This is a genomic window from Thermosporothrix hazakensis, assembly GCF_003253565.1.
Classification (GTDB): domain Bacteria; phylum Chloroflexota; class Ktedonobacteria; order Ktedonobacterales; family Ktedonobacteraceae; genus Thermosporothrix; species Thermosporothrix hazakensis.
In genome coordinates this window covers 115,344-173,014 of the sequence record NZ_QKUF01000011.1, presented here as the reverse complement: position 1 = coordinate 173,014, position 57,671 = coordinate 115,344, and the positions used below count along the sequence as shown (strand labels likewise).

The window sequence follows — 57,671 nt, the reverse complement described above, 5'->3', positions numbered from 1 at the left end:
CCTGCTGGCTATTGGTCGTCAGGATGCCTTGCTGTTGCGCTACCTGCTTGACCGGTTCAGAGAGCACCGTGATATCCCCTTGCAGGTGCTCTACAGCGCCCGTCAGGCTGGTAAGGGTGCTCTGAAGCTGGCTCACCGAGGTAGAGATACCGGTCATGCTGGTCTGCAACTCGCCCTTGAACGTGCTGAACAGCTTCGTCTCTTCCTCCTGTCTGGTCGCCAACTTCGCAAGTGCATCGCGCTCTTCCTGTATCTGTTTGACCAATTCACCCACCACTTGCTTAAATGAATCGATGGCTTGATCAAAGCGCGTCACAAAGTTGGTTGGTTGCGTCCAGTTTTTGGTAGTAAGACACAGACGCGCCCCGGCCAGTCCATGCATCAGCAGCCGCTCAAGTTTGTCTGCGTCCTCCTCCCTTTTCTGCCGACTCAACGAGGTGAGGTAAGCCGACACCACTGTGAGGATCACCACGCAGAACAGAATGATGAAATCAGCCGTGGCAATGGTCCCGAAAGCCTGTACTCCGTTCAGGCGCCCATCGAATCCCTGCTGCCAGAGCAGAATGAATGGGAGCGTGCTTTTCCGCTCATCTGCCTGTACCAGCTCTCCATACGCCGAAATAGCGCCCGAAATGCCGTACCATGTGATCATCAGTGGCACCAAAATGAGCACGTTTCGGATCATTTCAATCCAGCCCACAAAGCAGCCTTTCCCGCCATGCTCACGGAAATGGTGCACAATTGCAGGAATGTTTATGACCTGATGAATATCGCTGGCGGCCCAGGCATCGGAGTAACTGCCCCCGTCAACCGCATCAGCCAGCTCATTGAGCCGATCAGCCGCCAGTTCATCACTCTCTTTGACGATATTCGCAGCTTCTTCTAAATCGGCTCGTACAGCCTGTTTATCTAAGATATGAGGCGTAATCATTGCTTCTTACTCTCTCTTACAGGATTATATGACTATACCGCTGCTCAAGTGTTATAAATTGAGACCCATTATATTTATTCATTACCGCCTCAAAAAAGCGGAGGCGAAGAAAAAGATAAAGAACATCTTTGAGATCTGGATGTTCCACAGCAATAATTCCTCGGGCAGACCTTGAGGCTAGCCGCTTGATTTCTTTCTTTAGCTTGTTTTCTCGGAGGTTTTCATATTCTCCCTCAATCTTCAACTCGACCTCGTTCAGGTAAGATTCACGCAGCAGATCGTGATAAACTGCATTATGTACAGCAACTATCTGTCTTATCACCTTTTCCCGGTTATCCCTCAATCTATTCAAGCGTTTCTTTTCCTCATCCAGTAGTTTATACTCTTTTTTATTGTTTATCCTTGAGAGCTTCGTTTTTTCCTTCTCTATTTCTTTCAGCCGATACTCAATATAGATTTCTTTAAACTGCATTACCTTCTGTACCATTGCTTCATCAGCTTGGCCGGTAGTCATTCCCCGGGATTGTTGCATAGGTTGTGAGTTCACCGCCTGTGGTTGCTGCACGGGTTGCGAACTCATCGTTCCCGGTTGTTGCAGCGCCTGAGATTGAGCAGGCTGTTTTTTGTCGACGCGATCGGGTGAAATGGCTTTTATGGAGCCTGTCACCTTCTTGAAAATGTTCGTGTACCAGCGCTTTTCAGGCTGATTCTTCCTTTGTGCTTCTCGTACACGGCGATAACACTCGATAGCGGCTTTATCTCCACGAAACAGCTTGAGGATCTCAGCATCAAATTGCTGTAGATGGGTATCATCGAAGCGTAGCAACAAACATTCCATGATCGCTTCAACTTTTCTCCTGTACAGATCTGCATCTTTACTTACTTCTTGCGCATAGGTTGAAGCACATTGCGTAAATACCTGGAAACAACGTGACGTGACTTTTTCATGATAGTAATCTCCAAGATAGCTCGCTAAATTATAGAGCATATCATACTGTTTCCCTTTTCCAGTGATATATGGGGCAAAAGACTCAACGGCGATACTTAAACGAGCTTGCATTTCTGACGTGTCCATCTGGATCCCATACATGAGTATCCTATCATACAGCCAGGGTATATACTCTTTTTGTCCTAAGAGATTATATTTCTTATATAACTTGATATCCTCCGCAATTCTATGTTTCAACGCTTCCGTGCTTACTGTATTCCATCGCGGATTATCAACTACTTGAAATTCATTTAGCATCTGTATCAGCTTCGCGTTCGTGAGTTGACACAAGGTAAGGGTATTGAGAATTTCTCTGTCTTTTTCATCGGGATATCTCCAATGATACAAAAAGTTGCTATAGTATAAACAAAAGATGTTTTGTACTGATCGAAGACCTATAAACTGAAATAAAACGGTATCATGCTTTTTCACTACTTCTACAGCCTGCTCACCGGTAAGCCTTGCGCAACCTAACACCTCTTCCAGTTGCCGCTGATCGAGTGTGGGATCTTGTAAAATTGGAGTAAGGAAAAGATACTGATATTGAGGCGTTTTCTCCACAACATACTGAAAAAGGCGTAATACGGTTACGTGCTTCTCCGGTTGCGCCCAGAGCTCCCGTGTAGCCTGCAAAAACACAGGCGTATGTTCCATGATCAGGGTACCAAGAAGATTCGGGTATGAGAACGACGCTAGCAACTCCTTGAGCGTTACACACTGCCAGCTTTCAGGAAAACCACGCTTCAGAAACTCGTAAAAATCAATCCAATTGAAGGGCAGCCACGGTTTTATCTGATTGAGCGGAATATCCGTATGAAGATGCTTCCATCGCTGAAGCAGGTCGAGGCACGTTCCCCATCCGCAGTATTCCCGCGCCTGCAAACCATGCGCACTCAAGAAAGCAGAATGATGTTCCAAAAGCGCCCGCCACGGCTCTGCATTGCGTTCGGGAGGCGCAATGATGCCCAGCATCTGGAGTAACTGATACCAGTAAGCAGATGTACTGCGCCTCTCAAAGCATCTGCACGCATATCGCATGATATATCCAGCAAAATCATCAAGCGCGCCTTCCAATCTTTGTAAGCGCGCTTTACTGACGCCATACGACTGTTTCAGTTGCTTGATAAAAGTAGCAGGGTAACTTTGCCACCAGAGAGCGTCATTCAGCGCCTCTTGAAGCAGATATACCTGCATTTCCGGCAGCTTCAGATAGTAACTGGCAAGATCGATATCGCTGAGCACTTTCAACACATCATTGCGCGTCAGGCTCTTCTTCTCTATAGAAACCGCAACACGGACAAAGTCCAGAAAGGCTTTTTTGTCCTGAACCTGGCTCTCCTGGGCTGCCAGCAGGATCGCTTCAAAGCGCGAAATATCGCCCTTGCGGAAACAGTCCTTCACGAGGTTTGCATAATCCGTAGCCTCTCCCGGCGGCAGCACAACAGGCGGCTTCCAGCAATTGATAGCAAAGCCCGCCTCGCTTCGATAGGTTTGCGGAAAAGCGCGAGGGAGCTCTTCCGGTGTCGCCGCATCCGTGCCAATGATCAGCGCGGGCGACGCAGCAATATCGGTCTCGTAGGTACTGAACGTGAGGTCCTGCTGCAACAAGAACGGAAGGCTTTGGGTGAGCCCAAAAATAAGCGTTGCCACCTGCTCATCACGTGCCGCAATGTAGATCTTCTGCGACTCCTTCAACGAGAAAAAGGCATAGATGAGCGAGGGTAAATAGTCCACCACGTCAAGGATCCGCTCCTGCGTGAGCTCCCCTTGAGCCACTCCACTCAATTCCTCATCAAGCTGCGGAAGTTCGGTCGAGGTATGCCCCTCCGGCTCGGCTGTTTGCCAGAAAGGCGATCCCCAGAGCTCAATAATGGCATTGGCCGGAAAGGTCTCAGGAACTCCCGCAAGCAGATGACAAAAGAAGACGCCAGGCCGCCCGTAGCCATCTTTCCCCACATACGCTTTATGCACAATGATTCGCTGATTATCCGCATTCAGCCAGGCCAGACAGCGAGGAGTATTTGTCAGATCTGCATTATAATGATCCACACCCGGCGGAAGCTCATAGCGCAAATATTTATCTAATTGCCGGACATGCATGTCTCGCGTATTCGCAAGCCCGGCGGAAGCAGCCCTGATCTGAAAACCAGCCGCTCCACCCAGACCGATAGTTGACCATGTATACCATAATTGTTCAATCATAAGCATCTACTCTCTGGCTGAAGATAGAAACACTCCCCACAAAGTGGATCTATAAAACTAGCTCGCCTGAATAATGCCAAGTTTCCACATGCACCAGAGGAGCGGATCCAGGCAGCGCTTGGGCTCAATGACCGGGAAGCGCCCTGTTGCGTCAGGCGGGAAGCCCGTCGCGGAGACAGCGAAGTACGACACATTCTTAAAGGCCTCACTCGTCTCCACAAGCGTGTAATCCCCATACTTTTGCAGCATGTACCGCACCTCGCCATTTATTTTCTCAAAATCGTTGCTGTTGATCGCATTCGTATACACGCTATCCTGGAGAAAGAACGGCTCCTGGCGCTCTTTCTTCATCACGTATTTGAGCAAGTCTGACTTTGAAACGGTGATCGCGATCGGGGTCTTGATCTTGCGCTGCGAGTTTATGGCATGCGCGATTCGGAATGTATGGATCACGCGGTTCAAAACCTCGGTTGAGCTTCGTTCACGCAGAATCCGGGGCTGCATACTTTTGGGCAGCTCTTTCACGATATTGGGCATCGTCAACGGATCAGCCAGAAAGATGATCGCAGAGGCGAAAGCGATATACGAACTATACTGCACCATTCGATCCTGCTGCACGATATCTTCGCCCGAGGAATCGTAAAAGAGCAGATTGACGCTCTTTGGCGGGAAAAGCGTCGAACTCTGGCGATACACCAGTTCATATACCAGCGGCGTATTCGCTTTCGTGGCCGGTTGCGTTGGCGGAATCTGCTGGCGATTCACAAAGACGGGCCGGTAAAACTTGCTGTTAAAATCATCGTCGGCGGAATCCAGACCAATAATCTGGCTACAGCCTGTCACCTGAAGGCCATACTTCTTCAGTTGATCGATACAGGCCGCGATATAGTGGCTTTTGCCCGCCGAGACGTCCCCGACAATCGCGATGGTATAGTTGCGGGTGCGCTCAAAGTTATACGGGAAGTAATGCCCACAATCGGGGCAGCGCCGCCTTGCCTGCTTCAAAGCATACGTCGGACCAACAAGCGGAGGCACATAGAGCCGGGCCCAAAAGCTATTCTTCTTCTCCCGCAGCGGGTCGCCGCCTGTTGTCACGGTAGCATCAATCTGGCAGGTTCCCGGGTAAAACTCCGTTCCACAGGCAGGGCATGTGTACTTGCGGAAGGGATTTATAAAAGGATTTATCAGCATACGATCTGACTTCCTAGCCTCTCTATTCTAGCTTCTCTCTTCCGGGCTCAGAATGCAGGTTCGCCCTGAGCTGTATTTATCAACTATTTCTGTGTCCACCTGCTTCCTGCAAATGTATAAATACTGATTCGTTGTTCATAAAAAGTTCTCAATAGCAAGAATATCCTATATTTCAAGAAATATGAGTTGACAGAACTGCTTTACTGAAATACAATCTTATTAGCCATTACTCATTAACCTTTTCTTACTTTGCAGGTTTAAGCGAACTGCCGATTCAATCAACTTCGTACCAATAATAACCCAATGAATTCTATTTTGCAAGTTTGGTAGAAAAAATAGTATGAGCACTGAAAAAAAGACCCAAAGACAAAACTTCTTCCTGTTGCTGGATATCAACCCTAATGAGGAATGGGATCCCGACAAGTTCGTGAAGGTCCTGAAAGCAAAGCAAGTCGAATGGAGCCGACAAAAGAGCCTATCAGTCGGTCAAAAGGCCTCTCAGGCACAGCGAAACCTTGAGCTCATTCCCCAGATACGCAAAGTCATGGAAGACGACACGCTGAGGGCTCAGGAGAGGGATGAGGCGCTCAAAGAACTGGCCTCTCAGCAGGCAGCTCGCGTTGAAGTGTTCGAGAAGCGATTGGAATTTTTTAACGCGAAAGAGTCGGCCAGCCAGACAGAAATTGACAAATTCATTAAAGAGTTTCAGGATCTCTATCCAGAGCAAGAGATAAGGAATCGCATTACAGTCACAATTCGCGCGGAGCAGCAGGTCACCCGCCAGGCGCTTGAGCCGAGCAGAGCAAAGGCCATCGCAGGAAAGCTCAACGATCTCAATATGTCTTCCCTCTATGAGCTTCTGGGCTGCCCCGAGACGACAAGCACCAGGATCCTGCAACAGAAAGCCGAACAGCTCTATCGAGATGTCTCCAAAATCGCCACAAAGACGCAGGAAGTCACGCTGAAAAGCGATCTGGCCGGCTCTGCAAAGGACATCTTCTCTTCCGAGGACAAGCGCAAGCAATACGATGAGAGCTTGCGACAACTTAAATTCGCCAGCCTGTTCAAGGTCCTGGAGGAGCAAATCAACCAGTCAGTCGAGAAGGAAATCACCTACAATCAAACGGAGCTCTTTCTGAATGAGGCACAACAGGCCGGGTGGGATCGGCAGGAAGCCCTCTTCCAGTTGAAAGAGCAGGCGAAAGCGCATAAATGGCTGGTGCATGTCCGGCCAGCCGAAGAGAAGTCACAGAAAGTACGCTGTGGAGGCTGTCACACCTTAAATGAGGCAGATCAGAAGTTTTGCACACAGTGCCGCCAACCGCTCTTTATCCAATGCCCCGAATGTAACGAAACGATTCGCCCGGAAGCCAATGCATGCGGACATTGTGGCTTTCCTGTGGGAAACCGCTATTTAGTCGAGATCCACTTGCAAGAGCTGCAAGATCTCTTCAAGAAACGCGATACGCAGAAGGCGCAACAACTCCTGGACGAAATGAAAACGCTCTGGCAGCCCAAAAAAGCGGACCGCTATTCACAGGAGATCAAGCGCTTTCAAAGCGAGCTACAGCGCCTGCACGCTGAGTTGCGCAAGGTTGAGGCCCATGTACAGCAATTGCTGAATCAGAAAAAATATATTACGGCGAAACAATATCTCGAAGGGCCCGCGGCGGCCATCCTGCCAAACCGCGCCCAGAAACTCAACGAGATTCAGGGCGAGCTCTCGAAGGTTCGTTCGTTGTTCCAACGAGCGACGGTCGCTACCCTCCCCAACAATGAAAAGATCGCGCTCTGTCGCCAGGCCCTCGCGCTTTGTCCCGACTATCAAGAGGCGCGTGACCTGCTCAGAACCATCCCGCCAATGGCACCGACGAACTTGCAGGCGAAGACCCGCGGCGGGATCGTCAGCTTATCGTGGCAACCATCCTCAACAGAGGGCGTCATGTATGTAATCGTGCGCAAAAGCCTGACACAGCCGCATTCATCTAGAGACGGAACCGTGCTCGACACCGTGCCGGGGCTTCATTATGAGGACAGTCGGCCCGAAACAGGCGTGCCGCTCTACTACGCCATCTTTGCCGAGTGCGAGGGAGTTCCCTCAGCGAATGGTGCGTTGTTAGAGCAGCCGTTACTCTTGCTACAAGACGTCACGCAGGCTTTTGCGGAGGTGGGCAACCAGCAGGTCAAACTGTCCTGGGTTCCGCCAAAAAACGTGGCCTCCGTGCTCCTTGTACGCAAGCAAAATGTACCGCCGACCAGCGCCAGCGACGGCGAGGTTATCGGCGAATGCGTGCCAGCGCAAACCTCGTTCATTGATCGCGATGTCCAGAATAACCAGACGTACTACTATGCCCTGTACGCACGTTTCAAAGATCAGCATGGGCGGCTGGCTACCGCGCCGGGAGTGCGCGTCAAAGCGATACCGGAACCGCCACCTGCACCGATTCATTCCTTAGAGATGCACATGCGCCCCGGCTCCACCTCAGCGGAGCGCGAGGTTGAACTCCGCTGGACACCACCCGCAAAAGGGAAGGCGATCATTCTGAAGTCGACGCACACCTTGCAGCACTATGAGAAGAAAGTTATCGCGGAAAGCACACTCTACACGCTCGGGCAGCTCCTTGAAGATCAGCCCGATTCCGTTGTAGACCCAAAAGTCGCCCCGGGAGTCACGTACTATTTGCCGGTCGTGCTCTTTCACAAAATGGCCTATATCGGCACCGAGCATCGCCTTGCCACCGTGGACGATGTCCAGAATGTGCGCTGGCAGAACATGAATACAGCGCTCCGCTTGCAATGGAAATGGCCCGCGAATTGTCAGGAAGTGATTGTTTCTTCGCATCAGTTGCGCTGGCCAGAGTTGGACGATGAGTACTCAAGCCACACGAAGGTCAGCCGTTCCGAGTACGACCGTCTGGGCTACTTTGAGTTGCGCTGTGACAAAGATACAGACTATTACCTCCGTATCACCGCGCTTGTGACACAGGGCACGGAAGAGATCCCGGCGCAGGGCGTCCGCCTTCATGTGCACCCGACTGACCTGCTGACCCTGACCTATGAGATCAAGCGGCCAACCCTCTGGCGACGTACTCCGCACCTCCATATCGCCGCGGACCGAGCAGGGACCCTGCCCACGCTCCGCCTGATCGGGACACGTGATAGGCTTCCGGTCCATAAAACCGACGGGACCATGATCTGTCGCATTGAGCCAACATCTATCAATGGAAGAGGGCTCACGTTTCCGCTTCCGATAAAGGAAGTGGCGCCGGGAACCTATTGTAAGCTCTTCCTGGAAGATGACGCGCTCTATCAGGAGATTGATATCTGTCACCCACACGAAGATAAGCTGAGGATAAATTAGAAGATGTTTCCTTTCGCCAAAAAGTGGCTCTGCCCGTTTTGCTGTGAATCGTTTGCCCCACACGAAGCATACTTTCGCTGTACCTTTTCGGGGTGTTTAGGCCGCATTCCCGATACCCCCTATAGCCGGGTAAGCGGGAGCAAAGATGTTCTGCGCATGGGACGCGTCCTGATCCCTGGAAAGAAGCGGATGCTCTCGGGGATGTACTGTGATAGCTGCAAACAACTGGCAACACTACGCATCTGTCCCCGATGTCACAGTGAACTTCCTCAGGACATAGGGCAGGTAGACCAGTATTTCTTTTTGCTCTTTGGAAGCAAGGGGTCAGGCAAAACACACTATCTCGCGTCCCTTATCACGCAGCTTCAGCGTGAGGTTGGCCCTCGCATGAAAATGACCGTTCGTCCCCTGGGAGAGCCTGCCAGGCTGCGTTGGAACAAGACCTATGCCTCCCTTTTCGAGCAGCAAAAAGCACTTGCCGCCACAAAATCGGCTGAGACAGACCCCCTGGGTCAGTATCCGCTGAGTTTCCGCTTTACGCTTGAGCAGCGGAATGGCGCAAAAAAAACGGTCAATGTGGGCTTTTTTGATACCTCTGGCGCCGACTTTACCTCTGATAGCGCCGTGCTCAAAAGATATATGCATCAGGTACACGGTATTCTCTTTTTGATCGATCCTTGCTCTATTACCACCGTACGCGACATGCTTGGACAGCAGAGCAGCCCCACAATGACACAGGCCGCACTCGAAGAATACCCTTTGCTCTTGAAAGACACTTTTGTGAGCGAGCGCATTCTTCGGCCCTCCGAGAAGGTGAAAATTCCTGTTGCACTGACACTGACAAAAATGGACCTTGTCTGGCCTCATCTCTACTCGGGGTCCCCGCTACTTCGGCCTGTAACCTATAGCGGAGGGGATATAGCGAAGCGCTTACAATCGATTAGCACCGAAGTAAGCAGCCTGCTTGCTTCATGGATCGGCCCGCAATTTACCCAGACCATGCGGAGCGAGTTTCACACCTACGCTTATTTTGGCGGGTCTGCGCTGGGCAAGCCTGTAGAGGATCCCTACAAACCCGTCATCGCCAACCCTTTGCACGTGGAAGACCCATTGCTCTGGCTCCTCTCACAGCTCCATATCCTGAAAGATACAAAATAATGCCTGTGCGTTCAACGGATCGCGTCACATGATCCTTTCCTGAAACCAGCCAGAGGCCGCATGATGACGCCTGGTTTCAGCTCTTCCACGATCCCTGGTGCAAGAGGAGCCCCGCAGCACTGTAGCTCGTCCACTCGCGTTTCATCTCACACGCAGAGCTGGCGTCTTCCTACCGAATGTGTATCGTCACAGGAGCAGAAAGCAGGTGCCTCTACATCTGGCAAGCCAGCGCCGCAGAGCGATCCAGATATACACACAGCAATGAGGCAAGCTCACCTTCTGCTCCCTGATTCAGCCATTGCTCAACGGCGATCCGAAACGCGGTCATATAGATACCAACCAGCAATTGGATCTCGATGCGGTCTGTAGCCGGCTCCAACCGGGAATGCAGAGCTTCAGCAATTGCCTGCTCCCGCTCCATAAGCGCGTACAGATAGATAGAAGCGATTGACGGGGTTTGCTTCGCCACCAGATAGCGGCTCAAGAAGCTGGCCCGCTGATCCTGATAGCGGCGCGCCAGATGCAGAAACGTCGCTCGTAGCGCGGCCTGCGGCGTCTCCAGAGGCGCAAGCTGTTGCAGATACTGAAGCGCGTCGTGAAGAGCAGCATGCGTCGAGCCTAGAAGCACCTCTTCCTTTGAGGCAAAGTAGCGAAAGAAGGTTCGAGTGGACATCATCACAGCACTCGCGATATCTTGAATCGATGTTTGCTCGTATCCCTTTTGCTGAAACAGCCGCAGGGCGGTCTCCTCGATCGTGGCCTGCACCAGTTGTTTCTTGCGTTCGCGTAAGCTGATGGCCGCCGGCGTCTCATATCCCGGAGAAAATATGTCATTCATTTTCCTTTTTGCTCCCATTGACGTAAGTTAGCAGATGGCAGTACAATAGCAAGTGACATGGATGTCATACAGTATACCCGATCACTCCCTGTTGTGCGAGTTGTCTTCCCTGAGTGAAAAAGGCGAACGCTTCATCACAGGCAGGCTTTCCAATCCTCAGGCGACCAGACAGATGAGAAAGGAAAGCCAGGAAAACGTGAAAGTAACCGCGTTGACCAGTCGGCCAGTGGGTCTTGCGTGCTGGCCTGTAGCAAGGTCTTCAGCCAGCGCGACAGTGATGGTGTCGTGGAACTGCTTCAGCAGCGCCTTCCCCTGGAACTTCTGAAGCAGGTACAACAGGCAGTTGACGCCTGTCCCACTCAGGTTTTTGTTGTAGAAGAGGAAGACGATCACTCTCAACTCATCCTTAAAACCAATGATGAGGACCTATAACGTTACCCATAAATGACCATCCTGCATGCTACACGAATTCTACATCCACCCATGCAGTTCTTTCAGCCAGGCGCTGGAAGCGCGTATAGATTGGAGTACACAATGAGTCAAGAACAACTGGCACGCCCCGATGAGACCGATCAAGTAGAGCTCCCATCATATCCATTTCCCTTCGCAGATCATAGCCTGGAGCTTCCCGAGGAGTATGACCGGCTGCGAGAACGGAGCCCGGTCGCTCGCGTTCATATGCCCTATGGTGGAGATGCGTTTGTCCCCACCCGTTATAACGAGATCGGGCAAGCCTTCGCAAACCCCAGATGTGGCGCGATTCTGGCATCTGACGGAGATGTCCCCCGTCTGGAAGCAGGCAAAGTGACCGGTGTGGAAGATTCAGAGGCAGGGGCGATCTTTTCTGTCTCTGATGCACGACACAACAAGCTCCGCCGCGTCGTCGCACCCGCGTTCACGGTACAAGCCGCCAACAAGCTCCGGCCTCGCGCAACCGAGGTCACACATGAGCTGATCGATGCAATGGAGCGCTCCGGCCCTCCCGCTGACCTGTTCGAGGATTACGCGCTTCAGGTCCCGATGACCGTGCTCTGTGAGATGCTCGGCGTCCCGCGCGCCCAGGAACACCTGTACCGCGAATCGGCCCGAATCATGATCTCGACAACAGCCAGCACCGAAGAAAAGCAGGCCCAGGGCATGAAGCTGGCCCAGTATCTCACGCCCATTATCCAGCAGGCGCGGCAGAACCCGGGTGATAACGTGCTTGGTCTCCTTATCCGGGCGCATGAGCAGGGAGACGAGGTGATGAAAGAGTCCGAGATGTATGGGTTCGCGATGGCCCTCATCGGCGCGGGCTTTGAAACGGTCAGCACGACCTTCACCAACTCTGCGTTCATTCTACTACAACGCCCCGACCTGATCGAGCAGCTTCGCGCCCGCCTCGACTCGCCCGAGCAATGGGCCAACGCGGTTGAAGAGATCCTGCGCATCACCCCCATCGGGCAGGGCCGACCGCGTATCACCCGAGAGCCGGTCCAACTGGGTGAAACAACCCTACCCGCCGGAGAAGTGGTGTTCCTCGTACCACACGCCGCCAACTACGACCCGGCTGTTTTCCCCGAGGCCCGCGAGATCCGCTTCGATCGTGAGCTGAAGCCCATCATGAGCTTTGGACGCGGCATTCATGCCTGCCTGGGTCAGCAGATCGCCCGGATGGAGTTGCAGGTGCTCTGGCACACCCTGCTCAAACGGCTCCCCAACGTTCACCTTGCGGTCGCGCCTTCAGAAGTCCCCTGGCGGGCAGACGAAGGGCTGACTTTCGGTCCGGCCCATCTCCCCGTTGCCTGGTAGATCATCTCTCATCCCGCCGTGCAGGCTCCCCCGGTCTGCATGGCCCCCGGGCCTTCGACTGGCGCTGCCCCATGTTGCTTCATTGACAGATGCAAGCTCGGGCACGAGAAAGACGGGATCTTTCGGTGCTTCCCGCTCAAACGCTTCCAGCGGTAAAATAGCATAATAACGCTAAAAGCAGCGACCAGGTTGCGCCTTCAACAGCGGTTGCTGGCCCGCTACTTGCGCAGGGGAACAACCGCTGAAAAACCGTCTATCGGCTCAGTCGCCAGTAGCGCCGCACCGAGAGCGGGAAAAAGATCACCAGTAGAAGAAGCGGCCAGAGCAGCGCCATCCACAGGCTGTGATGCGCAACCCAGGATGCACCGTCCGCGCCGGGATTGTGGAACAAGACGCGAATCGCTGTAACCGTCGATGACAGCGGGTTCCACTCAACCAGCGCCCCAAGCCAGCCGGGCATAGTCTCCGCTGCGGCAAAAATGTTCGAGAGAAAGCTAATAGGCCAGATCAGTATTTGCACCAGTGAGACCGCTTCGGTATTCCTGATGACCAGACCAAGATAGATCCCGACCCAGAGCAAGGAGAAGCGCAACAGCAACAACAATCCCATGGCAAGGAGAGCCTCCCCGAAGCTGCCATGCCAGCGCCAGCCGACAAGCAACCCTACCACACACAGTACAATCAGACTCAACACCGAGTTCAGCAGATCAGCAATACTGCGCCCAAGCAGGATCGCCGAAGCCGCCATCGGCATCGAGCGAAACCGGTCGGTCACGCCCCGGTTGATATCGGTTGTGATCGCAAGGAAGGTTGCTTCAAAGCCGAACACCATCGTCATGGCAAACATGCCGGGTAGCAGAAATTCGCGATAGTCTCCCCCGCCCGGCACCGTCATGCTACCACCGAACAGGAATCCGAAGAGCAGCACAAACATAACCGGAAAGAGCAGGTTCACAATGACTTGAAAGGGCTGATGCATCCAATGAAGTAGATCACGTTGTGTTACCGTCCAGGCATCAGCCAGCGCCCAATAGAACCGCGTGAAAAGCGTTGTACGCTCTGTCCTCATGCCATCACCTCCTCATGCTTCTCGGTCAGATGCAAAAAGACCTCATCGAGCGTGGGGCGCCGAAGCGCGATATCTTCAGCCTCGATCTCTGCATCAGCCAGCGCCCGCGCAACTTCGGTCAACGCCACGACTCGCTGCTGTACCAGCGCGCTCAGTTGCCGCCTATCCTCATCAACCGTCACCTCCGCAGCGGTTACGCGCCTGATGATGCTCTCGGCAGCGGGCAGTTCCTCGGCCCGATGCAGTACCACCTGAATGCGATCTCCTCCAAGCCGCGCTTTCAATTGATCGGGCGTCCCTTCTGCGATAATGCGCCCACCCTCGATGACCGCAATGGAGTCGGCGAGCTGATCGGCCTCCTCAAGATACTGTGTCGTCAGCAGAACCGAGGTTCCATCGGCCACCAGCGAGCGGATAGCAGTCCAGACCTCGTTACGACTACGCGGATCAAGCCCCGTCGTCGGCTCATCGAGGAACAGCACCTGCGGGGCAATAATCAGGCTGGCCGCCAGATCGAGCCTGCGCCGCATGCCGCCCGAGTAGTGCCTGACCGACTTATCTGCCGCCCCAATCAGATCGAACCGTTCCAGCAGCTCATCAGTACGGCGCCGGGCCTCTGCTGCTCCCAGATGATACAGGCGAGCAAACATGCGCAGATTTTGCCGCCCGCTCAAAATCTCATCCAATGCCGCATACTGGCCCAGTAAGCCGATGCGGGAGCGTACCTGCTCGGCCTGCCGCCGGACATCGAACCCCGCAACTTCAGCCGTCCCCTCATCCGCATGTAACAGAGTAGTCAGAATTCGGACAGCGGTTGTTTTGCCCGCACCGTTCGGCCCGAGCAGACCGCACACCGTCCCTTCCGGCACCGCAAGATTGAACCCCTGAAGCGCTTGCTGCTTGCCATACCGCTTGTATAATCCCTTTGCCAGGATTGCGAACCCTTTTGTATGCATTGATTCCCTTTCTGGCCCTCCGCAGGGCCTCAAAACTCCGTACACTGTACAGAATTGAAAAGCGATCCTTATTATACCGTACGTCGTACGGAATTTGCAAGGGGGAAAAAGATAGCAAGACAACGGCCAATCTGTTATGATGAAAGAGAAAAACGACACAGGACGGAGTTGCACGACGATGGAATATAGCGGCAAAGGGGACCCGCAGCGAAGTATTGAACTGCTCTGGGGCAAACGCAAAAGCCCGAGCCGGGGACCGGTGCCCAACCTGAGCGTTGAACGGATCGTACAAACTGCGATAGCGCTTGCCGACGCCGAGGGATTGACCGCGCTCTCGATGCGTCGAGTCGCCGAGCGGCTTGGAGTTGGCGTGATGTCGCTCTATACCTACGTCCCGGGAAAAGCTGAACTGCTCGATGTTATGCTTGATACCGCCATCGGAGAAGAGAAACTCCCCACCAGCATCGAGGGCACATGGCGTCCCCGGCTTGAACTACGCGCTCGCGAGGACTGGCAGCTCTATCAACGTCACCCCTGGATGCTCCAGGTCTCCACCGTTCGCTCACTGCTCGGTCCAAATGAAACCATGTTATACGAGGCCACGCTACAGGCCATTCGAGATACAGGGCTGACCGGAAAAGAGCGCATCTCGGTGGTTGATCTGATTATCGGCTACGTGCGCGGAGCAGCAAAGGGTGCAATAGAGGCTGCGCTTGCGGCTCAGCAGACCGGACAGGATGACGCGCAATGGTGGCAGGAAAGGGAGCCCCTGCTTGATCAGTTCTTCAGTCCCGAACGCTTCCCGGCCATCACCGAAATCGCACATGAGGGCGCATTCTATCCGTCGGGAGATGCTGACACCTACTATTTGCAGTGGGCCATCGATGATTTCGAGTTCGGCTTACAGCGCGTTCTGGACGGCATTGAGGCATTCATTCAGAAGCGGCAGGAGAGCGTGCACTGACTCGCTCTCCATTTCTTAACCATTACTTCCCCTCGTTTCTTCCCATCTCCATACGCATTTCTATCCCCCCCATATACACAAAGAGTGGCAGATGTATATCTATTATAACCGGAAATATATAACTATTACCACAGAGAAGCTCCGAAAATACTTGAAGTGAGATACAACATATGGTATGCTCAAGAAGAGAAGAGATTCTGTTCTCCATTCTCTCTTTTGCCTGTCAAGCTGGCATGCTATCCTCCGCTGGCTTTCGAGATGCAGCGAGAGCCAGATTGGAAGACAATAGATTTGCTCTGTTGTGCTGCACTAGCTCAGAAAGGCTATTCAGTTTATGGTACAACCAGCTTTACGGAGAACATGCCTCTACACCGTTCTTGTCATCTTCGGTCTGATGATTCTCCTCAACTGTTTTACCTACCCCTCATCGGTCAGCGCCGCCACGGGCAAACGCGTCACCCGGAGCGCCGAATTCATTAAGCGCTACTGGACGCCCGACCGGATGGAACACGCCACCCCGGCAGGCATACCCTCCAAAACCGGAGCACCTCCCCATATGATTGAACCCGCGCCAGTCAAGGCACAAGAGGTTCCTCCAGCCTCCTATAGCTCCATTCCCTATGCTGTCATTGGCAAAGTCTTCTTCACCGATAGCAAGACCGGTTTTGATTATGTCTGTTCGGGAACGGCAGTGATCAGCAAAAACAAGAGCACCGTCGACACCGCCGGGCATTGCGTCGCGCAGGATGGCTCCAAAGACAACTATTACACCAACTGGATGTTCTGCCCGCAGTACCTTGATGGCGACTGCCCAAAGGGAAAATGGGCTGCCCGCCAGCTCTTCGCTGACAAAACCTGGCTGACTGCTTCACCGATGGCCGTCGATCACGACTATGGGGCCGCAGTCGTTGAAGCGAACAACGGTCAGTATCTCACCGATGTTGTGGGTGGCGTCGCTTTTGGAGCCAATCTAGACCGGAAGCAGACGTTCCACGCTCTGGGATATCCGCATGCCTCGCCCTTCAACGGGAAAAAGATGTTCGAGTGCCTCGCCGATAAAGCCGTAGACGATACGGGCACCCCGCCACCACTTGGCATCTCGTGCGACCTGACAGGCGGAAGCAGCGGCGGTGGCTGGCTCGTTCAGAGTAACGGCACATGGTATGTGAACGGGCATAACGATTATCAATACACCAACGACCCCAATACGATGTACTCTCCCTACTATGGGAACGAGGCCCTTGCCATCTACAATAGCGCTCAGGCTGCATAAGCGCTCTCGGCCCTGCTGAGGTCGCAGGGCCATACTCATTTTCAAGCCACAGAGCCAAAACTGTAGAACGCGCGCAAATCTGGTATACTCTTGTTGGGAAACCAGCACACAGGGGGAAACCATGCCATCGCACTATCTGCTCGCCTGGTCAGAAGCAACACAACGATACACGCTGATCCTGGATGGAGCTCCGCATCAGACATTCCGACAGGACGAAGAGGACGCCTAGCAGGCCACAATACTGAGTCGATTCAGCTTTGAAGGTCGTGCAGGCTATTTCAGTGCCATTAAAGAGACACGCGCGCGTGGCGCCGGCTACTGGTATGCGTATCGTCGATGGGAGCAGCGCACCCGTCAGCGCTATCTGGGAAACCGGCTCTCATTCGCACGTCTGGAAGAAGCTGCCCGCTCGCTTGCATAACAGGCAGCAACGCCTGCCAGAGAGCCACAGCGCCTGGTTCCGCTTCTCGAAACAAAACTGCATCCGCCACGGCTACCCCTCCAGCTCATCAGGCGCACGCGGCAGCTCGAAACACTGGACACCTGGAAACAGCAGAAGCTCATAGTGCTGCACGCGCCCGCCGGGTTCGGTAAAACAACCCTCATCACCCAATGGATCGCCCACCGCCGCGAGCAGCCGTTCACGGTTGCCTGGGTCTCGCTTGATCGTGGGGACAGCGACCCGTTGCGCTTCTGGTCAACTCTCATAGCAGCCTGCCAGAACATTCATCCCCGAATCGGACAAACAGCGCTGGCCCAGCTCACACAGATGTCCCGCCCGCAAGCCGCGCATGAACGAACTTCACAGCGGCCTGTGTCCCGAGGTATCGATGTTCACCCGGATAGACCTCTGCGAACCCACCCTGCCCCAGCAGCTTGATAAGCCGATAATGCCCGATCTGTTGCCCTATGCGCCCTACCTGTTCTGCCATGTGTTGGCATCCTTCCCGGGGATCATTGTCATTTCCCCGTTTTTGAGTAGTGTAACAAATACTGATCCACAGATGCAATAAAAATGCGCATGTACAGGTAATCTGGCTCATACAAGGCTACAAAAAAAGAGGAGACATGATGTAGTCTCCTCAGTTCGTCTTGCTAGAAGCCATTTGCGCGGGCAATCGCTCCCAGACGGTAGGCGCTCGGCTTGACCGTTCGCTTCTGCGTCTGTCGATCGACCGCGATCAGGCCAAATGTCGGACGATACCCAAACACCCACTCGAAGTTATCCAGCGCCGACCAGTATGTATAGCCCTGAACAGGAATACCATCATGCAAGCAGGCGGCCACGCCTTGCAATGCCTGCTCGATATAGGCCACGCGCCGCGTATCATCAGTGGTCGCGAGGCCATTTTCCGTCACAAATACCGGCAGCCCCGTAGCTTTGTGTGCGTAGCGGATGGTTGCTTCCAGCGCTTGCGGGTAGAACTCATACCCCATCTGGGTCAGCTCAACGCCCTCTTCTGGCTTCATCAGCCCGTTAGCATCGTAGCGATCACGAGAGTATGTCTGCACGCCGATGAAATCATCACCCATCGTTCCCTCTAAATATGCGTCGAAGATCTCACGCCGCTTCTGCGCAGCAAGTTCCTCTCCTCCCGGCCCTGCTTGAATATCCTGCATTGCCAGCGTCAAACCAACCCTACACGCTCCGGGCCCTGCCTTGATGGCCTCGACCGCCCGGCGATGCGCTTCCAGCATGACGGGACGCCCCTTTTGCGGATCAGCGTACAGGAACGGGACAAAGTGCTCGGCGTCGCTTCCGACCGCTCTTGCAGCCGCTGCATACCAGGCCTCCGAACGCTGTGACCCGATCATTGACCAGAGAGCCACGCCCAGATTCAACTCGTTCATCGTGCAGGCCAGCGGGATCAGGTCACCCAGGTGCTTGATGACCTTTTCGCAGTACCGAGCGAACTTCTCGGGTGTCTCCTTCGCCTCCCATCCTCCGGCGGCGGCCAGCCAGCGAGGCGACGTGAAATGGTGAAATGTCACCATTGGCGTGATCCCAAGCTCATGGCAGGTTGCCAGCATGCGCCGATAATGCTCAAGCTGTGCCAGCGAGAACTCGCCCTCCTCCGGCTCAATGCGAGACCACTCCAGCGAGAAACGGTAGAGGTTAAAGCCCAGTTCAGCAAGCAGACGGATATCTTCAGGATACAGATGATAGTGATCACACGCATCACCAGATGACTCTACGTATGCAGTGCCGGGTGTATGTTCCAGAACCCAGTTATCGTTATAGACATTGCCACCTTCGACCTGATGCGCAGCGGTCGCCGTGCCCCAGTAAAAGCCCCTGGGAAATACTGTCTTCATGATATGTCTCACTTTCTCTTCAGAAGCTGCAAAAGTGAATGTTACTCGATTCATCTCAACAGCAAATGTATTTCCCAGTATAGCATAAGAATGTTCAGATTTCCACGGAGCAGAAATCGCATTGCATAGCTGCTTGCATGTATCGTATTTCTTCCTCGCACATCGAGGGGAGAAATCCACTCTTACCACTCAATGGAAAGAAGAGTTTTTTCTTTAAAAGCTGCTTCTCGTATTTTCATAATATAGTGGAAGCAAAGAATGTTTCTTCCGACATCATGACACAATATCACGGTTTCCTTCTAAGAAGGATGTTTTTTTGCCACGAATCATGTGTCCGCCTGAACAGCGAAATGTTATTGTCTCCATAAATCACAGATAATAAAAAAGAGGGAGAGCATAGAACGCTCTCTCCCCATACACTCCTTCTTTTTTAGAGTGTTTCCGCAGTGAGAACCTCACCTGGTTGCATCTCGCGAATGGTGAGACCGGCTCTCTCTTTCGTCGCCTCTCGCAGCTCCCCGACAGTCCCCGTCAAGAACGGGAATGTGCCATAATGGAACGGAATCACATACGAGGCATTGAGAAGCTCAATCGCATAGGCGGCCTCTGTAGGCCCCATCGTGAAGCGATCCCCGATCGGAAGCAACACGATATCCGGGCGATACAGCTTCCCGATCAACTGCATATCGCCAAAAACGCCGGTATCTCCGGCAAAATAGAGGCGTAGCCCCTCTTCGGTTTCCAGCACATAGCCCGCAGCCTCATGGAAATAGCCGACCTGCTCATCATTGAGCCAGACATAGGCATGGTGGTAGGCCAGAGTCATCGAGATTTTCTGCCCGCACAGCCGGATTGAGCCGCCCCGATTCATCGCCTCGGTTTTGCTCACTCCACGGCATTCTGTCAGATATCGCAGGACCTCGGTTGGAGCCACAACCGGCGCCCCGGTCTTTTCGAGTAGTTGCGGGAGATTCTGGTCCAGATGATCCGCATGCCCATGCGTGATCAGGATAATATCGGCTTTCTCCTGCTTTTTCAATTCTTCCGGACAAACCGGGTTCTCTTCCAGCCAGGGATCAACAAGAATAACCTTGCCGCTGCTCGTGGTCAACTTAAAGCTTGCATGCCCTAAAAATTGGAGTTGCAGTCCCCGGGGGAAGTGAAGCGAAGGTGTCATAAAGAGGGGTAACCTCGTCTTTCTTTCTATGCAAAACTACTATGTTTGCCTGCTATTGTAGCATAGAAGAGCCCCCTTGAATACCTATATCTCTCCATTGCACGGCATGTTGTTCCTTCGGACTGAACAAAAACTGATGAATTTGTTCTTTTACTTCAGGCAGATATTTTCAGTTTTTCTTCACTTGAGCAGAAAAATTGAACTTCTTATCATTCTATGGTACATCTTGAAGAAGGACGTACAGTTTGATAAGGAGGTCACACAGATGTTCGCGCAAACGTGGAAACGCGCTCTCAGATACGGGCTGCTCCTCAGCATGGGTCTGAGTATGCTCGTCAGCGCGCTTTCCATCCCGACCCACCCGGCAAAGGCAGCACCGGCATTCAACTATGCCGAAGCGTTGCAAAAAGCGATTCTCTTCTACGAAGCTCAGCAGTCGGGGAAGCTTCCTTCCTGGAACCGGCTCTCATGGCGCGGTGACTCCGCTCTCGATGATGGCAAGGACGTAGGTCACGATCTGACCGGAGGATGGTTCGACGCAGGTGATCACGTCAAGTTCGGCCTGCCTATGGCCTTTTCTGCTACCATGCTCGCCTGGGGTGTTCTTGAATATGGGGATGCCTATCAAAAAAGCGGGCAGATGACCCACATCCTCAACAACCTGCACTTTGTCAATGACTATTTTATCAAAGCACATACCGCGCCCAACGAGCTCTGGGGGCAAGTGGGTGACGGTGGTCCAGATCATGCGTGGTGGGGGCCCGCCGAGGTCATGCCGATGAAGCGCCCCGCCTACAAGATCGATGCCAGTTGCCCCGGTAGCGATCTGGCAGGTGAAACAGCAGCCGCGATGGCCGCCGCCTCGATGGTCTTCCGTTCCAGCGATGCCACCTATGCCGATACACTGCTGACCCATGCCAAACAGCTCTACACCTTCGCCGACACCTATCGAGGCAAGTATGATGCATGCATCCCTGCTGGCGGCTTCTACACCTCGTGGAGTGGCTATAATGACGAACTCGTCTGGGGTGCGCTCTGGCTCTATCAGGCAACAAAAGACTCCACCTATTTAACTAAAGCCGAACAGTACTACGCAAATCTGAGTACTGAGCCACAAACAACCATCAAATCCTACAAATGGACCATTGCATGGGATGATACATCCTATGGCGCCTACGTACTGCTTGCTAAACTGACAGGTAAACAGCAGTATAAGGATGATGCACAGCGCTGGCTCGACTTCTGGACGGTTGGTGTCAATGGGCAGAAAATCACCTATTCTCCGGGCGGCGAGGCCTTCTTGAGCGAGTGGGGTTCTCTACGTTATGCCGCGAATACCGCTTTTGTCGCTCTGGTCTATGCCGATTATCTGGGAAGCAGCGATCCGCTCTATAGCCGCTACCACGACTTCGGCGTCAGACAGATCAACTACGCGCTTGGTGACAATCCGCGCAACTGTAGCTACGTCGTTGGCTTCGGGGCCTGCCCTCCTCAAGATCCACATCACCGCACCTCACACGGCTCGTGGACTGACTCGCTACAAAATCCAACGCATAACCGCCATATCCTCTATGGTGCGCTGGTCGGTGGCCCCAAAGCCGCCAACGATCAGTACACCGATGATCGAACCGATTACACCGGAAATGAAGTCGCGACCGACTATAATGCGGCCTTCACAGGTGCACTGGCACGGCTCTACAAGGAGTTCGGAGGCACTCCGGTAACATCCATGCCCGATAAGCCAAAAGATGACGACGAACTCTACGTTATGGCCGGAATCAACGCCGAGGGCTCGACTTTCACCGAGATTAAGGCCCTCTTTATCAACAAGACCGGCTGGCCTGCTCGCGCCACCAGTACGCTTTCACTGCGCTATTACTTCACGCTGGAAAATGGCGTGACGCCCGATCAAATCAGCGTCACCACCAACTACACCCAGTGTGGAAATAATGTCTCCAGGCCGACGCAGGTTTCGGGCAATCTCTACTTCATCACTGTTACATGTAACGCGAAACTCTATCCTGGTGGACAGGACGCTTATAAAAAAGAGGTACAATTCCGCATCAACAGTGCCGGATCCTGGGACCCCAAAAATGACTGGTCTTATCAAAACCTGACCAAAGACGTCGTTAAATTTGACCATATCCCGCTGTACGAAAGCGAGAAAAAGGTCTGGGGTAACGAGCCAGTCGACACAGGCGCGGCACCCACCGTCAGCATCACCAGCCCGAAAGATGGCAGCAACTTCAAACCCGCGCCGGCAACGGTCGCGATTGAGGCTACCGCCAGCGATAGCGACGGACAGATCACAAAGGTGGAGTTCTACAATGGCTCGACCCTCCTGGGCAGCGACACCAGCGCTCCATACAGCTATAGTTGGGCTAACGTACCAGAGGGCAGCTACACTCTAACCGCCAAGGCGTATGACAATGCTGGAAATAGCACCACTTCTTCCCCGATCGCGATCAGCGTCGGGCAGGCGGTGCCCACAGTCAGCATTACAAGCCCGGCTAATAACGCAAGCTTTAATGCTCCTGCCAGCATCACGATTACTGCAAACGCGAGCAGCGCCGGAGGCTCTATTACCAAAGTAGAGTTCTATAATGGCTCGACCCTTCTGGGCAGCGACACCAGCGCTCCATACAGCTATAGTTGGGCCAACGTACCAGAGGGCAGCTACACACTGACCGCGAAAGCATATGATGATGCAGGAGGAACAGCAACATCAGCAGCAGTGAAGATAACAGTCAAAAAAGCGGGTGTCTGTTCGGTGAAATATGACATCGCGAATCAGTGGAGCAACGGCTTCACTGCCAGCGTCACTATCAGCAATCCGGGAAGCACGGCTATTAACGGCTGGACGCTTGTCTTCACCTTCCCCAACAATCAGCGCATCACCAATATCTGGAATGCGACGATGACCCAGAGCAATGGCCAGGTCACGGTGAAAGATGCAGGCTACAACGCCACCATCGCGCCAAACGGTTCCGTCACCTTCGGCTTCAATGGCGAATGGAGCGGCTCCAATGGCAAGCCGACAAGCTTTATCCTCAACGGGCAGAGCTGTACCGTAGAATAACTTCTGCTCGCCTCCCGGACCCGCGCGGGTAGCAGGTTCAGACCTGTTGCCCGCATTGTCTTATTCGGGGAGAAAGATCCCCTCTAGCCCGCGCGCGATCTCCGTCAGTGGGCTCCGGACGCTCCGGTAAAGCACATAATAGCTCGCCCGCTCTGCCGTCACCAGGCCGGCACTCTGCAAGAGCTTTACCTGCTTCGAGATCCCGGCTTCCGAAAGATTGAGCAGGCCTGCCAGCTCGCGTGTAGAGCGAGGTCGCTGGCTCAAGAGGCGCAAAATCTGTAGCCGGGTCATATCTCCCACTGCACGAAGCAGTGTCAGCAAGCGTTCTGGCGGCACCGGGATGCTGCCCTCTTCCTGAAACCGCCGGATCGAGTAAACAAGCGCGTGCAGCACATTCGCTTTCGCATACATGAACGAGAGTCGTGGCCAGACAAACGCCGAAGGGACAAGGACGAGTTGCTCGCTCGCCTGCATCTCTATCTCGTGTGGTGCAGGATATTGCAACGTGATCTGCCCCCCATGCTGATAGGCCGACAATTGTGGAGCAAGCGAGCCAAGCACTTTGAGCGGCCCCTGTTCAAACAACATCTGTCCTCGTTGCTGTATATCCTGCAAAAGCAGCTCTTCAAGCTGCGGCCATTCGGGCTCGATGCAGGTTGTCCAGTAATCAGCGAAGAAGTTGAGAAAACGAGCGTGTCCCTTTTCGGGGTCGGCAAGCATTTCCTTCATCACAGGGAGAGCGGCCGGAAACTGCTCGGCTGTCTGCTGCACAATCTGCTGTTGCAATGGGAGAGACTCCAGTATATGTGTACATGAATAGTGCTCGTCGTTCAGGAGGATGTTATTGACAACCTGCTCCACATAGTTTGTCGTGGGAAGAGCCTGCATCACCCGAAATTGCTCCTCAAAAGCGGGGAAGTCCTGCATAGAAGGCGCGCCATTCTCAAAAATATCGGGTATCCGACTCCCAAAAAGGAAGGAGAAAGCCACAACCTCGGCCTTGAGTGCAGGCGACATCAGCCGGCGCGTACGCAGCACCCACGGCAGGTGCAGCGGATGGCTTTTACTCCGCGTCAGGACATGCAGACTGCGCACAGCTTCGTGTAATGGACTATAGCTAAAAGCCAGGTTTTCAGCATGGCCTGCATCCAGATACATAATTCGGGCCATCTCACATTCTCCTCTGATTCGCTAATGAGTAAAAAAGTTGTCTTCCAGCGCAGTCTAGCGTATGCTCAACAAGAAGACAAGTTTCAAATTATTAAAAAGGAGTATTTTGGAATGTACGAAACAACATCACAGAGCCTGACACCTTCAACCTTGATCGCAAAGCTGCTCCAACAGCTCGATGAGAGGTATGTTTTTCCCGACGTCGCACAGGAGATCGCTCATGTCCTGCGGCACCATCTTGAAGCAGGGAGCTATGATGGGATCTCTGATGGCAAACACCTGGCGGCGCTTATTACCGAGCACCTCTACACCGTCGCACACGACAAGCACCTGCGCCTCTTCTACAATCCCGCGGGCGTTTCGCCGCAAGTGGACGAAGACGACCATTACACAGAAGAGATGATTGAAGCGTTGCGGCGGAGACGTACCAGTAATTATGGTCTTCAAAAAGTGGAGATTCTCGAAGGCAATATCGGGTATTTTCAGCTCAATGCATTTATCCATCCCCGAATTGCCGGTGAAAGCATGCAAGCCGCGATGACTTTCCTGACATACACCGACGCATTGATTATCGACCTGCGGAACAACACTGGCGGAGAATCGCTGATGGTGCAGTTTCTCTGTAGCTATTTCTTTGATATTCTGCATGAGCCACCAACGCAGCTTACAGGCTGCTTCGACCGCAGAACGAATCAGCTCTATCAGGCGTGGACGCTTCCTTATGTTCCCGGCCAGCTCTATCTTGCAAAGCCTGTATACCTGTTGACCAGTCAGCGTACCTTTTCTGGCGGAGAAGATTTCGCCTATACGCTTCAGCAGCTAAAACGCGCCTGCGTGATTGGTGAAAGAACAGGTGGTGGCGCGCACATGGGACACCGCTATCCCATCACGGAGCATTTTGAGGCCTTCATTCCCGATCTGCGCTCGGTGAACCCGATCAGTGGGACAAACTGGGAGGGAACCGGTGTACAACCCGATATTCCGGTTGAGGCCGAAAAAGCCTTTGATGTAGCCTACCAGCAAGCGCAGGCCGCCCTCAATCGCTAGAATGCATCTGAAGGTACGGGCTTGTTTTCCGCGAGCCTGTACCTTTTTTCGGGTATAGTATCAGAAGGGATATTCTATTTCAGCATAGGAGGAAACAGGTATGACAATTCGAGCGATTCTTCTTGATATTGGTGGGGTCATTCTTCTATTTGATCAGGCACAATATGAACGAGACGCACAACACGGGCCCGTCATTCCCGATTTCAAGCGCTATGAGCGGCTGAATGAAGCATTTGTGCACTTTGTCCGGCAGCTCCGCCCATACTACCAAACGGCAACCATTTGCAATGGAGGGTCCCGTGAGGCGCTCAACCGCAAGTTCCGGCTGAACGAGCTGGTTGACCTGATGGTGTTTGATGAGGAGGAAGGCATTTCTAAACCGGACGCCCGCATCTATCAAAGAACACTTCTTCGTCTGGAAGTTCAGGCCGAGGAAGCGATCTTTGTTGACGACAAGGAGTGCAACGTTGAGGCTGCTCGACAGCTTGGCTTGCACGCGATCCATTTCCGCGACACCGAGCAAGCAATCAGCAGCATACAGGCATTGCTCTCCCTGTCCACATAGCTACCTGCTTGTGCTGTTTATACGCCTGGCGCTTCTTATCACGCTCAGCAAGCATGGCATCGTTATAGCCCCATCCAGCAAGATCGGGAGGCTCGATACCCTGCAAGCTCAAGATCGTGGCAATCTGTGAGCGGTGATCAACGCCGTGATTGATAGCTTGAATCAGGACGATGATAGCAGGTGACTCATAGGCTCCACCATCCAGCCAGAATCGCTGAAGTCCCGTTGTTCAGCAATGGCGATCAGCTCGCTTCCCGAGCGTTCGGCGCGTCGGCGCAATTCAGCAAAACCCGTGAATTCAGCCATTTCCTTCAGAGGAGGCAATGAGTTGTTCCTGTAAAATGACAAACATATCCTTCTTTACAGGATAGAATATGCCACAGGGTATTTCATATGCTACCATAGGTTCCAGGCGTTATGTCGTCCAATTGCTCATCTGAAAGCTCGGCGAACAAATTGAGCAAGGTAAGATTGTCCCAACGATTATATTAAAAAAGTCAGCAAGTCCTGTTGTCATAGCATGATCTCTTTCCTTGAAAAGATGAAGTTCACTACAATAAGAGAGGGGATGGAGAGGAAAAATCGCAACAGGACAAAACATCGAGGAAAATCGGTCGAAGCGTCCTGACTGTTGGTGTGCATTCTCTACCTCACCATCATGCTGGCATATCTCATCTCTAAAATGGTGCACTCAAACACGCCTCACAACGGGAAAGAAACCACTTCCCGTGACGAGATAGATATACAAGCAAGCTGATCTTTGTCCCTCTTTCTGCGAAGAGGAAGTCGGTATTCCTGGCACACTACTGGCATAACAGTCAAAACCTCCGAATCTTTTATATCCATTTCAAGTATTCGATCCCGTTCCATCAGATACAACCACATTACAAAAAAGAGCGAAAGGGCAAACGCAACGCAGGAATAAAGCACCGATACAGGTTGGCATGGAAGTGTTGCCCGCTCGTTGCTTGAACAAAGGCAAGAAATTGAGTGCGGAGAATGTATCAATACCTTTCCCACATCTTCAGCGTACATGCCCTGTATGCGATTGTAGTACACCTTCCTCTTTTTTGTCAAGATCATTCCCCTTTTAGTACTTTCTCCTATCGATTTCAGGTGGCATACATCGAAGACATACAAGAGTTTTCAATGTATGCCATTGCAATATCTTGCAGAGAGTCGCCAGAATCACAGCTTAAACGGGCACAAAGGTCTTTCTCGATGCCACTGCATACTTCTGACAATAGTATGCTTTCTCCTTCACGCATCCCTGATATATCCAGCGATACTGTCCCTCGACCACTCGCACAGCGCTATCAAACGTGAGCTCGACGTCAGGCCACAATTGGTCCAGCTCGCTATACTCGACTGAGGCATTCAGAGCTTCATAGCGGGTTGATTGTCCCTCCAAATCGATCCGAGCAAGCTTCCCTTGAGAGAGGCTCGGCGTATAGCTCGTGATGCCCTGCGTGAGGAAGCGCTGACTGTCCTCAAGCGAATGAAAAACGTCAGAGTGGATCTCATCCGCTGGCTGCATTGTTGCGCAAAACAGGGGTCGACCATCCGGATATTGAATCTGCAGCCTGGAGTTCTCGCCATCGTTCGCCAACACAGCACGAATAGGTGTCATCGAGCTTGCAAAGACCCACGAAGCTAGCGCCGTACACAACGGATTATCCGCATATCGGCGCCATATGTAGACACCCGGCTCTGGCCTGTCTACCAACAGATCGATCACACCACAGCGATATGCACAGGCCTGCATGGCCAATCCAAAGCGAGCAGGCAGCAGAGAAAGCATCACACTATCAAGACGCAAAAAACACAACGAGACGATAGCAGATCCGTTCACAACTTGAGGCCAGAGCGATGGCACTGGAAGTCGCTTCACAAGCGCCTCCGGACTTACCCGGAAGTGAAAAAGCATTCGTTCAACAAGATGTGCCTGGACAACATGTGGTCTTGCCATACGGATTTTCTCCTGTTTCCTTGAAAATGCATCAATGACACATACTCATTTCTCTCTATGAAGCCTGCCACACAAAACCATCTTACCTGGAAGAGATAACCGCTATCTCTTCTCCTTCCCCCTGCTTTGCCAGATAGGTTCCCGCATAAGCCACTTCTGAAGCAGAGTGAGCAGTATTCCGGCCAGGCCTCCCAACGGAAGCGTAATCCAGCCTGTCCACAATATCCCAGTGCACATTATAAGCGCCATGAAGACCATTTCATCTATGAAATGTTTGCCAATCGCAGACGGCAGCACAGAGATAACTACTATCAGGAACAGGATACGATACGCTAAAAAGCTAATGAGCACCCCAAAAAGAAGACCTTCCCAGATCGTCCGATGTGCGGAGCGTACCATCCCGGCCCACCACATCGGCGCCCAGGCTATCAGAGCAGCCAGCACGACAATTACCGGAAAGAACATATTTTCGAGTAAAACAGGGAAGACAAGCAAGTGAGCCAGCACAAGGCAAAGCTCGGCCATTATAACGACAAACAGACTACCAAACACCCAGAACAGGCGCGGCGGATAGGATGGAGGGTAGATTTTCATGATATTCTTCTTTCTCTCTATTGTTTCACTATGTCTCTACTGGAGAGAGCACATAATCTTGAACTGAGGTACTGATGACCTTTATTGATAGATATGCCCTGTACTGGCATCCCGATCAATCAGTTTTGCGGCAGCCTGCCCGTCATAGCTTCAGTCGCCTTCCCTCCAGTCATCAGGCTCGAAAAGCCAACTCACCTGGACACGTTCCTGAACCGCTGTCTCTAAGAACGGCAACAAAGTAAACACGTTTACTTTTCGTAAGTATACGGCGTGCCATTCCTGTTTGTCAAGAGAAAAATGAACCTGTTTACTTTCACAGAACAAAAAAACATTTCTTCGTTGCCCGGAGGAATAAGCAGAAAAGATTGCCTATCTGCACTCTATGAGCGTAAAGTAGCTTCAGAGGCCACAGTAACACTTCCTTCCCTGCTTCCGAATCTTGTTTGAGGATAAAGAATAGAAGAACAAGCAAGTATACGACGAAGAGGGTTTTCATGTGTAGCACAGATCGAGAGATAGTCCGGCAGATCCAGCGCGCCTTGAGGCCAAAAGGAGCTATTATCCAGTGTCAATATAACAAAAATGGGTATGTTATCGGTCTGCACATCCGACATACAGGGCTCTCAACGCTGCCCAACGATATCGGCCAGCTTGCTCATCTACGCAGCCTTCGCCTCGGAGGCAATCAGAGCACTTACCTGACCATTCCGCCTTCATTTCAGCAATTAGCGAATCTGCATGAACTTGATCTCTCATGGAACCAGCTTCAGCAGCTCCCCTCAGGTATCGAGTATATAGAAAATCTTCAGCGACTCAATCTGAATAACAATCAATTGACAGTTCTTTCTCCCGAGATCGCTCACCTGCCGCACCTCCATATACTCGAACTCTCCTCAAACCAACTGACCACACTACCCGACGAGATCGGGCAACTGAAGCGGTTGCAGCGCCTCTGGATCGAAAACAACCAGTTGAAAACGCTTCCCACCAGCATCGGTGAGCTCCGGCTGCTGAAAACGCTCTCCGCCTCCTCGAACCAGCTTCAACAGCTCCCCTCACAGATCGGCCAGTGCACCCAACTACAAACACTGAACCTGAGTGACAACCAGTTGACCGCCTTGCCTCCTGAGATTGGGCACTGTTCCAGCCTGAAAGGGCTCTCACTCAAGCACAACCAGCTTCAACAGCTCCCTACACAGATCGGCGGGTGTACTCATCTCAGGGAGCTCGCTCTTACGGCTAACCAACTGACCTCACTGCCCTCTGAGATCGGCCAATGCGCTGAACTGCATACTATCTATCTTGATCATAACCAGTTGCAGGAACTTCCCTCTTCTCTTTTTTCTATACCATCACTTGAATATCTGACACTCCCCGCCATAAATGACGGGGGTTCTTCTTTCAACGACCCGACGTGCCACGTCTCCGTTTGGAAGACGCAGGAGAGGCCAGGTCTCCAGAAGCGTTTTGTCCCGTGGGACAGGTTCCCGTATGCCCTACGGTACCGTTTGAAACGGATTGGAGCGCTTCATGCAGGATATTCAACGCTGCATTGTGATCGCGGTCCAGGATGATCCCACACCCCGTACAAACATGGGTGCGAACGCTAAGCGATTTCTTGACAATCGTGCCACAATCAGAACATTTCTGGCTGGTGAAATGGGGCGCAACGGCAATCACCGGAATACCATGCAACAAGGCATAGCGCTTGACCCATTGAAGGAAGAGCCCCCATCCGGCATCATGGATCGATTTGGCAAGTTTGCGGTTCTTCACCATATTCCTGATCTGAAGGTCTTCATAGGCAATCAGGTCGCAAGACGAGACATACGTGTTTGCCACCTTTCTAGCAAAATCCTCACGCTGCCGTTGGACTTTCAGATGCTGTTTGGCAAGTGCTTTTCGCGCCTTTTTTCGATTGGCCGATTGCTTCTGCTTGCGGCAGAGACGACGTTGGAGACGTTTGAGCTTCTTTTCCGCTTTGCGGGAGTGCCTGGGGTTCTCGACGGTGTTGCCTTCCGAATCGGTGAGATAGGATTTGAGCCCAACATCAATCCCAAGCTGTTTGCCCGACGAGACATGCTCGACTTTGCGCTCGGTCTGGACGCAAAATTGTGTATAGTACCCATCTGCCCGTTTGACAATGCGAACCCGCTTGATTTGCTTGATCGGGAATTCTTGGATACGCTGATTGGGGTTGCCAATCAATTTGAGACGACCAATGCCACAGCCATCGGTGAAGAGAATATGCCGACCATCAGGATCAAGCTTCCAGCCGGTGCCCTTGTATTCCACGCTCCGGTTGTTTCGTTGGAACTTGGGATAGCCCTTCTTGCCAGGCTTGTTGTTCTTGCAATTCTCATAGAAGCGGGAGATCGCGAACCATGCACGATCAGCTCCGGCTTGACGGGCCTGGGAGTTGAGTCGAGAGGCGAAAGGGTACGCTTTGGCAAGCACGGCGCAGTTGGTCTGCACGTCGTTTTTGGAGGTGCCACGCTGCTCCATCCACAAGCGCAACGACTTGTTGCGGATGAACTGGACAATCCGGATGGCTTCATCGATCGCCGCGTATTGCTGCCTGCTCCCAGAGAGCTTGTACTCGTAGACCAACATGCTGCTTGCCCTCTCCTCTTTCATATGGTACTATTATACAGCCTGATAGGTCTGTACGTCAAGAGAGGAGTTGGCACATGCGCAAAGAACGAATCAACGTGTATATCACTGTACGACAAAAAAGACAGTTAGAGAAACGAAGCCAGGAGGAAAATTTGCCAGAAGCAGAGATCATCAGGCGGGCACTGGATGTCTATCTGGCTTGGGATGACCCAACGTATACCCCTCATCCCAACCAGCCCGAAAGGAAGACCCATTCATCCCCGGCATGAATGCACGGGGCTTTCTGGGTCGTTCACTGTAAATCTCATCCATAATCAAATCACCCGCCTGCCTGATAGCATCGAAAATGCAACAAAACTGCGGGATCTTCGCCTTTTCTGTAACCCTTTAACATCACTACCAGAAGCGATTTATAATCGAAGCAGTGCAGTAAAACTGCGACTCTCCATCGATGCAAAGATACAAAAGACCATTCCCGAAGCAAAAAGAGAGCTCTTTTATCTGAACTCATAAAAGAAAACACCGATGCTATCAGATCGGGATAGCATAAAAATAGACCTGCATCCATAAACCTGAAAAGGCGCACTCCTCTTTACCACAAAAATGAGGATATGATTTGTGTTGAGCGGGCGCACCTTCAGGCAAGAAATTACCCTCCTCAAGAGGAATCATACACCCATATATATCTACTCAGGCAGAATTCAGAGTTGTAAGCGCTGCTCGACACGGGCACGCAATGCCTGCAAATCCGCAATGCGCTCATCTATTTCGGCAAGCTTTTCACGATATCGAATCCTCGCAGACGCACAGGGAGGCTCTCCTTGCTCCTGCCGCTCAAAGCAAGGGGCAAGCAAGCGGAAATCTTCCAGCGTCAATCCCAATGTGAGAAATTTTCGGATCAGCTTCACCTGCTCAATCGCCGACGCATCATACTCTCGATAGCCGTTCGGAAGCCGTCGCGAGCGCAGTACACCCTGTTCTTCATAGTAATGAAGCGAGCGAACACTGGCTCCCGTCGCCTTCGCCAGTTCACCAACTTTCATAGCAAAGCCTCCTCCTGTGAACGATTTACCCTCACATTACCGTAAGTGTCAAGTCCTCCTAAAACACTGGTTTCTATGTAGAGGGATTTCAGGTATACTGAGAGCAATATTGCATGCAGGAGATCTGGAGAATGGTCATTTTTCGCACACATGAAGTGGCAAAGGCAGCAGGAGTACATGAGAACACAATCCGACAGTATGAGGCTCAAGGCTTTCTTTCTCCTGTCCCCCGAGGAACGAACGGCTATCGAGAATACAGCTTGCTTCATCTTGAACAGGCTCGCCTCGCGTCCCTGGCGCTTCGCTGGCCCTATCTTGGGAACAAGCAACTCCTCATCGATCTGGTCACTAGCGCTGTCAACGGAGATCCCGGTATGGCGATGGAATATGCCTATCAATACCTTGCGCACGTGCGTGTAGAGCGCACCTATGCCGAATCGGCCATCGAATTTCTTGAACGTTGGGCAGCCGGTCATGTGCTGGATGTGTCGGCGCATCCCATGCGAATACAGCAGGCAGCCAGACACCTCAATATCTCTATAGACATGCTCCGCAACTGGGAACGCAATGGCCTGCTGACCGTCCCACGAGACCCGAACAACCACTATCGGCTTTATGGGAGTGCCGAATTTGGGCGGCTACGTGTTATTCGGATGCTGGTCCAGTGCGGCTTCAGCCTGATGGCAATTCTGCGCATGCTAGAGGCGTTCGATAGTGGCAAAACCAGCAATCTACGTGAGGCCCTGAATGTCCCTGTTGAGGACTGTGGAGACATCAATGCAATAGCGGATAACTGGCTCAATAAGCTCGTAGCATTAGAAGAACGAGCAAAAAGACTGATCGAGCAAGTCGGGCGACTGATCGAGCTTTCCCAAATGCAAAAACCCTCTACATAAACACCAGTGTTTTATAATAGAGCCAGATAAAGATGTAGAAAAAAACACAGCGTGATTCTGAGGAGCACATCCTGCTCTCTCACCCATTTTAAGGAGGCTTCATGATACTCAATCATGTGAATCTCACGGTCACTGATGTTCCGACTGCAGCGGCATTTCTAGAAAAATACTTCGACATGCGCCAACATGAGGGAGGAAATAAGGGTTTCACTGTCCTCTTCGACGATCGCGGACTGGTGCTCACATTGATGAAAGCCCGCGAGGTTTCGTACCCGAAAACGTTTCACATCGGCTTCGGGCAGGAAAGTGAAGAGCGCGTGAACGAGATCTATCAGCGCCTGATTGCTGATGGATACCAGGCTGACCCACCACAGCGCAGTCACGCCTGGACGTTCTACATTCAGGCCCCGGGCGGCTTCACTATCGAAGTACTGGCCTGATAGAGCTCTATCACGGCCAGCAGGATGCATCGAACAGGGTACATCCTGCACTCTTTTCTTACTACCCAGAAACAGCAATTATTACAACAGAGGCCTGCCAGGCACTCCTTTACAGTTCTACCAGAATTACCCCGTACTATTATCTAGTATAAACATAAGTAGCCATATAAAGAGAGTGGAGCCCTCGGCACTGATCGAGCCCTGCGTCAGGCAACCAACCGTATTGACGAAGTGGACGACTACTGGCTGAAATTTCGCTTTGATGAGCCACCGGCGGGCACCTTCCTTGAAGGCGTATGCGGGCGCGGAGACAGTGGCGGCCCGGCCTTCATTCGCAAAGAAGAGCGTTTTCTGCTTGCTGGCGTCAGTTCATGGCAGGAGACAGGTGGGCGCACGATCGGCATCTATGGCAGCGTTGAGCACTATACATGGGTTTCGCACTTCCTCGACTGGATCTATCAGCACATTGGAAAACGCAAGATTGAAGAAGTCTTCTCGGCCCCCATGCGATAGAATACTCTGTATACAGACACACGTATCTACTCAAAAATATGGAGTAATGACATATGTACACGACAGGCAAGTACGCAAATGTGAATGGTATCAATCTGTACTATGAGATTCATGGAACGGGTACCCCCTTAGTGCTATTACATGGAGGTTTTGGTTCCTTTGAAATGTTCTCCGCTCTCTGGCCGGAGCTTGCCCATACACACCAGGTTATCGGTGTTGATCTCTATGGAATGGCACACACAGCCCTGACCGAGCGTCCGATGCAGGTTGAATCAATGGCTGACGACATCGCAGGCCTGCTCGATCATCTCGGCATTGAACAGGCGTCGGTTCTTGGCTACTCGCTTGGTGGAAAAGTCGCACTTCAGACAGCCTTTCGTCACCCGGAACGCGTCCGTAAGCTGGTAGTGATATCTACCCCGTTCAAATGGTCGGCCTGGTATCCCGAAGTGCGGGCAAACTTCGCGTCGATTGCATCGCTACCGTTCGAGAACACCCCTATGCACGAAGCATATAAGCAGATAGCCCCCAGGCCAGAGGACTTCCCCCGGCTAAGAGATGAGATGCATGCTGCCGTCAACCGAAGCTTTGACTGGACGGAGCAGGTCAAGGCCCTCACAATACCCACGCTGATCGTTGCAGGCGACAGCGATGGATTTCCGCCTTCACATGCAGTCGAGTTTTTCAACCTGCTTGGTGGAGGGAAAAAAGATATCGGCATCAATGGAGAAAATCGCATTCCTTCGCAACTCGCCATTTTACCCGGCGCGGACCATTACACCATGCTTTCCCGTTCAGAGCAACTGCTCCCCCTCTTGAAGCCCTTCCTTGCAGAGAAGCAGGCATAAAAAATCGCCGATGGCTCTGAGCGTTCAGGGCCATATCTTCTCTATTTCCTTCATCTGGAAGGAGCAGACAGAGATGCAAAAACCTTCAGTATAAATGCAAGCTACCGATCGCTTCTCATACGCGCTATCTTCGCATTTCTCAGCCAGAGGCACGATGTATACAGCAATACAGATATACTGCATTCTCTCTTCTTTTTCTATAGAAAAATGCACATGCAATCGGCCTTGTAAGATCACCACGAATCGTGCTACCATACAGGAACACCAGGATTTTCTGTTACTATTACTTATTTAGGGCGCTATCAAAGGGGATAGCAGGCCCGCTAGAGGAGTATTTTACAGCGATGTACACCAATAGTCCCAAGATGCCGGAACTAAGCGAGATTCAGCGCGCATACGAAGAGATCCATGATTCCATTCATGTAACACCTCTGCTTCGCTCTCAAACATTCAGTGAAATGAGCGGAGCCCATGTTTACCTCAAAGCCGAGAATTTGCAAAGGGCAGGTTCTTTTAAGGTACGTGGTGCTACATATAAGATATCACGCCTGAGCGAATCCGAGCGCCACAAAGGAGTGGTAGCGGTCTCTATGGGTAACCATGCTCAGGCCGTCGCACTGGCAGCCCGATCACTTGGCGTGCAAGCAACGATTGTCATGCCGGAACAGGCTCCACTGGTAAAAGTGATGGCAACGCGTGGATATGGGGCGAAAGTTATTTTACATGGCGCTACCTTTAAAGATGCACATGAATATGCGTTGGAATTTGAGGCCCGAACAGGCGCGACCCTGCTACATTCCTTTGAGGATTATGACTTGATTACCGGTCAGGGCACGCTCGGTCTCGAAATACTTGAGCAATTTCCCGACGTTGAAGCGATAGTAGTTCCCATCGGTGGAGGCGGCCTGATTTCCGGAGTTGCCCTTGCCGTCAAGGCGCTTCGTCCTGATGTGCGTATTATCGGTGTACAGGCAAAAGGGGCAGATGCAGCAAAGCAATCATTGCAAGCAGGTCATATCGTCGTACAATCGAACGTGAAAACGATTGCTGATGGAATCTGCATCAATGCTCCCGGTGAGCTCACGTTTGCTATTATGCGGAAATATGTCGATGAAGTGGTAACGGTCGATGATGAGGAAATTATGAGCGCCATTCTGCTCCTGCTTGAACGGAGCAAGCTCCAGGTTGAGGCTGCTGGCGCTTCTGGTCTGGCTGCACTGCTCCACCCTGGCTTACTTGATGTAGCAGGCAAGAAGGTTGCGCTCGTCCTGACAGGCGGCAATATCGATACAAATGTGATCGGTAATTTTATCAGTCACGGTCTGCTGGTTCAGGGCCGCATCACCATTCTACGGACCTTTATCGAAGATCGTCCGGGCGAACTCAAGCGGCTCCTGACGGTGATCGCAGACCAGGGTGCAAACGTACGCGAGCTCAATTATTGCCCGACAATGCAAGCCTTGCCAGAGCAACATATTGAGGTCACGCTGACACTTGATACGCGCGATCACGAGCATATTGCACAATTGCTCGATACGTTACACGATCGTGGATATACAGCCAGTACCGTTCAGGTCCAGCCCAAACCCACGCCGATTGTACAGTAATAGTGTTGTCCCTCTGGCTGTCCGATCGCCGGAGGGACAATAGAACTCAGCCTTCCATTGATTGCTTCTCATCTCCTGAGAGGCGTTTTATAATCTTTGCAGGATTGCCGCCAACAACGACATTACCTGGCACATCTTTTGTTACAACAGCACCAGCAGCAATAACAGCATTATCCCCAATTGTTACCCCGGGCATAATAATCGCCCTTCCACCAATCCACACATTATCACCTATTGTTACCGGCTTCCCATATTCTAGCCCTTTTATACGCTCGTGCGCCTCAACTGGATGTGTAGCAGTATAAATATGCACGCCCGGACCAAGCATACAGTTTTTCCCGATGGTTACCGGGCAGGTATCAAGAATAACACAATCATAATTCGCGTAAAAGTTCTCACCGACATGAATAGTATAGCCATAGTCGCAGCGAAAAGGCGGTTCAATATAACAGTTTTCTCCCATCGAGCCCAGTAGTTGCCGCAATAACGCCTGGCGTGTCTTGCTGTCAGCCTCCTCGGAGCGGTTGTAGAGCCGTGTGAGCCGCTGACCGCGCTGCCGATCCTCTACCAGTTCAGGATCAAGCGCGTTATAGAGCTCGCCTTGCAGCATCTTCTCTTTCTCGGTCTTCATTTCCGCACCTCTTCAAAAATAATACGGATCACAGGAGAGTATATCTTCATTGAACGCAAAGCGAGAAAAACCGGAAGCCGCCGCACTGACGGTTTCCGGTGAGAGGAAGGCGATCCTATTTCCAGTTGCTTGCTTGATCCAGTTCCGCGATAGAGGCCTTGTCAAGTTGTATCGCGGCAGCCTTCGCGATCTCATGCACCTGTGTAGCCGACGTCGCGCTTGCAATTGGAGCAGTCACGCGGGTCATCAACCAGGCCAGCGAGATCTGCGCGGGCGTCGCGTTATACTTCTGAGCTACGTTGTCAAGCGCCTTCAGAATACGGAACCCGCGATCATTCATATACTGCTCTTTGACCGAACCAGCGCGCTGACTTGAAGGCAGATCTTTCTCCGAGCGATATTTGCCCGTTAAGAAGCCACTGGCAAGCGAATAATAGCTGATCACACCCAGCCCCTCCCGCTTGCAGAGCGGCTCCAGATCCTGCTCGTAGTCGGCGCGATCATATAAATTGTAAAGGGGTTGCAGGCTCTCATAACGCGGATACCCATGCTGCTTGCTCACACTCAACGCCTCCGCAAGCCGACTCGCACTGAGATTGGATGCCCCGATCACGCGCACCTTGCCCTCTCGAACCAGCTCTGCAAACGCATCCAGTGTCTCCTCAAAGGGGGTCTCAGGGTCATCAAAATGCGCCTGATACAGATCAATATAATCGGTTTGCAGACGCCGCAACGACTCATCGACCGCCTGCTTGATAGCGTTGCGTGAAAGCCCCTTCTGACCATTCCCCATATCGCCCCCGACCTTCGTAGCAATAACCAGTTGATCGCGCCCGCCGCGCTGCTTGAGCCACTTGCCGATGATCGTTTCTGACTCACCTCCCTGATTACCGGGGGCCCAACGAGAATACACATTTGCAGTATCTATAAAATTTCCGCCATCAGCGACGAAAGCATCAAGCACCTGAAATGAAGTCGCTTCATCAGCCGTCCAGCCAAAGACATTCCCGCCCAGACAAAGGGCACTCACCTGTAAGTCGGAATGTCCCAATGTTCTCTTTTCCATCGTACGCTTACTCCACTCTTTCTAGGATGTTCTCTTTTATGATTCACACGAAAGCAAGCCGATTCCATATTCAGTATACCCCTTGAGACCGCTTTACATCCAGAGTATACAGTATTCTGTAGCTCCTCTTGCTTCCCTGCTGGAATCATAAGCCGCAAAACTTCTAAAACATGAAGAAAGCAGCTCTCACATCTATAACTCTTTAGTAAACCTTCTAACTTCCTATACACCATCCCCTCACTATCGCGTATAGAGGTTCACTGGGAGGCAGCTTGCTTATCAAAGAGGCCGGTGTATGCCAGTTATTTCCTGAAAAAGCACGCCTCCTTTTAAAAAGGATTACCTTCTCCCTGGCGCTGCCTTAATAGGCCGAAAATCAGCAAGCATACAACCAGAATGCAACCGCTCATTGTCATGAATGCGCCCGGGGTCGTGATAAGGTCGGTCAGCACTCCGCCGACAAGCGGCCCCAGGACGATACCGATACCGTGAAACATATTAAAAATGGCGTATGCTGCTCCATAGGCGCCGCCTCCATCCCGCTCTACAACACTTCCGAGCGTGGAAAGCGTCGGCGATAGACTAAAGCCAGCACTTGCCCCGATCAGCACCATCACAATGCCGGCCTGCCAGAGTGTGTGCACAAACCCAAGCAGCGGCATGCAGAGCGCCAGACAGACCGCACCTAGCGCCATGAGCCGATAAGGGCTGAAGCGGTTCACCAGGGTCCCCGCCAGCGGCGCAACCAGCCCATAGGCCAGGGTCATCGCACCAAAGAGCAGACCTATGATCATCGACGTTGTGGCAAGGCGATCCGTCAGAAAAACTGGTAACAACGGCTCAAGCAAACAGAGCGACATTTCACCAAGCAAGACAAAACAGGCAATCGCGATCACCTGCCGATTCCGCAAGAAAGCCGACAGCTTCAGCTTCTTCTGCTCCTGAATAGCCTGCTTCGGCAGAAGAGCAAATACCCCAACAATATTCAACAATGTTAAGCCAGTCGCCAGCAGAAAGGGCATCTGATAGCCTCCGAGTTGATGGATCAGACCACCAAGTGGAGCGCCGAGCAACGAGCCGGTCGAGATTGCGGTCAAGGCCATGCCCATAATTGGCCCTCTCATCTTCGCTGGAAAGAGGTCCGCAAGCAGCGCCAGGGCCGCCGACCATGTAGCTGCCGCAGCCAATCCTTGCACAAATCGAGCCGCAATCATCACCACCATCGAGTGAGCCGACGCAAAAAGAATCGTGGATACAGCCAAACCTACCAGGCCAAAAAGCAATGTTGCCTTCCTGCTAATCCGGTCAGAGAGCGGCCCGAAGAACGGCGTCGCTACCAGCAGCGCAATTGCGTAGCTGCCAAAGAGTACCCCCGTCAATGTCGAAGAGGGGTGAAACAGTTCGGTAATATACGGTACGATCGGGATCAACAGGCTATAGAGCAGCATATCTATAAACAGTATAGATATTGTGAGTATTAATCCAGTCCGCTGCTGTTTTGACATCGAAAGAAATGGAGTTGACATAGTTTCACCTTGAGCAACAAACGAGTAAAACTTTTTTTGTTTTTCGAGTTTCCACAAAAAAATTGAGGAGAGACGACCTGCTCTACAGATCCAGGTTTATCGCTTCTCTTCAGCAACCAGCCCGTAAAGCAGAATATCAACAATAGTTGAAAGCGCTTCGGAAATAGTCAGATTATTCTGTAAATAGAATTTCTGATCGAGCGTCGAATTGGCAGCATCAATAAAGAGCTTCATCACAAGGTTCACATTTTGCTGCTTGATGACACCCTCCCGCATGCCCTGTTCAATCAGCACACGAAGCGGCTTCCAGTCATCGTTGAGAGCACTATTCACCCGGGCCCACTGCTCAGGAAAATACCGCTTGAGCTGCTGAAGCACACGCACATCGTAGAACTCATTATGCGCTGGTAATGTTGTTACCACACCTCTTATCTTTTCGAGTAAGGAAAGATCCCCATTGTTAAGAATTTGCTGGGTTTTCTCTTCTGTTTCGCGAAACGTCTGCTCGATAATCGTCTCCAGAATTTCTACCTTCGAGGAAAAATGCTCGTACAGGGTTCGCTTACTGATCCCGAGCCGCTTCGCAAGATCATCCATCGAGAATTTCATACCCTTCTCATGCAGCTCCTCAATAAAGGCTGCAATGATGCGATCTTTTATTGTCATCTCTCACTCCCGCACAGAAAACGCGAAAAACAAAAAGAGTTTTCACCGTAATTCTACCATAGATATCAAGCCTTGACAACTCACGTGAGTATCGTTATAGTAAGGCAAGAAAACAATAATGCCTTCACCCGGATAGAGAGGACTACGAACATGAAGCAGCGCAAAGCAGCTATCAACGAATAGAAGAAAAAACGGGCTGTTGGTGGCGTCTATCTTATTACAAATACTACCAAAAAGAAGTATTTACTCGAATGGAGTACTGATCTGGCCAGTGCACAGAACCGCTTCCACTTTGCCACAATCACGAACATTCCCTTCCATCCCAGGCTGCAACACGATTGGCCTACAGACCATTTCACCTTTACCGTGCTGGAACGAGTTGAGCAGAAAGAGGACCAGAGTAGAGAAGCATTTCTGGATGAGCTGAAAACGCTTGAAAAGCTCCATCGGAGCGAACTTGACGCCTCACAAACCTCCTGAGTTCCTGGCCCTCTGTCATGGCAAACAGACAGGCAGGGGGCACTTTTTTTCACTTCTCGCAGAAGCGAGCAAAACAAATCACCATTTCCATGCGTTATACAGAGTGTAGAGGGTGGCATAGACCGAATACACAATATTACAAAAAGAAGAATCTACTTAAAAATGACAGGAGAAAAATATGTATCGAAAAAAGCACTATGCATCTCTCCTAAAACTGTTTGCGCTCGTTCTCCTTACCGGATTACTGGTCGCCTGTGGCAGCACCTCTACGACCCAGAATGCTGAAGCAACGGGAACGACGACGCCTGACAAGCCGACGGAGACTTCATCAACACCAGCCCAAACGAAGACAAGTCCGACCGCCAACAGTTCCCAGACAACCACACATGATCCACTTACGTCTATACGCATGGTTGACAAGTTGAACGGATGGGCTTTGTCGAAGCAAGGCATACTCAAAACGACGGATGGCGGTCAACACTGGCAGTCAGTGACACCCTCAAATATTACTGCTCATTACACGGGGGCTCGCGGCGCTTTTCTGGATAACCAGAATGCCTGGGTAGCAACCGTCCAGCAGCAAAACGGCACGATCACCATCCTGCATACAACGGATGGCGGTCAACACTGGCAAAATTCGCAAATTCAGCAGCAGGGTATAGAATCGATTGATATGCCACATTTCGTGAACGCAAACACGGGCTGGCTGGAGGTCATGGGATCTCCCGGAGCTGGCAGCCAGGGCGTCTACATCTACCATACAACCGACGGCTCACAGTGGGAGTTGCTCGGAAAGTCCGGTGAAAACGGCATAAATAACGGTGGCTTCAAATCAGGCATTTCGCCTCTCAACGCGGAAACCTTCTTCGCTACCACACGTTCTACCACCGGCAACCCGACCGATCCAGGCCTGTATGTCAGTCATGATGGCGCTCAGAGCTGGCAGCAGCAGCACCTCAATCCGCCTCGCGGCAATGAGAATGTGCAACAGATGGGCACGACACCACCTGTTTTCTTCGGAAATGATGGGTTCCTCCCGGTCTACATCACAAATAATGATGGCAAGACTTTCCTGAACCTGTATCGCAGCGAGAACGGCGGCGCTGACTGGATGGCACAGAGCAACGTTGAAATGAATGCAAGCACTGTCTTTGTTCTTGACAAGAACCATGCCTGGGCTTCCGATCAGCAGACAGGTAAGCTCTACTATACAGCCAACGGTGGTGCAAGCTGGCAGGCCACTGAGCAAGCTCCTGGAGCCTTCGAGGAGATGAGCTTTGTGGATGCAAGCAACGGGTGGGCGATTACCAAATCAGCGCTTCTGCATACAACTGATGGTGGTAAAACCTGGCAGGAACTATAATCACTGCTGACAGAAAAGGGGAAGAGGTTGCTCTACCTCCTCCCCTTTTTTTTCGTACCTACACTCCCCGTTTATCATACCTACAAGAGCAGGGTAAGGAATACAGCCCTGCGCAAAAGAGGCTAGCCCTGACGTAACCCCTGAAGCCAGAGACGATTGACTTCGCGGATGGTTTCCTCATTGAAGCTGGCAAATATCCCGAGTTTGGCCCGGTATTCAATTGCGAAGAAGAAGCTCAGATAGCCCCACGTCGCCGCGTTGAGATCAAGCGAAGCAGGCAACACTCCCTGTTCCTGAGCCCGCTTCAGCAGCTCGAATATTGCCTGGTAGACATCCTGCATCTGTGAACGAACCAGCGTCTGTATGTCGGGATCAGAGGTTTCAACCGAGGAATGAAGCCGCACGAAGACATCATCGGGGTCGCTCAATGCGGCAGCTCGATAGTCAAGCAAGATCGAAGAGAGCGCTTCGAGCAAATCATGTTCAGCCCGCTGCTGGACACGTTTCCGAAAGCGACAAAAGAACGCCGCACTCGCCGTTTGGATCACCGCCAGAAAGAGCGCTTTCTTGCTCCCGAAATGCTTGTACAGCATCGGTTCTGTGACCTCGCTGGCACGGGCCAATTCACCGGTACTGGCATCGGCATAAGAAGAGCGAGCAAACACTTTCTTCGCCTGCTCGATAATAAAAGCACGCCGTTCACTCCCCTTCATACGCATCTTCTTCTCAGCCATAGTTTCCTCTTTCTGGTTAACGCTCGCTAACTGGGGCGATCATAGCACAGGCAGAACAAGCCTGTCAAGGAGGCTGAGAGACACAATACTCCGACCTTCTGCCAGAGGAAACCACATCTAGCTTCTACTTACCTTTCGCTATCTTCGACCGACAGCCTCAAAATCCCGCTCTCGGGCTCTCTTCCTTCCTTCGTTCATCCTGCTGTTCTGGCCTGTAGAGCGAGAGGGCAGGAATATCCTGCACAAACGGCGTAGTCAGAAGCTTCAAGGTCTTCATGAGACACATCATTTTTGACAGTCACATTTGGGGCCACAGATCGCTCTGGCCTTGCCCCTATTCCCCTACAGAGCACTATACGCATGCTCTTCTCTATCCTGCAAATACATAGTACCCAAAAGATAGAATCTTAACGAGATTTTTCTCTTTTTCATCCCTGGACATACGGTATAATGCCGTGATATAAAGCAGGCATAAACTGTGCAAGGAAATGGTGGTAATAGCAGGACGTACCCTTTTCAACGCCTGCTTTCTTTTCAGCATACCGATTTCCTCTACACATCATTTTTGTGGAAGGTCATTTTGATGAGTCAAGAAGAGAAACAGCCGCAAGAGAACCGCGCCTGGACCATCGAGTCCCACGGTATCGAACCGATAGGCGACGAAGAACGGCATGGGAATCCGTCCGAGGTGTTCTGGATCTGGTTCGCGGCAAACGTCGGTATTCTGGGTGTGACATATGGTGGCATGCTGGCAGCAAACGGCTTGAACCTCTGGCAAAGCATCCTTGTCGCGTTTCTAGCGCCCGTTGTCTCCTTCGCCGTCGTCGGCGTTCTGAGCATCGCAGGTATCTGGAGCGGTGCGCCGATGCTGACCCTCTCGCGTGCGATGTTCGGTCCACGCGGCAACATCGGCCCGGCCCTGACAAGCTGGATCAGCCTTGTTGGCTGGGAGACAGTCATTGTCATCACCTCGTCTTATGCCCTGCTTGAGCTTTTTAAAATCGTCGGTCTGCCGGTCAACCCGGTTACGACCATCATCAGCCTTATTATTGTGGCCGCAATTGTGATTATGCTTGGCCTCTGGGGTCACGCGACACTGGTTCAGGTACAGAAAATTGCTACCTGGGTCTTCGGCATACTCACCTTAATTATCGTAGTGTTCTTACTGTTCCAGACCGACTGGCAGAAGGTGCTCTCCACGCCGCCCGGCCCGTGGGATACCGGTCTTATCACCAGCTTTATCGTCATCATGGCATCAACCGGGTTTGGCTGGATCAATTCCGGCGCTGACTACACGCGCTATATGCCCCGAAAGACCTCGGGGAGCGCTATTACCTTCTGGTCGGTTTTTGGCGGTACACTCCCACTGCTTGTCCTGATGATCGTTGGTGTGTTACTGGCCTCAAAAGCGCCCAATCTGGCAAACGGAAGCCCGGTTGATCTCATTGGCTTGCTTCCCTCGTGGATGGCCGTTCCCTACCTGATTACGGCTATCGGCGGCATGATCCCGGCAGCAGCGCTCGACATCTACTCCTCGGGCCTGAACCTGCTTGCCGTCGGCATCAAGATCAAGCGCTACTATGCCGTGCTGATCGATGGTATCCTGATGGTCGCAGGAGCATTTTATGTCATGCTCATCGCAAATGACTTTCAGGGCCCATTTATCAGCTTTGTCTCGCTGCTGGCTGCGGGCCTGACGACATGGGCCGCCATTGTCCTGGTCGACATGATCTCACGCCGCCGCTATGACACCCGCAGCCTCGTCGATACCACACCGAAAAGCGCCTACTATTTTACCGGTGGCTTCTACCTGCCCGCCTGTATTGCGTGGGTCGTCGGTGTCGTTATTGCCTTTCTCTTTACCAAATCCAGCTTCTTCACTGGGCCATTCGCCATAGGCATTTTTGAGAGTACCAATCTTGGCTATATGCTCGGTGCAGTTGTCAGCGCGGTGCTGTATGCCATGTTGAAGCTGACTTTCCCGATCAAAGCCAGCGTCCCGGAGGAAGCGGTCTCGTAACCCTACACGGTTACACCTGCGCGAACGGGCTGAACCTGCTTCATCAGGAACTTGCTCTCTGGCAGCGCCGGGATGCGGGTCAGGCTGACATGAAGATCCTGTTGCGGCACTGTATACGTCATTTCTCGTACCAGAAAACGGACAGCCAGCCGCAACGCTTCAATCGTCAGCCATTCACCCGGGCAGCGATGACCGTTCCCAAAATCGCCGCCACCTTGTGGGATAAAATTGTATGGGCTTTCATTCCAGCTCTGGAAGCGCTCCGGCCTGAAGACGTCGGGGTCCTTCCAGATCCTGGGATCATGGTTCGTGCCATACAGATCGAGCAACACCATGCTCCCCTTCGGAATGCGATAGCCATGCCAGATCACTGTATGACGGGCTCGCGCTCCGAGCAACGGCGCGAAGGGATAATACCGGCGCAGCTCTTGCACGAAAAATTCCAGGAAATCATCATCATGCTGTAAGCGCTCGCGATAGGCAGGATATGCATGCAAAGCCAGCGCCGCAAAGGTAATAAAGTAGCTCATGGCAACCGTCGGCCGTATAAAATTGATGAGCTCAACAGCCGCTATACGCGGGGGCAGTTCGTGCCCGTTTTCCCGATAGAACGCGATATGATAGGCAGCACAGTCCTTTGAAACGGACACGGCACCCCGTCGAATCTCCTCAATGAGCGACGCAAGCCACTTTTCGGCTCGTTTCCTCGCCAGCCGACCGCACCAGTGCCGAGGCCCAACCGCACCAAAAGCATCAACCATCGCCCCAAAATCGAATGCTCGCGCACGTGCTTCCTCTTCTGCCAGCGGCACACCGACCCACGCACACATAGCCCTGCAAATCAGCTCCTGCGCCTCTTCAAACAAGATAACTGTTTCTTGTTTTGACCACTTCTGAATAGCGCGTTGCCATTCTTCAGCCGTCAAGGTCAGAATATCCTGCCGCTTTGCAGGCGTCATCAGCGACAGAAACAGGTGCTTCCTCTGCCAGTGGTCCACGCCATCAAGCCCCTGCACGCCGCCGACACCAAACAGCGAAGCCTGTATGCGGTGAGGCAGCACGCCTTTTCGCTTAAAGAGCGCAGGATTATAGAAACAGCGAGCGGCCTCTTCTCCCCCAAAACAGATCATCTTTTTCCCGAGCAGGCGTGTCTGGAACATATCCGTTCCATATTGCTGACAACGCTTCCTGATAAATTCGTAGCCATCCGAACGCAACAGCGTCAGGGTGCCGTCAAGGGTCTTATCACGCGGAATCTTCTTCTGTCGAGACATGATCTCCCTCCAGGTACGCTATAGAGAGAGATACGTCTGAGCAGCGCGTTTCGTGACAAAGATCCTCATAACAGGCAGCAGATGAAGGAAGAGCTTTTCGACTCTTCCTTCATACTACCGGTCAAACGGTTGACATTATTTGTACTGCTTCATACCGGGAACAGCCGATTGCTCAACACGTATCGCAATAACCATCTGGCTGCTTTCTCCCAGCGGCAAAACAAGCGGACGCTGCGGTATGCGCAACTGTGTATGATCGTGGAAGAGGCAGGTAATCAACGCTCCGAGTGCCGCACTTCTATCACTCTTCCACAGCACACACCAGAAACGCCGCTCACGCTCTTCTTGCGGCCCCCACTGTTCACGTGAAAGGGGGAATGTACCGGGAAAAGCGGGATCACACACCAGCCCGGCCTGTGTCAGTTCCTTCATTGCCGGATGCAATAACAACTGCGAGTAACGAGCATAGGCAGGGTCACCCGCTGTCTCCCAGATGTGCTTCAGCTCTTCAGCATGCTCCTGCATGACTTGCTCGTAGCGCTCATCAATATCCTGTTGAATGGCAGCCGCGATATTCTCAATAGTGACATTCTCGTGTGCAAGTACCTCTGTCAGTGACGCCATAAAGGGGATACTCCTCTCTTCTTCAGTGCCCCTTGCTATGAGGGCAACAACATCGGTAGTATGCTCTCAATGAGCTCAGAGGCAAACTGCTCGGTTGACTGGTAAAAGGGATCATAACCAAGCATCTGGACATTGAACGCCTGCTGAAAGCATGGCCCCAGAAGAAACATTGCCATCTTCTGCGCAGAAAGATGCTTCCCCAGATGGCCCGCCTCCTGCTCTTGTTCCAGAAACTCGGCACAATGATCCATCAACGTATGAGGGCCCACTTGAAAAGGTCGAACGGTTTCGCGAAACTGCTGAAGCAACTCTGTATCAGCAAGCAAGGAAGCCGCCATAGGAAGAATCAGCTCGTAATAGCGAACAACAGCCAGGACAATCGCCGAGAGCTTTTCCTGGATCGTACCTGTGCTTTCCTGGCATTCTCGAAAGGTTTTGTATACCGTCGGTAAATGCTTCAATAGCAGTGCAAAAAAGATCTCCTGCTTTTGCCGAAAATGCCGGTACAGCGCCCCTTCAGAGACACCTGTCTCCCGCGCGATATCCTTCGTCGTCACGCGGGCCAGGCCCTTCAAGACAATCAATCGTTCCGTTGCATCCAGAATTTTTTCTCGTGTATCGCCCATAGCATCCGCCTCCTGCTTTCTGTATGTGAGTGCTCACTTACATACTATACGATGAAGAATGCAGGATGTCAAGACGCAACCCTTGAAGGACAAACAAAAAAGGGAATGCATCTCTTTCGACACATTCCCTCTTGCCGCCCCATCAGGCACATTATCCGCCAAGATACGTACCAAACCACCAGACGTTATCGGACATATCTTTGACGCCCGCGTTGCGCTCCTGATAGGGCTTATCGGCTGGCTCAGCGACCGACGTTGCCCCGGCTTCCAGCGCCTTCCGATACGTTGTATCTACGTCACGCACATAGACACAGAGCTGACCGGGAGACTTCATATGCTCTCCCAACTCCAGACACAGAACCGCATCCCCGATCTTCATGTCAACATGGTAACTCTTCTCACCTGTCGGGGAGCGATCTAATTCCTCGCCACCAAAAACCTGCTGTATAAAGTCGAGCAATTCGAGCTGGCCATAGAGCAGCGGTCGCACAGTGCCAAAACCATAGCGAACAAATGCAGTATTCATTGAATAGAGCCTCCTTTTCTTGCACTTACAGGAGACACTCTATCAGAGAAATCCAGCACCGTATTGTAAAAAATCAAACTCCGAACATGCCAGCAACTATACCGGCAGCGCCACGTGATTTCGATATTCGCCACGCCGTGTCAGGTAGTCGCTCGGAGAAAGCGCGGCAAAATTCCTGAAATCATGAATAAAATGCGCCTGATCGAAATAGCCGCATTCCAGCGCCAGCCTGCTCAACGGCGCAGACTGTCCCTTCGCTAGCTGGTGCAGTGTCTTTTGAAAGCGCACAATACGACAGAACTGTTTCGGTGTTATCCCAATCGCCTCCTTGAATATCTGCACAAAACGCGTCTGACTCATCCCGAGATCCTCGACCAGACCAGCAATTGGAAGCGCGCCATACTCTTTCTGCATCTTTCGCACGGCACACGGAACCGCGGGATGCACAGGCTTTGTCTCCTTCAATCGAGCAAGCAAAAAGTGTTCAAGCCGCTCGAAACGCTGCTGATACGTCTCTGCATCCAGCAACAGTTCACGCAAATCTTCGTCCCATAGTGTATCTAAAGAGATAACGGTATTTGCTATTTCATGAAGAGGAAAGGAGAGAAACGGAAATGCACCGCCCGGCCTGAACACGACACCCATCACCGAGGCCAGACAGCCAGTGTCAAGGAGCAGAAACGTCGAATGTGCGCCACTCAGCACGCTTCCACTATACTCGCAAAACCGCTCAGGGCGCTCCCGATTATACAGGCGCGTCCGATCCTCGTGCAGGTTAATCACCAGCGATACCGAGCCATCAGGCAGCCGCCGTTCCATCGTATGAGCAGGCTTTTCTCCCTCGTAGAACCAGAAAAATGCAACATAAGCTGCAAGCGAGGCAGGACTATATCTATGATAGATAGCCAGAACGAACCATCCTTTCTTATGCAGGTTGTAGAGCGCCGCTGAAACCGGTACAATACAAAGACTCGTCTTTTCTCAATTCTTCACAGCGAAAGGTTTTATGGAAACATACCAACTACAACGATTGACTCCTGATTTTCTTCCACGCCTGATCGCGCTCTCAAAGCGGGTCGATTGGAACTATTCGGAGCGGACGGTGCGCACGGCATTTCGTGCCGGGCCTATCTACGGCCATACTACCCCACAAGGAGAGCTGCTTTCAAGCGCGGCCATCTTTCCCTATGGTCAGACGCTTGCATGGCTTGGCATGGTTATCGTGCACCCGGATCATCAGCGCAGGGGCCTGGGAAGAGCTGTCGTGCAGCAATGCATCGATCAAGTTCAATCACCACAGCGAGCAATCAAGCTGATAGCCACCGCAGAAGGGGCGCAGCTCTACAGTCGCCTCGGCTTTCAGACGGTCGGCATCAACCGGAAGTTCCTCTGTGATTCCTCCATTGCCTCACCTGAACCCACCGGGCGCTATCAGGTTCAGCCACTTCGCCAGAGCGACCTTGCCACCGTCGTTGCCCTGGACGAAGCAGCTATTGGAGCGGAACGAAGCGCGTTTCTTGCCGCTCACATCACTTATGCACAGCAGGCTGTTCTTCTACGCGATAGCAGCGGGATCGCGGTTGGCTATGCGCTGAGCGTTCCCGCAACGGGTATGCTGGTCATCGGTCCTGTCGTGGCACCCGACACCGAGGCAGCTCTTCTCATGGTGCACGAGCTCTGTAAAACACATCGCGGTACGCTCCGCATCGATGTGCCCCAACCATTGGAGCCCTTCTGTCGCGGTCTCGCACGACATGGTTTTCAGCTCGCGGACGAGCCACCCATCATGGCTTATAATGCAGCCGCGCTTCCCGAGCCATCCAAGACGCTTTTCGCGATCGCGTCTCAGGCGTACGGTTAAAGCGTTCGCTCAGGCTTCACCATGCCCCGTACCGACGAGCAAAGCAACCAGACAAACGCAATCCCTATACGAGCTACAACCAGTATGAGCGTGGTTCGCAGGCCCAACCATGTCCCGAGCAGCCCACCAAGCAAAGCGCCAGGCGGCACCGAACCACCGGCCAGAAAGCGAATCGTCGCGTTAACGCGCCCCTGCAAGACCGTGGGCGTGGTCATCTGGCGCAGGCTGAGCTGATTCACGTTATAGATCGTGGCCGACATCCCCATCAGGAAGCGACCAACAATCAGCAGCGGCACAACCATCGGCCCCTGCGCCAGAGGGAGCAGCAAGGCACCCACCATCGACATCACTGTCGTCAGAAGCAGTGCAGGCCCGATCCCCTTCCACCGGGCAACCCGCGTCGCTATCAGGGCCCCAAGCAGCCCGCCAACACTTCCCACACCCAGAATCACGCCAAGCAGCGCCGCCGAAATATGGAGCTCGTTGACGACATACAGTGTATACAGTGTAGAGAGAATCGTTTCAAAAAAGTTGAGGATACTGGAACAACCGGCAATCGCTCGCAACACCGGCCGTTCTACAATCACGCGAAACCCCTCGGCAATCTGTTTCCAGATGGATGGATGCTTTCCCGGAGCCACAGGAGCCCCCTCGCGCGCTCGCACCCACAGCAGACAGAGCGCCGAGACCAGAAAAGAAGCCGCGTCGAGAACAAGGGCCAGCGGTGCCGAAAGCCACTGCACGATAGCACCAGCCAGCGATGGCCCGGCAATCTCCGCCACTGCCTGACTGGCTTCTAGCTTGCTATTCCCCTCAACCACATGCCCTTCTGGCACCAGTTCCGGCAGATACGCGTAATACGCCACGCCGAAAAAACGGCAAAGCAACCGGCTAGAAATGTTACAACCGCAAGGTACGCGATATTCAACGCACCAAGCAAGAAGACAAGCGGCACCGAACCAATCAACACCGCCTGCCCGATATCTGCTACCAGCAGCACAAGCCGCCGGGGCAATCGATCCACCCAGACCCCCGCGAACAGGCTCACCAGCAGCAGCGGGGCATATCCCGCCGCGCCCAATAATCCCAGTTGCGCAGCATCGGCATGAAGCGTTACAACAGCTATAAACTGTATTGCAAGCAAAGAGATCTGGCTTCCCACCAGGGAGACACTTTCGCCAAGCCAGAACTTCAAAAAATCGTGATGACGCCAGAGGCCCGAAAACATGTAACAATCCTTTTCTTTCTGCTGTTGGATAGCATTACCGCTTTCTTCAGGACAATATTCTACCGGTCAACAGCAATATATCGATCAAGAGAGAAATTGGAATAAAAAAGAAGAGCTACATGTTATCAATGGGGAGTAGGCGAAGATGGGCTTGTAGAGGAGGGTACAGTGCAGAGCGACGCGTTGATACACGGCATAGCATTTTTGCTATTGATACCATTCCGGTATGCTTGTGCAGCGTCCATATGCACCCCCTTTCCTGGTGATGTTTCTCTACTATATCTGATAGACCCGACACCTGTCAAGCAATTTCTTCCGCCTGGCTTGTAAAGCGTCGAGATCCGCTCTCTCAAAAATCTATCTGATTTTGAAGCAAAATAAGAGAAGACTTTTGACGCCAAATCGAGTATACTCAATCTTACAGAGAAGAATAGTTCCAATTTTCTGTGAAGAGCGTTTATTCAACCGTTAAAGAAGGGAATACACTCTATATGCACATTGCAGAGCCAGAAAAACATGTGGAGGATGCGAGGTCAGCACCGGCTGGAGGGGTACAGCCCCAAAGACGCATGATCGCAGCATTAATTTTGCTGAGCTGTTGCGTCGGGCTGATTATGACCGGCTTCGGAATTATTGTGCCGATCTTTCCTCGGCGTCTGGAAGCGCTTGGCCTTGGGGCGGAGACACTGGCCCTGATGGAAGGCGCGTTCGGCCTGGGAATGTTTCTTTTCAGTACGCCAATGGGTGTACTGGCTGATCGCATCGGACGCAAACCGCTGATTTTGCTTGCCCTTGTAGGCTTTATAGTGACAAATGTCGTTTTAACAATAGTCAATACAGCCGCCCTGTTCGTGCTGGTGCGCTTCGTTGAGGGCGTTCTTGTGGCAGGCCTGATGCCGGCTTCCAGCGCAGTCATTGGTGACGCTGTCCCGGTTGAGCGTCAGGGACGCTGGATCGGTGTTGTCACAACTGCTCAGGCGAGCGGGATCGCGCTTGGTCCTGGTATTGGTGGCTTCCTCTATCAGGCATGGGGCTTCTCAAGCCCGTTCTTGCTCTCAGCAGGCTTCGCACTTATTGCCTCGATTCTGGCACTGATTCTGCTGCCGGAAACTTTGCCCGCCTCCATTCGCGAGCAGGCACGACAGCGAGGCTTCAGAGGCAATCGAGGCCAGCAGCTACCAAACACACAGAAGACGACCGCGCTCTACTGGGCGTTCCTGCCGCTTCTGCTTATCGATCTTGGAGTTACATTCATCTATCCGTTTGTCCTGCCGCAATATCCGTTCTACTTTGAAAAGATTCTTGGATATAGCGCAGCAGAATACGGCATTATTATCAGCGCCTATGGTGCCGCTCTTGCCGTATTTCCGTTGCTTCTGGGACGCATCACTGATATGTTCCCGAAGAAACATCTGATCATCGTTGGCTGCCTCTGTCTGATCGCGCTCAATGCGGGCATGCTCTGGCTGCACAACTATATATTGTTGATCATTGCATCCGTGATTACCGGCCTGGGAAGCGCCTTACTGACACCGGCACTGAGCACCATCTACCTGGGCGCCACCAACGACCATAACCGCTCGCAAGTCATGGGCATTCGTGGCACCGCGATTTCGCTGGCCGTCCTTGCTGCACCATTGACTCAGGCACTGGTCGGCGCCTGGATTCTGCCCTCAGTTACCTTTGCCATTGGCTGCACGCTTGCACTCATTATGGCAATTCTGGTGCTCGTGGCCCTGAGAACGCCACGCCGCGAGGTCACTCCGGCAAGCTACTAACCGTCAAGCGGGGATTTGTGGGAAACAAGCAATGAGGCTCGCCCGCCCCGATTCACCTCCTCCTCAAGCATAGCTTCAATTGCTTGTAATGTTGGTTCTACAATGATGCGATGCTCTGGTCGAATGATCGGCCATAGCAGTCGCACCGTTTCCTCATAGAGATGCAATGCCGCAAGACTCCGCATTCTGGCAATGCTCACCCCTGATGTCATGGGCTCCGCACCAACAAGCAAGCGGTACCAGAACGTCCAGCGCGAATGTACGCCGACCGATGTTTGTACCTGTGCGCTATAAGTGATCCCGCACTGTGCCAGCAGCCCGCGCTGCACCCCGAGCACATCACAGAGCGCCACCGAGAGCACCGCCACAACGCTCACGCTCGAAAGCGGATCATTCTTGCTCAATCCACTCAACACTTTGCGAGCATGCTCCGAGAGCCGCATCAGCGTCCAGCTTGCATGCTGATCGGCGGCAGGCTGCAACGGCGTCCACTCGAACCGCTGCAACTCACGCTGAAAATCCCGAAAGGCGCCCGTTGAATCATAGAGGATCATTGCCGCCCGTAAGTCGGGCACCGCAAACACGGCTCTCTCGGGTTGTTGGATGGCCGCACGCTCGTGTGCCAGCGTCTTCACCGAAATCTCCACAAGGCGTCCTTGAAGTTGCAGAAAGTGTTTGACGGGCTCGTATGGCTCAGGCACATAGCAGCCGATATCGACATCGCTGTAGGGCGTCTGCTCACCTCGGGCAAAGCTGCCCCGCACGATAATCGCCTGAATATGCTCTACATGCGCATCCAGCCAGCAGCGTATCTCGTCAACGAGCGCAGCATCCATCGATTATGCCTCCTGCAATGCAGCTCTGCGTAGCATCTCCGCTCGCTCAAGCCGCCCCATACGCCGATAAGCCTCCGCTTCGTAGGCCAGCGACAGCACCGGAACACGCATCCCAGCAATATCGATATATCGCTTGTACCGATACAGTTCAACGGGTGGTTCCCAATCGCCGGTCTCAGGCCGCTTCTGGATATCGCCCATAATCTCAACGGTGAGGCCATCAAGCAGCAACGCCCCCAGATAGGAACGCATGCGATCGGACTCCACAAAGGTCACAGGGCGCTGAACCTGCGCAGCAAAACGGCGCTCAATCATATAGGCTCCAGCCTGATCGGTTTGGATATCGATATCATGCGGTTCGAGCGGCAAGCCTCGCAGAGCAAAGCTGAGACTCCCTGTCAGTACCCAGTTCACCCCGTCGAGCTCGCTCACAAGCCGGCGGAGAACCGTACGATACGCGTCGGAGACCACGACCGCTTATACCTCCTGCTTTGCCTGAAGCCGGGCGCGAAAATCTGCAATAGTGCGAGTCAGGCCCTCTTCCAGCGAGACACGAGGCTCCCAGTTCAGGAGCGTCCGGGCCCGCGTGATATCGGGTCGGCGGCGCTCGGGATCAGTCGCCATCCGTGCGGATGCCTGTCGTTGAATGGGCGCTTGATTGCCTGTCAGCCGATTGATCAACTCAGCAAGCTCCAGTACGCTCATTTCAACTGGATTCCCTAAATTGACGGGCTGATGAATGCCCTCAGACAGCAACAGGCGGTAGATGCCCTCGATCAGATCATCGATATAGCAAAAGCTGCGCGTCTGCGTTCCCTCGCCGTGGATGGTGAGCGGCTTGCCTTCCAGCGCCTGACAGATAAAGTTCGGAACGACGCGCCCATCATCCAGCCGCATTCTGGGCCCATAGGTGTTAAAAATGCGCATGATCCGCGTATCGAGCTGATGCGTTCGATGATATGACATCACCAGCGCCTCGGCAAAACGTTTCGCCTCATCATACATGGAGCGCGGGCCGACGGGATCAACATTCCCCGCGTAGTCCTCGGTCTGCGGGTGCACCAGTGGATCGCCATACACTTCTGAAGTCGATGCAAGCAGGAAACGTGCCTGATGCGCCCGTGCAAGCCCGAGCGCGTTCAAAGTGCCAAGCGCTCCCACCTTCAACGTCTGAATCGGGAGTTGTGGATATCCCCAGGGAGATTCAGGGTTTGGGCTGGCCGGTGAGGCCATATGAACAACGGCGTCAAGCTTTTCATCGAGATACATTGGCTGAGAGATGTTATGTTGAAGCAGGGTAAACGCGGGATGATCCTGCAAATGAGCAATATTTTCGCTTGCTCCTGTCAGAAAATTGTCCAGAGCAAGAACCTGATGTCCTTCTGCAAGCAGGCGATCGCAGAAATGTGAGCCGATAAAGCCTGCTGCACCGGTCACAAGTACTCTCACAACGTGCCTCCCCCCTCGTGGATCTAGAATAGAAGAAATATTTCCTCTTGATTGTAAAGAGAACTTGTAGAAAAGTCAACAAAGCGAGGAAACGGCAGTACTTCAGTCTATGACGGCACTTTTTCAGGAGAAACGGGACCAGGCTCAGGAAGAGGCACGCACGTCATCACACCTCTCAAAAAAGGGGGCACACCAGGCCTATCGCGGGAAACCGGTACGACGAGGAAATGAGCATGAAAGAATGCCGGAATCGTCTCACCCGGAAGACAATCCCGGCATCCTGGACCGCATCAGAGTTCAGCATCATGCGCCTCAAGCACCTGGCCCATCGGGTGAACCCGACAGCCTCGGAGAAGGTATCTCTATCCAGAATACCAGAGCCCACAAACAGGAATTTCGTCCTGTTCGCTTGTATTTTCTTAGCTCATGTGGAATAATGATGTCTGCGCCCGCATTTCCTCTGACCGCAAATCGTGAGCGCACTGCCTGGGCCTTCAGGGGGTAAAGGATACCAGCTCTCGTGAGTCGCATGGAAGGGATTTTGAATGGAAGAGCAGTTTTATGCAGAGCAACTATTGATGCGTTTACATGAGTGGGTCGATAGTTCTGAGTATATCCGCGTCAAGCATCGCCTGCCGGCACAGGACGCCAGCCTTTTTCGTGTCCTCCCCGAGTGGCGTCCCTATCTTCCGCCAGGAGTGACACACCTTTATAGTCATCAGAAAATAGCGCTGGAAACGGCCTTACAGCGCCAACACCTCACGCTTGCTACGCCAACCGCTTCGGGGAAAACATACGCGATGGCGCTTCCTGCCCGCCTGCGTCGCCTGAGCCGGAAAGGCGCGACCACGCTCTGCATCGCTCCCACCCGGGCCCTGATTGAGCAATGGCGCGACCGCCTGAGCGCCTGGGATCCGAGCGTCTTTGTTGCCTCTTATACCGGAGACACTCCCAAAGAAGAACGCGCACGTATTCGAGCAGAAGCACAGGTCGTCGTCACCACGCCCGATATGCTGCATATCTCCCTTCTCCCATACCATCGTGGGTGGAGCTCGTTTTTCTCCCGTCTGAGCGATGTCATCATCGACGAGGCACACACGTACAAGGGCGTTTTTGGCAGTCATTTTGCCCTGATCGTCCGGCGTCTGGTGCGAATTGCCGCCATCTATCGGGCTCGACCAACCTTCCTCTTTGGCACCGCCACTATCGGCAACCCGGCGGAGCATGCCGAATTGCTGCTAGGTCAGGAAGTCACGCCCATCACCGAGAATGGCGCCCCCTCCGGGGGACGACTCACCGTGCTCTGGCAGCCGCCCGAAGAGCAGTCATATCAGGATGAGGCCGCCGGGCTACTTGCCTTCTTTGTTTCGCAGGGAGTGCGAACCATCCTGTTCGGTCAGGCCCGGCAGAGCGTCGAGCGCATGGTACGTACCACCAGAGAGCGACTTCCGGCACATCTTCATGACAAGGTGCTTGCCTATCGTGCAGGCTACAGTAAGGAGCAGCGACGGGCGATTGAGCGACAGCTAGCCGAAGGTGCGCTGCTTGGTATCGTTGCCACGAGTGCACTTGAAATCGGGATCGATCTTGGCGATCTGGACGTTTCGATTGTCGCAGGTTTTCCGGGTAGCATTTCTAGCTTCTGGCAACAAATCGGACGTGCAGGACGCCGCCAGAGAAGCGCTCTCAGCATCCTGGTGCTCAAACAAGATGCGCTGGATCAATACTTCGCCTCGCATCCGGAAATGCTGCTTGAACGCCCGGCAGAAAACGCGCTGGTCAACAGCAATAATCCCTATATTTTCCCCTTGCACCTGCTCTGTGCCGCACACGAGAAACCGCTAGGACCTCAGGATATATCCCTCTTTGGACCGGCGACCGAGGAGGCTCTTGAGCAGCTTGTAGTGCAGGGTTATCTCTCACAGATAGGCGACACCTTCTATCTCAACGAGAGCCAGAGTCCCGCGTTCTCGGTCTCATTGCGACAGGCCGGGCAACGCCTGACTATTCACACCGCCTCCAAAAAGATCGAGGAAACAGACCTTCATCACGCCGTCACCGAATGTCACCCCGGCGCGATCTATTATTCTCAAGGTGCCTCATATGAGGTTCGTGTGCTGGACCTTTCGGAGAATCGCATTGAGGTCGTACCTAAAAATACGCATTACTATACGCAAGCCCTGATCGATACAGACATCGAAATTGACCATAGCGAGGAACAACAGCGGTATTCGCATATTCAGCTTCACGTCGGGCCCGTGCTGGTCACGCGTACCGTACATGGGTACATCACCAAACACAACGCCTATCACACGATCCTTGATAAGTATGAGTTAAAGCAGCCTCTCGCCGTCCCGCTGGAAACCCGCGCGTGCTGGATG

Annotated in this window: 53 protein-coding genes and 1 pseudogene (2 of these 54 cut by a window edge); 23 read left to right on the top strand and 31 right to left on the bottom strand. The window is 52.7% G+C overall.

The features are described from left to right. The 3 genes in view from EI42_RS16900 to EI42_RS16890 are tightly spaced (at most 57 nt apart) and all read right to left on the bottom strand, a layout consistent with a single transcriptional unit that may run on beyond the window. Positions 1-931, bottom strand: partial view of a hypothetical protein gene (locus EI42_RS16900; protein WP_111323798.1) — the 5' portion only. 368 nt of this gene lie to the left of the window's left edge; 931 of the gene's 1,299 nt are visible here — the first part of the coding sequence; its start codon is at positions 929-931; the stop codon falls past the left edge of the window. Positions 932-947: 16 nt separating this feature from the next. Then, a complete protein-coding gene (locus EI42_RS16895; RefSeq protein WP_111323797.1) occupies positions 948-4,121 on the bottom strand; it encodes a GAP1-N2 domain-containing protein in 3,174 nt (1,057 codons plus the stop codon). Between the two features lie 57 nt (positions 4,122-4,178). Next, a complete protein-coding gene (locus tag EI42_RS16890) occupies positions 4,179-5,312 on the bottom strand; it encodes a TRAFAC clade GTPase domain-containing protein (protein WP_111323796.1) in 1,134 nt (377 codons plus the stop codon). 340 nt (positions 5,313-5,652) lie between these two features. On the opposite strand from EI42_RS16890, the gene EI42_RS16885 reads away from it, so the two are divergent. Further along, the gene (locus EI42_RS16885; protein WP_111323795.1) at positions 5,653-8,673 is read left to right on the top strand and encodes a zinc ribbon domain-containing protein; all 3,021 of its coding nucleotides are present in this window, start codon (positions 5,653-5,655) and stop codon (positions 8,671-8,673) included. Between the two features lie 3 nt (positions 8,674-8,676). Then, positions 8,677-9,831, top strand: a complete 1,155-nt coding sequence (locus EI42_RS16880) for a TRAFAC clade GTPase domain-containing protein (RefSeq protein ID WP_111323794.1) — start codon at positions 8,677-8,679, stop codon at positions 9,829-9,831. A gap of 211 nt (positions 9,832-10,042) precedes the next feature. Here EI42_RS16880 and EI42_RS16875 read toward each other — a convergent pair whose 3' ends face one another. Next, a complete protein-coding gene (locus tag EI42_RS16875; RefSeq protein ID WP_111323793.1) occupies positions 10,043-10,669 on the bottom strand; it encodes a TetR family transcriptional regulator in 627 nt (208 codons plus the stop codon). A gap of 237 nt (positions 10,670-10,906) precedes the next feature. Here EI42_RS16875 and EI42_RS16870 point away from each other — a divergent pair, with 237 nt between their 5' ends. Both EI42_RS16870 and EI42_RS16865 read left to right on the top strand, forming a co-directional pair. Continuing rightward, on the top strand, positions 10,907-11,101 hold the full coding sequence (locus EI42_RS16870; RefSeq protein ID WP_111323792.1) for a 4Fe-4S domain-containing protein: 195 nt from the start codon (positions 10,907-10,909) through the stop codon (positions 11,099-11,101). 102 nt (positions 11,102-11,203) lie between these two features. Beyond that, positions 11,204-12,460, top strand: a complete 1,257-nt coding sequence (locus EI42_RS16865) for a cytochrome P450 (RefSeq protein WP_246046552.1) — start codon at positions 11,204-11,206, stop codon at positions 12,458-12,460. A gap of 253 nt (positions 12,461-12,713) precedes the next feature. Here the strand turns inward: EI42_RS16865 and EI42_RS16860 are convergent, their stop codons facing one another. Then, entirely contained in the window at positions 12,714-13,529 is an 816-nt protein-coding gene (locus tag EI42_RS16860; RefSeq protein WP_111323790.1) for an ABC transporter permease, read from the bottom strand. Further along, complete coding sequence (locus tag EI42_RS16855) at positions 13,526-14,485, bottom strand: ATP-binding cassette domain-containing protein (protein WP_111323789.1); 960 nt, start codon at positions 14,483-14,485, stop codon at positions 13,526-13,528. The genes EI42_RS16860 and EI42_RS16855 overlap by 4 nt, the downstream gene beginning before the upstream one ends. 136 nt (positions 14,486-14,621) lie before the next feature. Between EI42_RS16855 and EI42_RS16850 the strand changes: the two genes are divergently transcribed. The 3 genes from EI42_RS16850 (at position 14,622) to EI42_RS16835 (ending at position 17,288) form a co-directional block, all read left to right on the top strand. Beyond that, a complete protein-coding gene (locus EI42_RS16850; RefSeq protein WP_211326218.1) occupies positions 14,622-15,449 on the top strand; it encodes a TetR/AcrR family transcriptional regulator in 828 nt (275 codons plus the stop codon). Positions 15,450-15,783: 334 nt separating this feature from the next. Further along, positions 15,784-16,722: a trypsin-like serine peptidase gene (locus tag EI42_RS16840; RefSeq protein WP_111323786.1), complete on the top strand. Its 939-nt coding sequence runs from the start codon at positions 15,784-15,786 to the stop codon at positions 16,720-16,722. 305 nt (positions 16,723-17,027) lie between these two features. After that, on the top strand, positions 17,028-17,288 hold the full coding sequence (locus EI42_RS16835) for a hypothetical protein (RefSeq protein ID WP_137686423.1): 261 nt from the start codon (positions 17,028-17,030) through the stop codon (positions 17,286-17,288). Between the two features lie 195 nt (positions 17,289-17,483). Here EI42_RS16835 and EI42_RS32620 read toward each other — a convergent pair whose 3' ends face one another. From EI42_RS32620 to EI42_RS16825, 3 genes are all read right to left on the bottom strand, one after another. Continuing rightward, positions 17,484-17,654, bottom strand: a complete 171-nt coding sequence (locus tag EI42_RS32620) for a hypothetical protein (protein ID WP_170142697.1) — start codon at positions 17,652-17,654, stop codon at positions 17,484-17,486. A 163-nt stretch (positions 17,655-17,817) separates the two neighbouring features. Further along, positions 17,818-19,038, bottom strand: a complete 1,221-nt coding sequence (locus EI42_RS16830; protein ID WP_111323784.1) for a glycoside hydrolase family 1 protein — start codon at positions 19,036-19,038, stop codon at positions 17,818-17,820. A gap of 430 nt (positions 19,039-19,468) precedes the next feature. Then, positions 19,469-20,215 carry a metal-dependent hydrolase gene (locus EI42_RS16825; protein WP_111323783.1) on the bottom strand — a complete coding sequence of 249 codons (747 nt, stop codon included), beginning with the start codon at positions 20,213-20,215 and terminating at the stop codon, positions 19,469-19,471. 265 nt (positions 20,216-20,480) lie between these two features. On the opposite strand from EI42_RS16825, the gene EI42_RS16820 reads away from it, so the two are divergent. Then, positions 20,481-23,294, top strand: coding sequence for a glycoside hydrolase family 9 protein (locus tag EI42_RS16820; protein WP_111323825.1), 2,814 nt, complete (start codon positions 20,481-20,483; stop codon positions 23,292-23,294). A gap of 60 nt (positions 23,295-23,354) precedes the next feature. Here EI42_RS16820 and EI42_RS16815 read toward each other — a convergent pair whose 3' ends face one another. Then, positions 23,355-24,464, bottom strand: coding sequence for an ArsR/SmtB family transcription factor (locus EI42_RS16815; protein WP_111323782.1), 1,110 nt, complete (start codon positions 24,462-24,464; stop codon positions 23,355-23,357). A gap of 111 nt (positions 24,465-24,575) precedes the next feature. On the opposite strand from EI42_RS16815, the gene EI42_RS16810 reads away from it, so the two are divergent. Both EI42_RS16810 and EI42_RS16805 read left to right on the top strand, forming a co-directional pair. Then, the gene (locus EI42_RS16810; protein ID WP_170142696.1) at positions 24,576-25,511 is read left to right on the top strand and encodes a S41 family peptidase; all 936 of its coding nucleotides are present in this window, start codon (positions 24,576-24,578) and stop codon (positions 25,509-25,511) included. Between the two features lie 100 nt (positions 25,512-25,611). After that, positions 25,612-26,076 carry an HAD-IA family hydrolase gene (locus EI42_RS16805; protein WP_111323780.1) on the top strand — a complete coding sequence of 155 codons (465 nt, stop codon included), beginning with the start codon at positions 25,612-25,614 and terminating at the stop codon, positions 26,074-26,076. Between the two features lie 162 nt (positions 26,077-26,238). Here EI42_RS16805 and EI42_RS33340 read toward each other — a convergent pair whose 3' ends face one another. The 3 genes from EI42_RS33340 to EI42_RS16790 all read right to left on the bottom strand — a co-directional run bounded on the left by EI42_RS33340 (position 26,239) and on the right by EI42_RS16790 (position 28,639). Continuing rightward, on the bottom strand, positions 26,239-26,382 hold the full coding sequence (locus tag EI42_RS33340; RefSeq protein WP_174843969.1) for a hypothetical protein: 144 nt from the start codon (positions 26,380-26,382) through the stop codon (positions 26,239-26,241). An 889-nt stretch (positions 26,383-27,271) separates the two neighbouring features. Then, positions 27,272-28,045 carry a DUF2071 domain-containing protein gene (locus tag EI42_RS16795; RefSeq protein WP_111323779.1) on the bottom strand — a complete coding sequence of 258 codons (774 nt, stop codon included), beginning with the start codon at positions 28,043-28,045 and terminating at the stop codon, positions 27,272-27,274. A 102-nt stretch (positions 28,046-28,147) separates the two neighbouring features. Continuing rightward, entirely contained in the window at positions 28,148-28,639 is a 492-nt protein-coding gene (locus tag EI42_RS16790; protein ID WP_111323778.1) for a hypothetical protein, read from the bottom strand. Positions 28,640-29,133: 494 nt separating this feature from the next. Between EI42_RS16790 and EI42_RS33910 the strand changes: the two are divergent. Continuing rightward, positions 29,134-30,003, top strand: a pseudogene (locus EI42_RS33910) (leucine-rich repeat domain-containing protein); the annotation flags it as partial. 37 nt (positions 30,004-30,040) lie between these two features. On the opposite strand, the gene EI42_RS16775 reads toward EI42_RS33910, so the two are convergent. Next, positions 30,041-31,252: an RNA-guided endonuclease InsQ/TnpB family protein gene (locus EI42_RS16775; protein WP_111323775.1), complete on the bottom strand. Its 1,212-nt coding sequence runs from the start codon at positions 31,250-31,252 to the stop codon at positions 30,041-30,043. Between the two features lie 77 nt (positions 31,253-31,329). Here EI42_RS16775 and EI42_RS16770 point away from each other — a divergent pair, with 77 nt between their 5' ends. Beyond that, complete coding sequence (locus EI42_RS16770) at positions 31,330-31,524, top strand: CopG family transcriptional regulator (protein ID WP_111323774.1); 195 nt, start codon at positions 31,330-31,332, stop codon at positions 31,522-31,524. A 432-nt stretch (positions 31,525-31,956) separates the two neighbouring features. Here the strand turns inward: EI42_RS16770 and EI42_RS16765 are convergent, their stop codons facing one another. Beyond that, the gene (locus EI42_RS16765; protein ID WP_111323773.1) at positions 31,957-32,298 is read right to left on the bottom strand and encodes a MerR family transcriptional regulator; all 342 of its coding nucleotides are present in this window, start codon (positions 32,296-32,298) and stop codon (positions 31,957-31,959) included. A gap of 131 nt (positions 32,299-32,429) precedes the next feature. Here EI42_RS16765 and EI42_RS16760 point away from each other — a divergent pair, with 131 nt between their 5' ends. The 5 genes from EI42_RS16760 (at position 32,430) to ilvA (ending at position 36,602) form a co-directional block, all read left to right on the top strand. After that, positions 32,430-33,194, top strand: a complete 765-nt coding sequence (locus EI42_RS16760) for a MerR family transcriptional regulator (RefSeq protein ID WP_170142695.1) — start codon at positions 32,430-32,432, stop codon at positions 33,192-33,194. A gap of 101 nt (positions 33,195-33,295) precedes the next feature. Beyond that, positions 33,296-33,634 carry a VOC family protein gene (locus tag EI42_RS16755; protein ID WP_111323771.1) on the top strand — a complete coding sequence of 113 codons (339 nt, stop codon included), beginning with the start codon at positions 33,296-33,298 and terminating at the stop codon, positions 33,632-33,634. A gap of 231 nt (positions 33,635-33,865) precedes the next feature. Next, positions 33,866-34,147 (top strand): trypsin-like serine protease, encoded by a 282-nt coding sequence (locus EI42_RS16750; RefSeq protein WP_170142694.1) that lies wholly within the window; start codon positions 33,866-33,868, stop codon positions 34,145-34,147. A gap of 53 nt (positions 34,148-34,200) precedes the next feature. Then, positions 34,201-34,995 (top strand): alpha/beta fold hydrolase, encoded by a 795-nt coding sequence (locus tag EI42_RS16745; protein WP_111323769.1) that lies wholly within the window; start codon positions 34,201-34,203, stop codon positions 34,993-34,995. Positions 34,996-35,339: 344 nt separating this feature from the next. Then, on the top strand, positions 35,340-36,602 hold the full coding sequence (ilvA, locus tag EI42_RS16740; RefSeq protein ID WP_211326216.1) for a threonine ammonia-lyase: 1,263 nt from the start codon (positions 35,340-35,342) through the stop codon (positions 36,600-36,602). Between the two features lie 46 nt (positions 36,603-36,648). On the opposite strand, the gene EI42_RS16735 is transcribed toward ilvA, so the two are convergent. The 5 genes from EI42_RS16735 to EI42_RS32615 form a co-directional block, all read right to left on the bottom strand. After that, positions 36,649-37,233, bottom strand: coding sequence for a sugar O-acetyltransferase (locus EI42_RS16735; protein WP_111323768.1), 585 nt, complete (start codon positions 37,231-37,233; stop codon positions 36,649-36,651). Between the two features lie 115 nt (positions 37,234-37,348). Further along, the gene (locus EI42_RS16730) at positions 37,349-38,299 is read right to left on the bottom strand and encodes an aldo/keto reductase (protein ID WP_111323767.1); all 951 of its coding nucleotides are present in this window, start codon (positions 38,297-38,299) and stop codon (positions 37,349-37,351) included. Between the two features lie 329 nt (positions 38,300-38,628). Further along, positions 38,629-39,882, bottom strand: coding sequence for an MFS transporter (locus tag EI42_RS16725; protein ID WP_111323766.1), 1,254 nt, complete (start codon positions 39,880-39,882; stop codon positions 38,629-38,631). 39 nt (positions 39,883-39,921) lie between these two features. Further along, a complete protein-coding gene (locus EI42_RS16720) occupies positions 39,922-40,485 on the bottom strand; it encodes a TetR family transcriptional regulator (protein WP_111323823.1) in 564 nt (187 codons plus the stop codon). A 249-nt stretch (positions 40,486-40,734) separates the two neighbouring features. Next, positions 40,735-40,938, bottom strand: a complete 204-nt coding sequence (locus tag EI42_RS32615; RefSeq protein WP_111323765.1) for a hypothetical protein — start codon at positions 40,936-40,938, stop codon at positions 40,735-40,737. 211 nt (positions 40,939-41,149) lie between these two features. Between EI42_RS32615 and EI42_RS16710 the strand changes: the two genes are divergently transcribed. Further along, positions 41,150-42,334 (top strand): hypothetical protein, encoded by a 1,185-nt coding sequence (locus tag EI42_RS16710; RefSeq protein ID WP_111323764.1) that lies wholly within the window; start codon positions 41,150-41,152, stop codon positions 42,332-42,334. Between the two features lie 122 nt (positions 42,335-42,456). Here the strand turns inward: EI42_RS16710 and EI42_RS16705 are convergent, their stop codons facing one another. Then, positions 42,457-43,068 carry a TetR/AcrR family transcriptional regulator gene (locus tag EI42_RS16705; protein WP_111323763.1) on the bottom strand — a complete coding sequence of 204 codons (612 nt, stop codon included), beginning with the start codon at positions 43,066-43,068 and terminating at the stop codon, positions 42,457-42,459. 583 nt (positions 43,069-43,651) lie between these two features. Between EI42_RS16705 and EI42_RS16700 the strand changes: the two genes are divergently transcribed. Beyond that, complete coding sequence (locus EI42_RS16700) at positions 43,652-45,088, top strand: purine-cytosine permease family protein (protein WP_111323762.1); 1,437 nt, start codon at positions 43,652-43,654, stop codon at positions 45,086-45,088. A gap of 2 nt (positions 45,089-45,090) precedes the next feature. Here the strand turns inward: EI42_RS16700 and EI42_RS16695 are convergent, their stop codons facing one another. From EI42_RS16695 to EI42_RS16675, 5 genes are all read right to left on the bottom strand, one after another. Further along, complete coding sequence (locus tag EI42_RS16695; RefSeq protein WP_111323761.1) at positions 45,091-46,362, bottom strand: cytochrome P450; 1,272 nt, start codon at positions 46,360-46,362, stop codon at positions 45,091-45,093. A gap of 135 nt (positions 46,363-46,497) precedes the next feature. Continuing rightward, positions 46,498-46,986, bottom strand: a complete 489-nt coding sequence (locus EI42_RS16690) for a DUF6022 family protein (RefSeq protein WP_111323760.1) — start codon at positions 46,984-46,986, stop codon at positions 46,498-46,500. Positions 46,987-47,021: 35 nt separating this feature from the next. Further along, a complete protein-coding gene (locus EI42_RS16685; protein WP_111323759.1) occupies positions 47,022-47,612 on the bottom strand; it encodes a TetR/AcrR family transcriptional regulator in 591 nt (196 codons plus the stop codon). Positions 47,613-47,763: 151 nt separating this feature from the next. Further along, positions 47,764-48,138 (bottom strand): VOC family protein, encoded by a 375-nt coding sequence (locus tag EI42_RS16680; protein WP_111323758.1) that lies wholly within the window; start codon positions 48,136-48,138, stop codon positions 47,764-47,766. 96 nt (positions 48,139-48,234) lie between these two features. Further along, the gene (locus EI42_RS16675) at positions 48,235-49,041 is read right to left on the bottom strand and encodes an AraC family transcriptional regulator (protein WP_307722246.1); all 807 of its coding nucleotides are present in this window, start codon (positions 49,039-49,041) and stop codon (positions 48,235-48,237) included. 103 nt (positions 49,042-49,144) lie between these two features. Between EI42_RS16675 and EI42_RS16670 the strand changes: the two genes are divergently transcribed. Then, positions 49,145-49,999 (top strand): GNAT family N-acetyltransferase, encoded by an 855-nt coding sequence (locus EI42_RS16670; protein ID WP_111323756.1) that lies wholly within the window; start codon positions 49,145-49,147, stop codon positions 49,997-49,999. On the opposite strand, the gene EI42_RS16665 is transcribed toward EI42_RS16670, so the two are convergent. Together EI42_RS16665 and EI42_RS34380 are read right to left on the bottom strand one after the other, a co-directional pair. Then, positions 49,996-50,835 carry an MFS transporter gene (locus EI42_RS16665; RefSeq protein WP_170142693.1) on the bottom strand — a complete coding sequence of 280 codons (840 nt, stop codon included), beginning with the start codon at positions 50,833-50,835 and terminating at the stop codon, positions 49,996-49,998. The genes EI42_RS16670 and EI42_RS16665 overlap by 4 nt on opposite strands. Next, positions 50,796-51,227, bottom strand: coding sequence for an MFS transporter (locus EI42_RS34380; RefSeq protein WP_170142692.1), 432 nt, complete (start codon positions 51,225-51,227; stop codon positions 50,796-50,798). Before EI42_RS34380 ends, EI42_RS16665 begins: the two co-directional genes overlap by 40 nt. Positions 51,228-51,745: 518 nt before the next feature. Between EI42_RS34380 and EI42_RS16660 the strand changes: the two genes are divergently transcribed. Next, the gene (locus EI42_RS16660) at positions 51,746-53,005 is read left to right on the top strand and encodes an MFS transporter (protein ID WP_211326212.1); all 1,260 of its coding nucleotides are present in this window, start codon (positions 51,746-51,748) and stop codon (positions 53,003-53,005) included. Here the strand turns inward: EI42_RS16660 and EI42_RS16655 are convergent. Genes EI42_RS16655 through EI42_RS16645 form a run of 3 tightly spaced genes read right to left on the bottom strand, consistent with a single transcriptional unit; the run spans position 53,002 to position 55,290 of the window. After that, on the bottom strand, positions 53,002-53,841 hold the full coding sequence (locus tag EI42_RS16655; protein ID WP_111323753.1) for a nucleotidyltransferase domain-containing protein: 840 nt from the start codon (positions 53,839-53,841) through the stop codon (positions 53,002-53,004). The two genes, EI42_RS16660 and EI42_RS16655, sit on opposite strands and share 4 nt — an antisense overlap. A gap of 3 nt (positions 53,842-53,844) precedes the next feature. Beyond that, positions 53,845-54,312, bottom strand: a complete 468-nt coding sequence (locus EI42_RS16650; protein WP_111323752.1) for a nucleotidyltransferase domain-containing protein — start codon at positions 54,310-54,312, stop codon at positions 53,845-53,847. A 6-nt stretch (positions 54,313-54,318) separates the two neighbouring features. Beyond that, the gene (locus tag EI42_RS16645) at positions 54,319-55,290 is read right to left on the bottom strand and encodes a UDP-glucuronic acid decarboxylase family protein (RefSeq protein ID WP_111323751.1); all 972 of its coding nucleotides are present in this window, start codon (positions 55,288-55,290) and stop codon (positions 54,319-54,321) included. A 109-nt stretch (positions 55,291-55,399) separates the two neighbouring features. Here EI42_RS16645 and EI42_RS16640 point away from each other — a divergent pair, with 109 nt between their 5' ends. Next, on the top strand, positions 55,400-55,795 hold the full coding sequence (locus EI42_RS16640) for a hypothetical protein (RefSeq protein ID WP_111323750.1): 396 nt from the start codon (positions 55,400-55,402) through the stop codon (positions 55,793-55,795). Between the two features lie 40 nt (positions 55,796-55,835). After that, positions 55,836-57,671, top strand: the 5' portion of a protein-coding gene (locus EI42_RS16635) for a DEAD/DEAH box helicase (RefSeq protein ID WP_111323749.1). 402 nt of this gene lie beyond the right edge of the window; 1,836 of the gene's 2,238 nt are visible here — the first part of the coding sequence; the start codon lies at positions 55,836-55,838; its stop codon lies beyond the right edge, outside the window.

Coding starts and splice junctions, on each gene's coding strand:
- EI42_RS16895 (WP_111323797.1), bottom strand. CDS start 4,121: ATGATTGAACAATTATGGTATACATGGTCAACTATCGGTCTGGGTGGA.
- EI42_RS16890 (WP_111323796.1), bottom strand. CDS start 5,312: ATGCTGATAAATCCTTTTATAAATCCCTTCCGCAAGTACACATGCCCT.
- EI42_RS16885 (WP_111323795.1), top strand. CDS start 5,653: ATGAGCACTGAAAAAAAGACCCAAAGACAAAACTTCTTCCTGTTGCTG.
- EI42_RS16880 (WP_111323794.1), top strand. CDS start 8,677: ATGTTTCCTTTCGCCAAAAAGTGGCTCTGCCCGTTTTGCTGTGAATCG.
- EI42_RS16875 (WP_111323793.1), bottom strand. CDS start 10,669: ATGAATGACATATTTTCTCCGGGATATGAGACGCCGGCGGCCATCAGC.
- EI42_RS16865 (WP_246046552.1), top strand. CDS start 11,204: ATGAGTCAAGAACAACTGGCACGCCCCGATGAGACCGATCAAGTAGAG.
- EI42_RS16860 (WP_111323790.1), bottom strand. CDS start 13,529: ATGAGGACAGAGCGTACAACGCTTTTCACGCGGTTCTATTGGGCGCTG.
- EI42_RS16855 (WP_111323789.1), bottom strand. CDS start 14,485: ATGCATACAAAAGGGTTCGCAATCCTGGCAAAGGGATTATACAAGCGG.
- EI42_RS16850 (WP_211326218.1), top strand. CDS start 14,622: ATGATGAAAGAGAAAAACGACACAGGACGGAGTTGCACGACGATGGAA.
- EI42_RS16840 (WP_111323786.1), top strand. CDS start 15,784: ATGGTACAACCAGCTTTACGGAGAACATGCCTCTACACCGTTCTTGTC.
- EI42_RS32620 (WP_170142697.1), bottom strand. CDS start 17,654: ATGGCAGAACAGGTAGGGCGCATAGGGCAACAGATCGGGCATTATCGG.
- EI42_RS16830 (WP_111323784.1), bottom strand. CDS start 19,038: ATGAAGACAGTATTTCCCAGGGGCTTTTACTGGGGCACGGCGACCGCT.
- EI42_RS16825 (WP_111323783.1), bottom strand. CDS start 20,215: ATGACACCTTCGCTTCACTTCCCCCGGGGACTGCAACTCCAATTTTTA.
- EI42_RS16820 (WP_111323825.1), top strand. CDS start 20,481: ATGTTCGCGCAAACGTGGAAACGCGCTCTCAGATACGGGCTGCTCCTC.
- EI42_RS16815 (WP_111323782.1), bottom strand. CDS start 24,464: ATGGCCCGAATTATGTATCTGGATGCAGGCCATGCTGAAAACCTGGCT.
- EI42_RS16810 (WP_170142696.1), top strand. CDS start 24,576: ATGTACGAAACAACATCACAGAGCCTGACACCTTCAACCTTGATCGCA.
- EI42_RS16805 (WP_111323780.1), top strand. CDS start 25,612: ATGACAATTCGAGCGATTCTTCTTGATATTGGTGGGGTCATTCTTCTA.
- EI42_RS33340 (WP_174843969.1), bottom strand. CDS start 26,382: ATGGCTGAATTCACGGGTTTTGCTGAATTGCGCCGACGCGCCGAACGC.
- EI42_RS16795 (WP_111323779.1), bottom strand. CDS start 28,045: ATGGCAAGACCACATGTTGTCCAGGCACATCTTGTTGAACGAATGCTT.
- EI42_RS16790 (WP_111323778.1), bottom strand. CDS start 28,639: ATGAAAATCTACCCTCCATCCTATCCGCCGCGCCTGTTCTGGGTGTTT.
- EI42_RS16775 (WP_111323775.1), bottom strand. CDS start 31,252: ATGTTGGTCTACGAGTACAAGCTCTCTGGGAGCAGGCAGCAATACGCG.
- EI42_RS16770 (WP_111323774.1), top strand. CDS start 31,330: ATGCGCAAAGAACGAATCAACGTGTATATCACTGTACGACAAAAAAGA.
- EI42_RS16765 (WP_111323773.1), bottom strand. CDS start 32,298: ATGAAAGTTGGTGAACTGGCGAAGGCGACGGGAGCCAGTGTTCGCTCG.
- EI42_RS16760 (WP_170142695.1), top strand. CDS start 32,430: ATGGTCATTTTTCGCACACATGAAGTGGCAAAGGCAGCAGGAGTACAT.
- EI42_RS16755 (WP_111323771.1), top strand. CDS start 33,296: ATGATACTCAATCATGTGAATCTCACGGTCACTGATGTTCCGACTGCA.
- EI42_RS16745 (WP_111323769.1), top strand. CDS start 34,201: ATGTACACGACAGGCAAGTACGCAAATGTGAATGGTATCAATCTGTAC.
- ilvA (WP_211326216.1), top strand. CDS start 35,340: ATGTACACCAATAGTCCCAAGATGCCGGAACTAAGCGAGATTCAGCGC.
- EI42_RS16735 (WP_111323768.1), bottom strand. CDS start 37,233: ATGAAGACCGAGAAAGAGAAGATGCTGCAAGGCGAGCTCTATAACGCG.
- EI42_RS16730 (WP_111323767.1), bottom strand. CDS start 38,299: ATGGAAAAGAGAACATTGGGACATTCCGACTTACAGGTGAGTGCCCTT.
- EI42_RS32615 (WP_111323765.1), bottom strand. CDS start 40,938: ATGGAGCTTTTCAAGCGTTTTCAGCTCATCCAGAAATGCTTCTCTACT.
- EI42_RS16710 (WP_111323764.1), top strand. CDS start 41,150: ATGTATCGAAAAAAGCACTATGCATCTCTCCTAAAACTGTTTGCGCTC.
- EI42_RS16705 (WP_111323763.1), bottom strand. CDS start 43,068: ATGGCTGAGAAGAAGATGCGTATGAAGGGGAGTGAACGGCGTGCTTTT.
- EI42_RS16700 (WP_111323762.1), top strand. CDS start 43,652: ATGAGTCAAGAAGAGAAACAGCCGCAAGAGAACCGCGCCTGGACCATC.
- EI42_RS16695 (WP_111323761.1), bottom strand. CDS start 46,362: ATGTCTCGACAGAAGAAGATTCCGCGTGATAAGACCCTTGACGGCACC.
- EI42_RS16690 (WP_111323760.1), bottom strand. CDS start 46,986: ATGGCGTCACTGACAGAGGTACTTGCACACGAGAATGTCACTATTGAG.
- EI42_RS16685 (WP_111323759.1), bottom strand. CDS start 47,612: ATGGGCGATACACGAGAAAAAATTCTGGATGCAACGGAACGATTGATT.
- EI42_RS16680 (WP_111323758.1), bottom strand. CDS start 48,138: ATGAATACTGCATTTGTTCGCTATGGTTTTGGCACTGTGCGACCGCTG.
- EI42_RS16670 (WP_111323756.1), top strand. CDS start 49,145: ATGGAAACATACCAACTACAACGATTGACTCCTGATTTTCTTCCACGC.
- EI42_RS34380 (WP_170142692.1), bottom strand. CDS start 51,227: ATGTTTTCGGGCCTCTGGCGTCATCACGATTTTTTGAAGTTCTGGCTT.
- EI42_RS16655 (WP_111323753.1), bottom strand. CDS start 53,841: ATGGATGCTGCGCTCGTTGACGAGATACGCTGCTGGCTGGATGCGCAT.
- EI42_RS16640 (WP_111323750.1), top strand. CDS start 55,400: ATGACGGCACTTTTTCAGGAGAAACGGGACCAGGCTCAGGAAGAGGCA.